Source organism: Streptomyces sp. NPDC051976 (assembly GCF_040680795.1).
GTDB lineage: Bacteria > Actinomycetota > Actinomycetes > Streptomycetales > Streptomycetaceae > Actinacidiphila.
On sequence record NZ_JBFAXL010000033.1, the window covers coordinates 1 to 56,255 of the forward strand.

Annotated in this window: 49 protein-coding genes and 1 pseudogene (1 of these 50 running past the window's edge); 25 read left to right on the forward strand and 25 right to left on the reverse strand. The window is 73.2% G+C overall.

Annotation, left to right across the window (positions count from 1 at the left end):
* Both AB0M29_RS27830 and AB0M29_RS27835 read right to left on the reverse strand, forming a co-directional pair.
* A pseudogene (locus tag AB0M29_RS27830) lies at window positions 1–77 on the reverse strand (glucosamine-6-phosphate deaminase); the annotation flags it as partial.
* A 235-nt stretch (window positions 78–312) separates the two neighbouring features.
* Entirely contained in the window at window positions 313–1,926 is a 1,614-nt protein-coding gene (locus AB0M29_RS27835; protein ID WP_365387350.1) for an FG-GAP-like repeat-containing protein, read from the reverse strand.
* A 211-nt stretch (window positions 1,927–2,137) separates the two neighbouring features.
* Between AB0M29_RS27835 and AB0M29_RS27840 the strand changes: the two genes are divergently transcribed.
* Window positions 2,138–2,362 carry a type II toxin-antitoxin system VapB family antitoxin gene (locus AB0M29_RS27840; RefSeq protein WP_365387353.1) on the forward strand — a complete coding sequence of 75 codons (225 nt, stop codon included), beginning with the start codon at window positions 2,138–2,140 and terminating at the stop codon, window positions 2,360–2,362.
* Entirely contained in the window at window positions 2,359–2,775 is a 417-nt protein-coding gene (locus AB0M29_RS27845; protein WP_365387355.1) for a PIN domain nuclease, read from the forward strand. The genes AB0M29_RS27840 and AB0M29_RS27845 overlap by 4 nt, the downstream gene beginning before the upstream one ends.
* A 99-nt stretch (window positions 2,776–2,874) precedes the next feature.
* Here the strand turns inward: AB0M29_RS27845 and AB0M29_RS27850 are convergent, their stop codons facing one another.
* On the reverse strand, window positions 2,875–4,278 hold the full coding sequence (locus AB0M29_RS27850) for a DUF2252 domain-containing protein (RefSeq protein WP_365387545.1): 1,404 nt from the start codon (window positions 4,276–4,278) through the stop codon (window positions 2,875–2,877).
* Between the two features lie 194 nt (window positions 4,279–4,472).
* Here AB0M29_RS27850 and AB0M29_RS27855 point away from each other — a divergent pair, with 194 nt between their 5' ends.
* Both AB0M29_RS27855 and AB0M29_RS27860 read left to right on the forward strand, forming a co-directional pair.
* Complete coding sequence (locus AB0M29_RS27855; protein WP_365387357.1) at window positions 4,473–5,363, forward strand: bifunctional helix-turn-helix transcriptional regulator/GNAT family N-acetyltransferase; 891 nt, start codon at window positions 4,473–4,475, stop codon at window positions 5,361–5,363.
* A gap of 13 nt (window positions 5,364–5,376) precedes the next feature.
* On the forward strand, window positions 5,377–6,129 hold the full coding sequence (locus AB0M29_RS27860; protein ID WP_365387359.1) for a VOC family protein: 753 nt from the start codon (window positions 5,377–5,379) through the stop codon (window positions 6,127–6,129).
* Between the two features lie 22 nt (window positions 6,130–6,151).
* On the opposite strand, the gene AB0M29_RS27865 is transcribed toward AB0M29_RS27860, so the two are convergent.
* The 3 genes from AB0M29_RS27865 to AB0M29_RS27875 all read right to left on the reverse strand — a co-directional run bounded on the left by AB0M29_RS27865 (window position 6,152) and on the right by AB0M29_RS27875 (window position 10,202).
* Window positions 6,152–6,610 (reverse strand): flavin reductase family protein, encoded by a 459-nt coding sequence (locus tag AB0M29_RS27865; protein ID WP_365387547.1) that lies wholly within the window; start codon window positions 6,608–6,610, stop codon window positions 6,152–6,154.
* Window positions 6,611–6,714: 104 nt separating this feature from the next.
* A complete protein-coding gene (locus AB0M29_RS27870; RefSeq protein ID WP_365387361.1) occupies window positions 6,715–8,952 on the reverse strand; it encodes a tetratricopeptide repeat protein in 2,238 nt (745 codons plus the stop codon).
* Window positions 8,949–10,202 carry a hypothetical protein gene (locus tag AB0M29_RS27875; RefSeq protein ID WP_365387363.1) on the reverse strand — a complete coding sequence of 418 codons (1,254 nt, stop codon included), beginning with the start codon at window positions 10,200–10,202 and terminating at the stop codon, window positions 8,949–8,951. Before AB0M29_RS27875 ends, AB0M29_RS27870 begins: the two co-directional genes overlap by 4 nt.
* 473 nt (window positions 10,203–10,675) lie before the next feature.
* Between AB0M29_RS27875 and AB0M29_RS27880 the strand changes: the two genes are divergently transcribed.
* Complete coding sequence (locus AB0M29_RS27880; RefSeq protein WP_365387366.1) at window positions 10,676–13,579, forward strand: AAA family ATPase; 2,904 nt, start codon at window positions 10,676–10,678, stop codon at window positions 13,577–13,579.
* A 263-nt stretch (window positions 13,580–13,842) separates the two neighbouring features.
* On the opposite strand, the gene AB0M29_RS27885 is transcribed toward AB0M29_RS27880, so the two are convergent.
* From AB0M29_RS27885 to AB0M29_RS27900, 4 genes are all read right to left on the reverse strand, one after another.
* Window positions 13,843–15,036 carry a glycoside hydrolase family 88 protein gene (locus tag AB0M29_RS27885; protein ID WP_365387367.1) on the reverse strand — a complete coding sequence of 398 codons (1,194 nt, stop codon included), beginning with the start codon at window positions 15,034–15,036 and terminating at the stop codon, window positions 13,843–13,845.
* 66 nt (window positions 15,037–15,102) lie between these two features.
* A complete protein-coding gene (locus AB0M29_RS27890) occupies window positions 15,103–16,305 on the reverse strand; it encodes a saccharopine dehydrogenase NADP-binding domain-containing protein (protein ID WP_365387369.1) in 1,203 nt (400 codons plus the stop codon).
* A 31-nt stretch (window positions 16,306–16,336) separates the two neighbouring features.
* Complete coding sequence (locus AB0M29_RS27895; protein WP_365387372.1) at window positions 16,337–17,962, reverse strand: APC family permease; 1,626 nt, start codon at window positions 17,960–17,962, stop codon at window positions 16,337–16,339.
* A gap of 107 nt (window positions 17,963–18,069) precedes the next feature.
* On the reverse strand, window positions 18,070–18,858 hold the full coding sequence (locus AB0M29_RS27900) for a metallophosphoesterase (RefSeq protein WP_365387374.1): 789 nt from the start codon (window positions 18,856–18,858) through the stop codon (window positions 18,070–18,072).
* A gap of 81 nt (window positions 18,859–18,939) precedes the next feature.
* On the opposite strand from AB0M29_RS27900, the gene AB0M29_RS27905 reads away from it, so the two are divergent.
* The gene (locus tag AB0M29_RS27905) at window positions 18,940–20,418 is read left to right on the forward strand and encodes a PLP-dependent aminotransferase family protein (RefSeq protein WP_365387377.1); all 1,479 of its coding nucleotides are present in this window, start codon (window positions 18,940–18,942) and stop codon (window positions 20,416–20,418) included.
* A gap of 67 nt (window positions 20,419–20,485) precedes the next feature.
* On the opposite strand, the gene AB0M29_RS27910 is transcribed toward AB0M29_RS27905, so the two are convergent.
* On the reverse strand, window positions 20,486–21,775 hold the full coding sequence (locus AB0M29_RS27910) for an MFS transporter (RefSeq protein WP_365387379.1): 1,290 nt from the start codon (window positions 21,773–21,775) through the stop codon (window positions 20,486–20,488).
* A gap of 149 nt (window positions 21,776–21,924) precedes the next feature.
* Between AB0M29_RS27910 and AB0M29_RS27915 the strand changes: the two genes are divergently transcribed.
* Window positions 21,925–22,443, forward strand: coding sequence for a MarR family transcriptional regulator (locus tag AB0M29_RS27915; protein ID WP_365387382.1), 519 nt, complete (start codon window positions 21,925–21,927; stop codon window positions 22,441–22,443).
* 3 nt (window positions 22,444–22,446) lie between these two features.
* On the opposite strand, the gene AB0M29_RS27920 is transcribed toward AB0M29_RS27915, so the two are convergent.
* Entirely contained in the window at window positions 22,447–23,115 is a 669-nt protein-coding gene (locus AB0M29_RS27920) for a response regulator transcription factor (protein ID WP_365387385.1), read from the reverse strand.
* Window positions 23,112–24,329: a sensor histidine kinase gene (locus AB0M29_RS27925; RefSeq protein WP_365387387.1), complete on the reverse strand. Its 1,218-nt coding sequence runs from the start codon at window positions 24,327–24,329 to the stop codon at window positions 23,112–23,114. The genes AB0M29_RS27920 and AB0M29_RS27925 overlap by 4 nt, the downstream gene beginning before the upstream one ends.
* 254 nt (window positions 24,330–24,583) lie before the next feature.
* Here AB0M29_RS27925 and AB0M29_RS27930 point away from each other — a divergent pair, with 254 nt between their 5' ends.
* The gene (locus tag AB0M29_RS27930; protein ID WP_365387389.1) at window positions 24,584–25,099 is read left to right on the forward strand and encodes a hypothetical protein; all 516 of its coding nucleotides are present in this window, start codon (window positions 24,584–24,586) and stop codon (window positions 25,097–25,099) included.
* 158 nt (window positions 25,100–25,257) lie between these two features.
* Entirely contained in the window at window positions 25,258–25,746 is a 489-nt protein-coding gene (locus tag AB0M29_RS27935; RefSeq protein WP_365387392.1) for an SPW repeat protein, read from the forward strand.
* A gap of 74 nt (window positions 25,747–25,820) precedes the next feature.
* Here AB0M29_RS27935 and AB0M29_RS27940 read toward each other — a convergent pair whose 3' ends face one another.
* Entirely contained in the window at window positions 25,821–27,515 is a 1,695-nt protein-coding gene (locus AB0M29_RS27940; protein ID WP_365387549.1) for an MFS transporter, read from the reverse strand.
* A gap of 16 nt (window positions 27,516–27,531) precedes the next feature.
* Window positions 27,532–28,062 (reverse strand): MarR family transcriptional regulator, encoded by a 531-nt coding sequence (locus tag AB0M29_RS27945; protein WP_365387394.1) that lies wholly within the window; start codon window positions 28,060–28,062, stop codon window positions 27,532–27,534.
* A gap of 48 nt (window positions 28,063–28,110) precedes the next feature.
* Between AB0M29_RS27945 and AB0M29_RS27950 the strand changes: the two genes are divergently transcribed.
* A complete protein-coding gene (locus AB0M29_RS27950; protein ID WP_365387397.1) occupies window positions 28,111–28,866 on the forward strand; it encodes a dienelactone hydrolase family protein in 756 nt (251 codons plus the stop codon).
* 10 nt (window positions 28,867–28,876) lie between these two features.
* Window positions 28,877–29,143: a DUF6295 family protein gene (locus AB0M29_RS27955; RefSeq protein WP_365387398.1), complete on the forward strand. Its 267-nt coding sequence runs from the start codon at window positions 28,877–28,879 to the stop codon at window positions 29,141–29,143.
* 26 nt (window positions 29,144–29,169) lie between these two features.
* Here the strand turns inward: AB0M29_RS27955 and AB0M29_RS27960 are convergent, their stop codons facing one another.
* A complete protein-coding gene (locus tag AB0M29_RS27960) occupies window positions 29,170–32,442 on the reverse strand; it encodes a BTAD domain-containing putative transcriptional regulator (protein ID WP_365387401.1) in 3,273 nt (1,090 codons plus the stop codon).
* A 280-nt stretch (window positions 32,443–32,722) separates the two neighbouring features.
* Between AB0M29_RS27960 and AB0M29_RS27965 the strand changes: the two genes are divergently transcribed.
* From AB0M29_RS27965 to AB0M29_RS27990, 6 genes are all read left to right on the forward strand, one after another.
* Window positions 32,723–33,124: a hypothetical protein gene (locus AB0M29_RS27965; protein WP_365387403.1), complete on the forward strand. Its 402-nt coding sequence runs from the start codon at window positions 32,723–32,725 to the stop codon at window positions 33,122–33,124.
* A 377-nt stretch (window positions 33,125–33,501) separates the two neighbouring features.
* Window positions 33,502–34,104 (forward strand): hypothetical protein, encoded by a 603-nt coding sequence (locus tag AB0M29_RS27970; protein WP_365387405.1) that lies wholly within the window; start codon window positions 33,502–33,504, stop codon window positions 34,102–34,104.
* 140 nt (window positions 34,105–34,244) lie between these two features.
* Window positions 34,245–34,754 (forward strand): SigE family RNA polymerase sigma factor, encoded by a 510-nt coding sequence (locus AB0M29_RS27975; protein ID WP_365387408.1) that lies wholly within the window; start codon window positions 34,245–34,247, stop codon window positions 34,752–34,754.
* A gap of 157 nt (window positions 34,755–34,911) precedes the next feature.
* Complete coding sequence (locus AB0M29_RS27980) at window positions 34,912–35,748, forward strand: hypothetical protein (RefSeq protein WP_365387410.1); 837 nt, start codon at window positions 34,912–34,914, stop codon at window positions 35,746–35,748.
* A 172-nt stretch (window positions 35,749–35,920) separates the two neighbouring features.
* Complete coding sequence (gene tatA / locus AB0M29_RS27985) at window positions 35,921–36,208, forward strand: Sec-independent protein translocase subunit TatA (RefSeq protein ID WP_365387412.1); 288 nt, start codon at window positions 35,921–35,923, stop codon at window positions 36,206–36,208.
* Window positions 36,209–36,400: 192 nt separating this feature from the next.
* Window positions 36,401–37,516 (forward strand): helix-turn-helix domain-containing protein, encoded by a 1,116-nt coding sequence (locus AB0M29_RS27990; RefSeq protein ID WP_365387415.1) that lies wholly within the window; start codon window positions 36,401–36,403, stop codon window positions 37,514–37,516.
* On the opposite strand, the gene AB0M29_RS27995 is transcribed toward AB0M29_RS27990, so the two are convergent.
* Complete coding sequence (locus tag AB0M29_RS27995; RefSeq protein WP_365387417.1) at window positions 37,503–38,075, reverse strand: MarR family transcriptional regulator; 573 nt, start codon at window positions 38,073–38,075, stop codon at window positions 37,503–37,505. The two genes, AB0M29_RS27990 and AB0M29_RS27995, sit on opposite strands and share 14 nt — an antisense overlap.
* A 103-nt stretch (window positions 38,076–38,178) precedes the next feature.
* On the opposite strand from AB0M29_RS27995, the gene AB0M29_RS28000 reads away from it, so the two are divergent.
* From AB0M29_RS28000 to AB0M29_RS28015, 4 genes are all read left to right on the forward strand, one after another.
* The gene (locus AB0M29_RS28000) at window positions 38,179–38,724 is read left to right on the forward strand and encodes a YceI family protein (protein ID WP_365387419.1); all 546 of its coding nucleotides are present in this window, start codon (window positions 38,179–38,181) and stop codon (window positions 38,722–38,724) included.
* A gap of 254 nt (window positions 38,725–38,978) precedes the next feature.
* Complete coding sequence (locus AB0M29_RS28005) at window positions 38,979–39,659, forward strand: hypothetical protein (protein ID WP_365387421.1); 681 nt, start codon at window positions 38,979–38,981, stop codon at window positions 39,657–39,659.
* Window positions 39,660–39,720: 61 nt separating this feature from the next.
* Complete coding sequence (locus tag AB0M29_RS28010) at window positions 39,721–41,745, forward strand: flotillin family protein (protein ID WP_365387424.1); 2,025 nt, start codon at window positions 39,721–39,723, stop codon at window positions 41,743–41,745.
* A gap of 61 nt (window positions 41,746–41,806) precedes the next feature.
* Window positions 41,807–46,579 (forward strand): DNA repair ATPase, encoded by a 4,773-nt coding sequence (locus AB0M29_RS28015; protein ID WP_365387550.1) that lies wholly within the window; start codon window positions 41,807–41,809, stop codon window positions 46,577–46,579.
* A 7-nt stretch (window positions 46,580–46,586) separates the two neighbouring features.
* On the opposite strand, the gene AB0M29_RS28020 is transcribed toward AB0M29_RS28015, so the two are convergent.
* A complete protein-coding gene (locus AB0M29_RS28020; protein WP_365387426.1) occupies window positions 46,587–47,213 on the reverse strand; it encodes a phosphatase PAP2 family protein in 627 nt (208 codons plus the stop codon).
* Window positions 47,210–47,893, reverse strand: a complete 684-nt coding sequence (locus AB0M29_RS28025; RefSeq protein ID WP_365387428.1) for a DedA family protein — start codon at window positions 47,891–47,893, stop codon at window positions 47,210–47,212. The genes AB0M29_RS28020 and AB0M29_RS28025 overlap by 4 nt, the downstream gene beginning before the upstream one ends.
* 114 nt (window positions 47,894–48,007) lie before the next feature.
* Between AB0M29_RS28025 and AB0M29_RS28030 the strand changes: the two genes are divergently transcribed.
* From AB0M29_RS28030 to AB0M29_RS28040, 3 genes are all read left to right on the forward strand, one after another.
* Window positions 48,008–48,466 carry a BlaI/MecI/CopY family transcriptional regulator gene (locus tag AB0M29_RS28030; protein ID WP_365387430.1) on the forward strand — a complete coding sequence of 153 codons (459 nt, stop codon included), beginning with the start codon at window positions 48,008–48,010 and terminating at the stop codon, window positions 48,464–48,466.
* Window positions 48,463–49,392, forward strand: coding sequence for a M56 family metallopeptidase (locus AB0M29_RS28035; RefSeq protein ID WP_365387431.1), 930 nt, complete (start codon window positions 48,463–48,465; stop codon window positions 49,390–49,392). Before AB0M29_RS28030 ends, AB0M29_RS28035 begins: the two co-directional genes overlap by 4 nt.
* Before the next feature lie 368 nt (window positions 49,393–49,760).
* Window positions 49,761–50,750: a DUF2786 domain-containing protein gene (locus tag AB0M29_RS28040; protein WP_365387434.1), complete on the forward strand. Its 990-nt coding sequence runs from the start codon at window positions 49,761–49,763 to the stop codon at window positions 50,748–50,750.
* Between the two features lie 196 nt (window positions 50,751–50,946).
* Here AB0M29_RS28040 and AB0M29_RS28045 read toward each other — a convergent pair whose 3' ends face one another.
* The 5 genes from AB0M29_RS28045 to leuE all read right to left on the reverse strand — a co-directional run bounded on the left by AB0M29_RS28045 (window position 50,947) and on the right by leuE (window position 55,170).
* The gene (locus AB0M29_RS28045; RefSeq protein ID WP_365387436.1) at window positions 50,947–51,984 is read right to left on the reverse strand and encodes a rod shape-determining protein; all 1,038 of its coding nucleotides are present in this window, start codon (window positions 51,982–51,984) and stop codon (window positions 50,947–50,949) included.
* Window positions 51,981–52,463: a hypothetical protein gene (locus tag AB0M29_RS28050; RefSeq protein WP_365387438.1), complete on the reverse strand. Its 483-nt coding sequence runs from the start codon at window positions 52,461–52,463 to the stop codon at window positions 51,981–51,983. Before AB0M29_RS28050 ends, AB0M29_RS28045 begins: the two co-directional genes overlap by 4 nt.
* 207 nt (window positions 52,464–52,670) lie before the next feature.
* Entirely contained in the window at window positions 52,671–52,886 is a 216-nt protein-coding gene (locus tag AB0M29_RS28055; RefSeq protein ID WP_365387441.1) for a dodecin, read from the reverse strand.
* Window positions 52,887–52,980: 94 nt separating this feature from the next.
* Window positions 52,981–54,381: a glutamate decarboxylase gene (locus AB0M29_RS28060; protein ID WP_365387444.1), complete on the reverse strand. Its 1,401-nt coding sequence runs from the start codon at window positions 54,379–54,381 to the stop codon at window positions 52,981–52,983.
* A 129-nt stretch (window positions 54,382–54,510) separates the two neighbouring features.
* A complete protein-coding gene (gene leuE / locus AB0M29_RS28065; RefSeq protein ID WP_365387445.1) occupies window positions 54,511–55,170 on the reverse strand; it encodes a leucine efflux protein LeuE in 660 nt (219 codons plus the stop codon).
* Window positions 55,171–55,387: 217 nt separating this feature from the next.
* On the opposite strand from leuE, the gene AB0M29_RS28070 reads away from it, so the two are divergent.
* Window positions 55,388–56,146: a MerR family transcriptional regulator gene (locus AB0M29_RS28070; RefSeq protein ID WP_365387448.1), complete on the forward strand. Its 759-nt coding sequence runs from the start codon at window positions 55,388–55,390 to the stop codon at window positions 56,144–56,146.
* Here the strand turns inward: AB0M29_RS28070 and AB0M29_RS28075 are convergent.
* On the reverse strand, window positions 56,132–56,255 hold the 3' end of the coding sequence (locus AB0M29_RS28075; protein ID WP_365387450.1) for a YbjQ family protein. Its footprint extends 251 nt past the window's final position; 124 of the gene's 375 nt are visible here — the last part of the coding sequence; the start codon falls outside the window, past its right edge — the gene reads right to left on this strand; it ends in the stop codon at window positions 56,132–56,134. The genes AB0M29_RS28070 and AB0M29_RS28075 overlap by 15 nt on opposite strands.

A 56,255-nucleotide genomic window follows, 5' to 3' on the forward strand; every position in this document is an offset into this window, starting at 1 on the left:
CGTCGTAGGAGTGCGGCCATGGCCTCGGCGATGAGTGCGCCGCCGGTGGTGGCGTCCGGGACGATGACTACTTCCACGCTGGGCCTGCCGATCTGAGCGAGTACGTCTCATGAGGACGTCTATTAGGAAACTTTCCTATCAAAGTGATGGTGACGAGCGGACCCGAGCCGTGTCAAGGGGTTCCGGCCCGCGCGGCACTCGCCGGACACCCCGGACACCCCGGACACCCCGGACACCCCGAACACACCAGTGACCCGGCAGCCGGGGTCGGCCGCCGGGTCACCCGGGGGAGGGGACGACGGAAAGCGGCGCTCAGCCGACCGGCACCCCGCCCGCCACCTGCCCGAGACCGATCCAGCTCCCGTGCCCGTCGCCGCCGTTCCACGCGTAGACGGTGGCGGCGTTGTCGGTGGGGTCGAGGAGGATGTAGTCGGCGTTGCCGTCACCGGTGAAGTCCGCGAAGGAGACCCGGCCGGCGTCGGTGGTCAGACCCGTTGCCGTCTGGCCGTACTGCACCCAGCCACCGCCGCTGTCGCCGCCGCGGTTGAGGTACGACTGCACGGCGCCGTCCGGCTGGATCGCGCTGTAGTCGGCGCGGCCGTCCGCGTCGAGGTCGGCGAAGCGTACGTGGGTCGCGTCGCTGGTCGTGCCGGTGGCGACCTGGCCGAGCGGCTGCCAGCCGCCGTGGCCGTCGCCGCCGTGGTTGAGCCAGACCGAGACGGCGCCGCCTGCGGCGAGCAGGACGTAGTCCGTCCGCCCGTCACCGTCGAAGTCGGCGAATCGCACATGGGTCGCGTCGCTGGTCAGACCGGTCGCGATCTGGCCGAGCGGCTGCCATCCGCCGTGGCCGTCGCCGCCGCGGTTGAGCCAGACGGACACGGCGCCGTTCGTACCGAGCAGGAGGTAGTCGACGCGGCCGTCGCCGTCGAAATCGGCGAGGCGGACCCGGCTGCCGTCGGTGGTCTGGCCGGTGGTGACCTGGCCGTACGGCTGCCAGCCGCCGTGGCCGTCGCCGCCGCGGTTCAGCCAGACGGACACGGCGCCGCTGGAGGCGACCGTCAGATAGTCGGCGCGGCCGTCACCGTCGAAGTCGCCCCAGCGGACCGGGCCGGTGGTGCCCGACTCGGTGCCCGCCCCGAGCGCCCGGCCGCCGGTCACCCAGTGGTCGGTGAACGCCTGGTCGAGGGCGGGGTAGAACGCCTGGGCCATCCGCAGATAGCCCGCGTCGTTCGGGTGCAGGTGGTCGACCATTTCGGCCGAGGTGAGCGCCGGCGGCTCGACGTACCGGAACTTCTTGCCCGCCTGCTGCTCGGGGCCGGCCAGCGCCTTGATCCGCGCGTTGTACGCGGCCGCCGCGGACTCCAGGCCCGGCGAGGTCGGGATGACGCCCATCGCGAGGACGGTGATCCCGGGGCGGTCGGCGAAGACGCGGTCGATCAGGTCGGCGAAGCGGTCGGGGGCGTGAGCGGTGTCGATGTTCCGGTCCAGGTCGTTGACGCCGATGTGCAGCAGTACGACGTCCGGCCGGGCCCCGGCCAGCCAGCCGTCCACGCCGTCCCGGATCTGCTGGATGACGTAACCGCTGTGCCCCTCGTTCGACGGGTCGGGCAGCGTCCCGGACGCCTGCGAGCCCACGAACCGCACCGCGTACCGCGACTGACCCGTCGTCAGATTCCACAGCGGCGCCCGGTACGAGGAGGTCGTGGCGCTCCCGACGCCCCACGTGATCGAGTCCCCGAGCGGCATCACCCGCAGCACCGGCGCCCCGAGCGGCGCCGCCGCGGCCACCCCGGTCGCGTCCGTCGGCAGCCACCCCAACCCGAGCGCGACCGCCACCCCCACCACCCCCGCCCGGACCCACCGGCCCCACCCGGCCACCGACCTGCGCGACGCGACCCGCGCCGACGGGCGTAACTGCTCACTCATGGACTCTCCCTGGGCTCGGGGGGCAGGTGCCGTGCGAGACCTACCTGACATCGTTGTCAGCCACAATCGGATCAGAGGTGCGAGAGCGCCCTCCGAAGCTAAGCCCGTCGACGCGAACACGTCAATCACCCGGTGATGATATCGTCCACCGACGTTTTTGATATCATGCCGCGTAGTGACGACACGGCCTCACCGGTCGCAGGAGGAACGTATGGCGCGCACTCTCATTGACGTCGACGACGAGATGCTGGCCGAGGCCGCGGAGATCTTCGGAACGACAACGAAGGTCGCCACGGTGAACGCTGCCCTGGCGGATGCGATCAAACGCCGCAAGCGCGCGTCGTTCCTGGACTGGCTGGCGGAGGGCGGTCTGCCGGACCTCACGGGGCCCGTCGAGCCCGCCGAGGGTACGGACAACCCCCATCACGCCGCATGAGCGACCGGTACCTGATCGACAAGTCCGCCCTCGCCCGCTATCCCAAGCCGAACGTTCGAGCCGTGATCGAGCCGCTGCACAATGCCGGACAGCTGGCCGTGTGCGGGGCCGTCGAACTCGAAGTGCTGCACAGTGCCCGGTCGAAGGCGGACGCGGAGCGCATCCGCGACGAGATGCGGGGCTTCGACTGGCTGCCCACGCCCGATGAGGCGTGGGACCGCGCGCTGGACGTGCAGGCGCGCCTCATTGTGGCCGGGAACTGGAAGGCACTGTCCGTTTCGGACCTGATCATCGCCGCGACAGCGGAGCGGAGCGACGCGGTGGTCCTGCACTACGACGGCGACTTCGACATGATCGCAGGCGTGACCGGCCAGCCGATGCGCTGGGTCGTCCCGGCGGGAACCGCTGACTGAAGACGCCCGCGAGGTGACACTCCCCAGCGATCCGGTGCGTCCAGTACGTCTGGTACGGGCTGGTGCCGATGGCTCCGGCAAGGCCGGTCAGCCGTACGCTCAGGCCGCCTCCGCCTTCACCCTCCCCGAGCGGATCGCGTCCACCAGGGCCTGGTGGTCGGCCTCGTTCTGGTCGGCGTAGGACTCGGCGAAGTGGGTGAGGGCGCGGTCGAGGGAGTCGCTGGTGCCGAGGTAGGCGGAGAGGGCGATGCGGTCGGTGGAGCGGGCGTGGGCGCGGGCGAGGGTGGCGCCGCAGAGTTCGCCGAAGGTGTGCAGGCCCTCGGGGCGCATGGTCTCGGGCGCGGCGATGCCCTTCCAGTCGCGCAGTTGGCGGATGTAGAAGTCGCGGCGGTGGCCGTCGATGCCGTCGACGCGCTCCCAGCCGAGGAAGATGTCGCTGGTGGCCTGCATGAGGCGCTGTCCGGCGACGACGCGTTCGCCCTGGGTGGCGTAGCCGGAGGCACCGGCGTAGCGGGCCAGCACGGACTCGTCGGCCTCCTTGGCCTGGAGCAGCAGCGGGTCCTGGTCGTCGCGGCCGAGCAGCAGCATGATCCAGCAGCGGGTGCCGACGCTGCCGACGCCGACCACCTTCCGGGCGATTCCGGCCACCTGGTACTGGTCCAGCAGATGGCGCCGGTCGGACTGCAGGGTCCGGGAGTAGCTGTCGAGCAGCCGCTTGAGGCCGTCTTCGAGCATCCCGCGTTCCGCGTCGGGCAGCAGGTCGCGCAGCGGTGTGACCAGGGGCGGGTCGGCGGCGAGGCGGCGGCGGCCGTCGACGACCTCGGTGAGCTTCTCGAACGCCTGGAGGCTGTCGCGGCTACGGGCCTTCGCCGTGGCCTTCGTCCACTTCTTGCGGCCTCGTGCGGACGCCTTCGCGCCGAACTGCGCTCTCACCCACGCGTCGTCGAACTGGGCGTACCAGACGGGGAGGTTGCCCATGTCGGCGAACTGCCGCATGTGCTCGCGGTACGACCGTACGGTGGCCCGAACGATCGCGGCGCGCATCTTGGTGCTGAGGCCGTTCGCGCGGGACGCGATGACCAGGCTGGTGGTGAGCCGCTTGAGGTCCCACTCCCACGGCCCGGGCAGCGTCTCGTCGAAGTCGTTGATGTCGAACATCAGGCGGCGCTCGGGCGAGGCCAGCAGCCGGAAGTTCAACAGGTGGGCGTCGCCGCACAGTTGGGCGCGGATGCCGGAGGCCGGGGTGGTGGCCAGGTCCATGGCCATGATGGCCGCGGCGCCGCGGTAGAAGCGGAACGGCGACTCGGACATCCTCCCGTAGCGGATCGGGACCAGTTCCGGCACGCGGGTCGCCGACTGCGCCTCGATGACGTCCACCGGGTCGGTGCGGTGCGGCGCCGGCGCGTACGCGGCGTGGCTGGAACGGGGTACGGCCTTGCGCAGCGCCTTGCCGCGGGCGGCGCGCTCCGCGACGGAACGGTGCCGCAGTTCGTCCGCCAGCATCTCGTACGCGGTGGGCGCGACCTTCGCGTGTTGCGGCCCCTGCCGAGCTGTCGTGGTCATCGCTGGCTCCTCCCAGAGAGGTGGGCGCCATTGACCGGCGGACATGGCCGATCACAGGCCCGCGATTCCAGCTTGGCACGGCGGACGCCGACCGGCAGCTTCACAATCCGAATTTCTCTGACTATGGTCAGAGAATGGAACGCGAGCAGATCGATGTCGTGCGCGGATTCAACCGCGCGGTCACGCAGCGCGTCGGCGCGCTGGACGACGAGTATCTGTCGCGGCACCGGTCGCTGGGGCTCTCGCGGCTGCTGTGGGAGGTCGGGCCGGACGGAACCGAGGTGCGCGTTCTTCGCTCGCGGCTGGGCCTGGACTCCGGGTATGTGAGCCGGCAGCTTCGGCAGCTGGAGTCCGACGGCCTGGTCACCACGGACCCGCACGCGGGCGACGGGCGGGTGCGGAAGGTACGGCTGACCGAGGCCGGGGACAAGGAGCGGGCGGTGCTGGACCGCGCCTCGGACGAACTGGCGGAGTCGATCCTCGCTCCGCTCACCGAGAGCCAGCGCGGGCGGCTGGTGGCGGCGATGACGGAGGTCGGACGGCTGCTGCTGGCCTCCCAGGTGCGGATCGAGATCACGGACCCACGGAGCCCCGAGGCCCGGTACTGCCTGCGCTCCTACGTCGAGGAGCTGGGACGGCGGTTCGCCACCGGATTCGACCCGGCCCGCAGCATCCCCGCGAGCGACGAGGAGATGACCCTGCCCAAGGGCCTGCTCCTGGTGGCGAGCGCGCACGGCTCTCCGATGGGGTGCGGGGCGCTGAAGCTGCACCCCGAGACGCGGATCGCGGAGGTGAAGCGGATGTGGGCGTCCCCGGACGTGCGCGGGCTCGGCCTGGGCCGCCGCATCCTCGAACGCCTCGCGGAGGAAGCGGCCGCCCGCGGGATGTGGACCCTGCGGCTGGAGACGAACGGCACGCTGGCGGAGGCCAGACGCCTCTACGAGAGCGCGGGGTTCGTCGAGGTCGAGGCGTTCAACGACGAGCGGTACGCGGACCATTGGTTCGAGCGGAGACTCGCCGGCTGAGACGATGGGGACCATGGCGACGACACTGAGCGCGGTGGTGGTCGAGGCGAGGGACGTCCAGGGGCTGGCCCGGTTCTGGGCCGAGGCACTGGAGTGGCGGGTCGTCCCCGAGGACGCGGGGGAGCCCGGGCGTCCGGGCGCCGAGGTGGTCGTACGACCGGCCGGGGGCGGTGGCCTGGCGCTGGTCTTCGTGGCCTCCGAGCGGCCGAAGGCGGGGAAGAACCGGCTGCATCTCGACCTCGCCGGAGGCACCGACCAGGCGGCGGAGGTACGGCGGCTGCTCGCGCTGGGCGCGGTGCCCGCGGACATCGGCCAGGGCGACGTGGCGTGGGACGTCCTCGCCGACCCGGAGGGAAACGAGTTCTGCGTGCTCCCGCTCGGGCACGCGGACCATGTCGACGACGCGGTACGGGGACTGGCCGCGATCTGCCAGGACGCCGCCGATCCGGTCGTGCAGCGCCGCTTCTGGACGGCGGCGACGGGCTGGGCGGTCGCGGCCGAGGGGGAGTGGGGGTTCGTGCTGCGCTCTCCCGCGGGGACCGTCCCGGTGCTGGTCATGGGGCCGCCCGCCACACCCAAGAAGGGCCGGAACCGCTGGTCGCTGCGGTTGGCGCCCAGCGCCGGTGCCGACGGTGAACTGGCCGCCGAGACCGCCCGGTTGACGGCCGCGGGCGCGGTGTCCGCACCCGGCGGCGGGCCGCTGGGGCCGCTGACCGACCCCGAGGGAAACGAGTTCGGCGTGGCGAACCCCGGGTCCGCGCACTGACCCGGGGTTCACCGATCCTGGTTCACCCGCCGGGCGGCGGCGCCGTCAACTGGACGAAGGCGCCGTCATGGTGGACCAGGGGCCTGCCGTGCGGGGTGTGGTCCGCTTCCACCACCCGGCCGATGACCAGGGCGTGATCACCCACCGGGAGCACCCGGACGAGAGCGACGACCAGCGAGGCCAGGACGTCGTCCAGCACGGGCAGCCCGAAGGTGCCGCGGTGCCAGGGCGTGGCGGGGCCGAACTTCGGCGCCCCCGCGCGGGCGAACCGGCGGGCGATCTCCTCCTGGCCGTCGGCCAGCAGGTGGACCATCACATGCCGGGCGGCCTCCACGGTCGGCCAGGACGCGGCGCGCAGGCCGACGGTGAAGGAGACCAGCGGCGGGTCGAGCGACACCGAGGTGAGCGAGGTGGCGCAGAAGCCGACGGGGGTGTCCTCGCCCGCGGTGATGACGGCCACCCCCTTGGCGTGGTGGCGCATCACCGAGCGGAACAGGCCGGGCCCCACGCCCGCGGGCGCGTCGCCGTCCGCGGGAGCAGCGGCCTGCTCGTCGTCGTACGCCCGCGAGGCGGAGGTGATCGCCGTCACGCCGCGCTCTCCGGATCCCCGGCCCCGACCCCTGCTCCGGCACCCACCGCCGTGGGCCCCCCGGTCAGGTCCCCGGCCAGCCGGGCGATCTCGTCGGCGAAGGGCGAGGGCTCGTCCGGGCCGTACGCCGCCAGGTGCGCGCTCCAGTCCGCGCGCGCTCCCGCGGTGTCGGCCAGGGCGTGGCGGCTGGCGCCGCGCCGGTAGAGCAGGTCGGGGTCCTCGTCGGCGAGGACCGGCACCGCGATGTCGAGGTCGGCGAGCGCCCGTTCGTGCTCGCCGAGGTCGTGCAGTGCCAGCGCCCGGTTGGCGTGCAGCACCGGGTCGTCCTCCAGGTCGAGGGCGCGGTCGAGGTCGTCGACGGCCTGGGTCAGGCGGCCCGCGGAGTAGGCGAGGACGGCGCGGTTCACCCAGGCGGCGAGGAAGGACGGGTCGGACTCCAGGGCGGCGGTGAAGGAGGAGAAGGCGGCGTCGATGTCCTCGGCCTCGGCGAGCAGCGTGCCCCGGGCGCACAGCAGCCCGGCGTTCTTCGGGTCCAGGGCCAGGCCGGTCTCCACGTCGGCGCGGGCCCGGTCGGCCTCGCCCAGTGCCATGAGCAGGTCGGCGCGGTTGACCAGGGTGTCCACATGGCTCGGGTCGAGGATCACCGCGTAGTCCAGGTCGCGCAGCGCCGCCTCCTCGTCGCCCAGCTCCCGCAGCAGGTCGGCCCGGTTGAAGTGCGCCTCGTGGAAGGGCGGGCTGAGCCGGATCGCCTCGGCGTAGTCGGCGAGCGCCTCGGTGAACTGCCCGTTGGCGCGCCGGCCGCCGGCCCGCTCGAAGTAGTAGTCGCCGTAGTCGGGGTCGCGGCTGATGACCAGGTCGTAGTCGGCCAGCGAGCCGGCGTGGTCACCGAGCGCGGCCAGGATCTGCGCGCGGTTGTAGAGCAGCACCGAGCGGTGCAGCAGCTGCTCGTCCGCGCCGAGGTCGGCGTCCGTCATGGCGATGCCGTCGTTGACCAGGGTCAGGGCGGCGCCGAGGTCGCCGCGGTGGAGTTCGACCAGCGCCTTGGCATTGCGCATGAAGGCGCCGACGAAGACCCTGCGGTGCGGGTCGGGGTTCCAGTCGGCGATCGCGATGGCGGTGTTGACCCACTCCAGCGCCCGCGTCTCGTCGTGCATGCCCTTGGGGAGGTGGCGGGTGTAGAGCATCGCCATCATGTAGCAGCTGTTCATGTGGATCTCGGGCTCGGTGTTGCCCGAGCGCAGTTCGGCGAAGTACGGGAAGCCCTCCTCGCCGCGGCGCAGGTAGGACAGGCAGGCGCCGATCTTGTTGGTGAGGTTCCAGTACGGCTTGGGCCGCTCGTCGCCGAAGAACGCCCGCCCGCGGTGCGCGATCTCCATCGCGGCCTCGTAGTAGCCGTTGTCGAAGCAGGACTCGCAGGCGTCGACGAGGGCGGTGCCCGCGGCGGCCCGGTCGGTGCCGCGCTCCAGGTGGTAGAGGCGCGCGCCGAGCGACTCACCCGGCCGCGCCCGCTCGGCCAGCAGCGCCGCGCGGGCGCTGTGGCGGCGGGCCCGCTCGTCCGCGGGCAGTTCGGCGTAGGCGCGCTGGGCGGCCGGGGACCTGCTCGTACCGTCGGAGTCGAGGAAGAACTGCGCGAGGTCGGCGTCCGCAGCGGGCTCGGGGTCCGCGCCCGGCATCGCGGCGCGGTCGGCGTAGGCGCGCAAGGCACGGCCGAGTTCGTCGTCGCCCGAGCCGTCGGACTCCACCACGACGGTGAGGACGGCCGGGTCGCAGCGGCGCAGCAGCACCGCGACCAGCTCGCGGTCGGTGGGGTCGGCGTCGTCCAGCTCGCGGAACCTGATGACGGTCCCGCCCGGGTGCAGCGCGCGGGCCCAGTCCATCAGCAGTTCCGCGACGCCGTGGGAGACCCGCAGGGTGCGGGTCACCGAGTAGAAGCGGGTGCGTTCGGCGCGGCTCGCCAGCGCGGTCAGGGTCTGCGGTGCGATCGGGACCAGCGGCGTCAGGTCCGGCGCGAGGGCGATGACCTCGATCGCCCGCCGCTCGATCAACGCGTCGTGCGCGCCGCTCAGTTCGGGTACCACGGCGCGCAGCAGGGCCCCGCCTCCGGTGTAGGGCCCGCGCAACCGGCGGTGGCACCGCACATCGATGTCGGGTTCCGGCGACACGGGCAGGCCCTCGGCTGCCGCGGTGCCGGTGGTGGCGACGGCCCAGCTGTGCCTCGGCGGGGAGGAGGTCATGACAGTGCTCCTTGGGTTGGGTTCTTGCGGGCGCGCCGGTCCCGCAGGGTGACGTAGAGCAGCAGACCGAACTGAAGGGCCGTCAGACCTACGAAGCTCACCGCGTCGAGCACGCCGCTCGTCGCGGTCCCCGAGTCCCTGAACCGGTCGTTGATCTGCGACCAGAAGTGCACGGTGGTCGGAATCCCGGCCCACAGCAGGCTGCCGAGCGAGAACCCGTAACCGACCACCAGCAGCGGCGCGTACCAGCGCGCCATCGCGGTGTCGCGCTCCGACCACTCGGTGTCGGCCACCGGCGGCGGCCGGCGGGTCAGCCGGCGGAACCGCGTACGGATGTGGAAGCGGGCGGCGTTCTGCAGGTCGGAGCAGCGCAGGGCGTTGGTGAGGACGTAGTAGAGGTCCGTCTCCAGGTAGAACATGAACTGCCACAGCAGCCGCATCACACAGGTGAAGGAGATGGCCAGCATCAGGGCGGGCACCCACGAGGGGAGGCCGTGGCCGCGCAGCGCGACCGCCAGCAGGGTGAGCCCGGAGACCAGTACGGCGTCGGCCAGGATCCCGGCGAGGAACGGAAGGTAGCGGCGGCGGCGCTCCACGCTGAAGAGCGAGTCCAGCCGGGTCTCGGCGACCAGGTAGTACAGCCGCCGGCTGATGGTGAGCGTCGAGGGCAGGCCCAGGCGGCGCCCGGAGAGCGCGTGGAAGCCCTCGTGCAGCAGGATGCAGGGGATCTGCACCACCGTCAGGGTGATCGGGATCAGCGAGAGATGGTCGGTGAAGAACACGTCGTGGTACGAGGGGCGCAGCGTGCTGTCCCGCGCCATCGCCACCGCCGCGGCGGCCAGCAGCGCGGCGTAGCACAGCCAGGCGGGCCAGGAGAAGATCCAGCCGCCCAGCCGCTGCCAGCGCACCGTCGCGGCCCCGTCGCCCGGACCGTCGCCGGTGCCGTCACCCGAGCCGTCGCCGGAGTCCTCGCGCACGAATTGGAGGTCCTGGAGCACCTCGAGGAAGTCCTCCACGTCGAGGGGCTCACCGCAGGTCCGCTCGTACCAGGCCGCGACCCCGGAGAGCGGCACCCCCGAGTCCAGCATGCGCAGGGCCTCGGCGCCCTCCTCGGGGAAGACCGCGTAGGAGGCGATGTCCGGGCGGCCGACCATCACCCCGTCGTCCTCGGCGATCATCGTGAGCCGGTGCAGCCGGACCGTGGTGTCCGGAGCCGCTGTCGGGGTGCCGTCCGAAGAGGTCACGGTCATGCGGGGGAGTGCCTCTCTGCGCGAGATGTGGCCGGAGCCGGGCTCCCTGTGAGTGCACAGAGCCCGGCTCCGGCTGGGACGTGTTCCTAGAGGGCGGAGCAGCAGTAGTACGCGGCGCTGGTGAGGCGGATGGTGCCGGCCTTCCGGATCGACATCTTCTTCATGGGGGTCCCTCCTCCCGGTCCCGTCGGATGGGCGTCACCGGCACGAGGTGCCGGGCCGAACGCGGCCAAGTCTGCGTGGCGGGAAGGGCCGCGCACGTCGACAACATGACGTACGCACATCGGTGAGAATTGACTAGATGTACTCGTCTCCATACGTTTTGTGACCACATCGCGGCGCATCCATCTGTACCGATTCGCCTGCGTTGATTTTTCGTACGAGGCACATAGGGCTCGTTTTCCTTTCGGCGCGGTGACTACCTGCCACCGCGAACCGTCGACACACCGCAGTCGTGTGCACACACTGCGCACATGACTAAGTCAGCGCCCTTTGTCGGACGAACCGTTGAGCGCGCGACCGCGGCGGACACGTACGTACGCGCGGTGGACGGCCAGGCGCAGCTGCTGCTGATCACCGGCGAGGCGGGCATCGGAAAGACCCGGCTGGTGGAGGAGTTGGCGGTGCTGGTGGGCACCGAGGGCCCCGGGCACGTGCGGATCGGGGAGTCGGTTCCGCTGAGCGGCACCACCTTGGCCTACGGGCCGTTCGTGGCGGCGCTGCGCGACCGGGCCGAGTATCTCTTCGCCGACGGCGGCAGCGCTCGGTCGCCCGCCCCGCGGCAGCGGCTGTTCGAGCGGATGCTCACCCTGCTGTCCGACCTGTCGGCGCGCTCCCCGCTGGTCCTGGTCCTGGAGGACCTGCACTGGGCCGACACCTCCACCCGCGATCTGCTGGCCTTCCTCGCGGTACGGCTGCGCGGCCAGCGGGTGCTGGTGGTCGCCACGATGCGCGAGGAGGAGCTGAGCGCCGCCGCCCGGCGCTGGTTCGCCGAGCTGGTGCGATGTCCGCGCGTGACCCGGCTGCGGCTGGCCCGGCTCGCCGACGCCGAGGTCGCCGAACTCGTCACCGCGATGCTGTCCGCCGACGCGGCCGACGCCGATGTGGCCGCGACCGTCTCGGCGGCCGAGGGGAACCCGCTCTACGCACAGGAGTTGGTCCGCGCGGGCCGGCACTGGCCGCCGGTCTCGATCGCCGAGGTGGTGCTGGCCAGGGTGAGCGGTGTGGACGCCGCCGTCCGCGAGGTGCTCGACCTGATCTCGGTCACGGACGGCGGGATGCCGCACGAACTCCTCGCCGCCACCGTGTCGTTACCCGAGGCCGACCTGCTGGCGGCGCTGCGCGAGGCGGTCGCCCACCGGCTGCTGGTCGCCACCGACGACGGGTACGCGCTGCCGCACGGCCTGATCCGGCAGATCCTCTACGCCGACCTGCTGCCCGGCGAACGCCGCCGCCTGCACCGCAGTTACGCCGCCGCGCTCGCCGCACGCAAAGGGTCCGACCCGGCGTGCCTGGCCAGGCACTGGCATCTGGCCGCCTGCCCCGACAAGGCCGCGCAGACCGCCCTCACCGCGGCCCGCCTGGCGGTCGCGGCCCGCGCCTACCCCGAGGCGGACCGGCTGTACGCGCAGGTCGCCGATCTGGCGCAGTGGCTGCCCGACAAGGGCGCGGCGGTGTGGGAGGAGGCGGCGCGGGCGGCCAGTTACGCGGGGGAGCCCGGCCGGGCCACCGAGTACATCGCCCGCGCGCTGGCCGCCGACGGCGCCCGCGGCCCCGACGACCGGGCCCGGCTGCTCGAACGCCTGGGCCGCTACCTGTGGGAGTCGGGCAACCCGCGCGGCGCGATGGAGGCCACCGAGCAGGCGGTGGGGCTGCTCGACGGCGCTCCGCCGTCGCCGCTGCGGGCCCGGGTGCTGGCCGCCGCGGCCGACGGCCGGATGCTGATCGGCGACACCGACGCGGCGCTGGCGCTGACCGACCGGGCGCTGCTGGTCGCCGAACAGGTCGGCGCGGTCGCCGAGCACGCCCACGCGCTCACCACGCTCGGCGTCATCCGGGCGCAGCGCGGCGACCTGGACTCCGGGCTCTACGCGCTGCGCGCCGCCCGCGACCTGGCGCGGCGCACCGGGGCCGTCGAGGACGTGCTGCGCGCCGCCGGCAACCACATGTACCTGCTCTGTACGGCGGGCCGCTTCGCCGAGGCGCGCGAAGTGGCCCGGGACGGACGCCGGGCGGCGAGCGAACTGGGCGCCCCGCCCCCGCTGACCGCCGTGCTCGACTTCAACACCGCCGCGGTGCTGGTCGCCACCGGCCAGTGGGCCGAGGCCGACCAGTTGCTGTCGGAGCTGGTCGGCGCCTCGACCGCGCACATCACCCGCTATCTGCACCTGCTGCAACTGGAGTTGGCCGTGGCCCGGGGGGAGGAGCGGCGGGTCACCGAGCTGACCGGCGTCCTGGCCGAGTCCCCCGACGACCCGCGGCTGATCGGCCCGGTGCAGGCGTGCCTGGCCGAACATGCGCTCGGTGCGGGGGAGTTGACCAGGGCCGCGGACCATGTGCTGCGGGGGCTCTCGGCGGTCGGCGAGGGGGCGCTCGCCGAGGAGGAGATCCGGCTGCTCGCCGACGGCAGCCGGGTGGCGGCCGACCTGGCGCTGCTGCCGGGGCGGATCAGGCCGCGCGGCCTGCCGGCGGGATGGGACGGGGCCGCGGACGCCTGCGCCGGGCGGGCCGGGGCCATCGCCGGGCGGCACGCCGACGAGCCGGTGGTCGCCGCCTTCGGTGCGCTGACCGCCGCCGAGCACGCGCGGGGCGAGGGGACGGACGACCGGACGACCTGGCGGGCGGTCGCGGACGCGTGGCAGGCCGCCGACCAGCCGTACCGGGAGGCGTACGCGCGGCTGCGGGAGGCCGAGACCGCGATCAGGGCGGGGCGGCGGGCGCAGGCGGTGCGGGCGCTGGCGGCCTGTGTGAGTCTGGCCGCCCCGCTCGCGGCGGCCCCGCTGCTGCGGCACGCGGAGGAGCTGGCGGCTCGCAGCAGGCTGACCCGCGAGCTCGGCCCCAGTGAACTCCGTCCCCGCGAACTCGGCCCCGGCGACCGCGCGATGGCCGCGCACGCCCGCTTCGACCTGACCGAGCGCGAGTCCCAGGTCCTCGCCCACCTCTCCAACGGTGAGAGCAACCGGCAGATCGCCCGCTCCCTCTACATCAGTGACCGCACCGTCGCGGTGCATGTCTCGCACATCCTGGGCAAGCTCGGCGTCCGCAACCGCACGGAGGCCGCGCTGGTCCGGGCGCGTACGGGACTTGCCTGGTCGTGGGAGCCGGCGCCGCCGTCCCCGCCGCCCGACAGCGGTGACGTCATGCCGGGCACGGTGTGACAGGACACCACCAAAGCGGCGCCCGATAGCGGGAGTTGCTGGTGAGGTGGGGTGGATTCCGGAACCGGTTATCCGCTATGATCGGACGTGTCGCCAGTGGTGATCTGCGTAATTATGTGTATTTGCCATTTTTTTCGCGCAATCACCCGATGAATTGACACCATAAACTCGCGATCCGGGATGCCCTGACTCGGATCGCGGTAAACCGGCGTCGGCCGCACTCCCCCGTGGCGGCCGACGCCTTCTTTCGTGCCCGGCTCAGGTCAGCCCGCCAGTGTGGCGACCTCCGCGGCGGCCAGCAGAAAGGCCCCCACGCCGAAGTCGGCGGTGGAGTTGTACGTGACGGGCTGGCTCGACTCCGGGTCCTGGCCCACGTTCTGGACGTAGCCGAGCAGGCCGTCGGGGTGCACCGCGGTGGCCACCATGCCGTTGTACGCGCGGGCCAGCACCGGCAGATACGTCGTCCTGCTGATCAGGCCGGTCCTGATCGCGTAGGCCAGGCCGAAGGTGAACAGCGCGGTCCCGCTGGTCTCCGGGCCCGGGTGCTGCAGCGGGTCGGCGAGGTTGACGTTCCAGAAGCCGTCGGCGCGCTGCCGGGTCAGCAGCGCCCGGCTCAGCCCCGGCGGGTTGTAGCGGTACTCCGGCCAGCGGTTGTCGCCCGGCGGCAGCAGCCCCAGCACCTTGGCGTGCGCGGCGAACGCCCAGCCGTTCCCGCGCGACCAGTAGACCTTGGCGCCGTTCGGCGAGTGCGCGGCGGAGCCGTTCGGCCAGACGTAGTTGGCGTCGCGGAACCACAACTCGTCGGTGTAGTCGTACAGTCCGCCGCCCGCCACGCTGTGCTTGGTGAAGGAGTACAGCGACCAGAGCTTGTCCAGATAGGCCGGGTCGTTCAGGTACGCGGCCACCCGGACGAAGTTCGGCATCGCCATGTGCAGCGCGTCGACCCAGGTCCAGTCGCTGTTCGAGGTGTTGGTCCCGTGCGTCATCCGGCGCAGCGACTCCACGATGTCCGCCACGTAGGCCGGGTCGCGGTCGATGTCGTAGAGGTCGAAGTACGCCTGCCCCGCAGTGTGGTTGTCGGCGAAGCGGGTGGCGACACCGCCGTTGAGCCCGTAGCCGTTCTTCTCGCCCCAGGTGCGGGCGTAGGCGAGGTAGCGCGGCTCGCCGGTCGCCCGGTAGGCGGCCATGTTCCCGCTGAAGTACGTCGCCCGCGCCCACTGGTTGTTGCCCGGGTCGGAGTGCGCCCCGATCCAGTGGTCGTTGACCAGCCGCAGCGTGGTGAGGACGGCGGCCCGCGACGGCAGTACGGCGCTGGGGGCGCCTGCCCCGGGCGCCGCGGCGGCCGCGGCGCGGGGTGCCGCGACGGCCCCGGCGGCGAGCGCGCCACCCGCCAGCAGCGCCCCGCTCAGGAAGTGACGGCGGTTCAGACCTTCGGCATGGCGCGGATCCACATCCATGAACTGCTCCCAGGACTGTGGTACGTGGACTAGACCTGACCTTGCCGGAGCAGGCTACCGTCCGCGTCAGTGCTCGCGCAGCCCCCACGGGGAGCCGTACGCGGTGAGCAGGTCGAGGAAGGGCAGTGGCGGCAGGGCCTCGGGGCCGAGGACGCCGGTGCCCGACCAGCCGCCGTTGGCGAGCAGTTCCATCGCGACCACCGGGTTGACCGCGGTCTGCCAGACGACCGCCTGGGCGCCGTACTCGCGCATCGACCACTGGTTGTCGACCACGTGGTAGAGGTACACCTCGCGGGCGGCGCCGTCCTTGGTGCCCTTCACCCACGTCCCGGCGCAGGTGCTGCCGGTCATCCGGTCGCCCAGTCCCGCCGGGTCGGGCAGGCAGGCCGCCACCACGTCACGCGGCGCGACCGAGGTGCCGCCCACCCGGACCGGTTCGGTGCCGTCCAGGCCGAGCCGGTGCAGCGTCTTGAGGGTCTCGATCGTCTCGGTGCCCAGACCGTACTTGAAGGTGACCCGCCCGGCCTTCAACCAGCGCGGCATCAGCAGCACTTCCTCGTGCTCCACGTTCACGCACTCCAACGGCCCGATCCCGGCGGGGAAGTCGAAGACCTCCGGCTCGCTGAACGGCTCCGTGGTGAACCACTGGCGGTCCGACTCGTAGACCACCGGCGGGTTCAGGCACTCCTCGATCATCGTCCAGATGGAGAAGGTCGGCGCGAAGGCCATGCCCTCGACCACCAGGTCGGCGCCGTCGCGCACCCCGATCTCCTCGATGTCGTCGAAGAGTTCGTCGGCGGCGTAGCGGGCGAAGACATCCGACAGGCCGGGTTCCACGCCCATGCCGACCAGCGCCAGCCGCCCGCTGTCCTGCCACTGGTCGGCCAGCGCGAACTGCTCGTCGCCGAGTTTGACCCCGCACTCGGCGTACGGGCGCTCCGGATGCGGCTGGGACAGGGACATCGCCATGTCCAGGTAGTGGGCGCCGGCCGACAGCGCCGCGCGGAACAGCGGCATCACGAAACGCGGGTCGGTGGCGTTGAGCAGCACGTCGCAGCGGTGCTCGGCGAGCAGCGCGGTGACGTCGGCCTCGTGCGAGGCGTCGACCCGGGCGGCGGTGAAGCGGGAGTCGGCCGCGGCGGCGACCGCGGCCTCGGCGCGCCGCGGATCGTAGTCGGCGACCACCAACCGCTCGAAGAAGCCGCGGCGGGCCGCGATCCTCACGACGGCTCCGCCGACGCCTCCGGCGCCGACCAGCAGAATCCGCATCCTGGCCACCTCCTCCGGGCGCTACCCGGCGCTACGGGGCCCCCGTCGGGGGCTGCCCCGGCCCCTGCGGCTGTCCCGGTTCCGGTGTCCCCTCCAGCGGGGCCTGTCCGGGCTCGTACTTGGAGACCGGGATGGTCTCGTGGCGGAAGAACGCCGGGCGCATCACCCGGTAGATGATCATCAGCACCGCGCCGGTCAGCAGCGCGCCGATGCCGGTGACGAAGACGCCGCCGAGGTGCCAGTGCGGCGGGAACGGAAGCGTCCACGAGGTGGAGCCGTAGTCGGCCGCCGCGTAGACCTTGCAGGCGTCCAGGAAGAAGAACAGCAGCAGCAGGCCGCCGAGCCCCGGCATGATGCCCTTCGTCCACAGGTCACGTGGACTGCGGCGCAGTACCTTGCGGTAGTACCAGACGCAGGCGAAACCGGTGAGGCCGTAGTAGAAGGCGATCATCAGGCCCACCGAGCCGATGGAGTCCGCCAGGATGTTCCCGCTGAACTTGGTGAGCAGCACATAGAACGCGATCGAGGCCAGGCCCATGCCGACCGTGGACCAGGTCGGGGTGAGGAAGCGCGGGTGGATCCGGGCGAACCGGGTGGGGATCGCCTTGAAGGACGCCATCGACAGCGTGGTGCGGGCCGTCGGCAGGATCGTGGTCTGCGTGGACGCCGCGGCCGAGGTCAGCACCATGAGGATCAGCAGTTTCGTGGCGGTCGTGCCCCAGCCGCCGCTGCCGAAGACCTCCTTACCGAGACTGGACAGCACGTCGCCGGAGTTGTCGGGGTTGGCGAGGCCGATGCCCTTGTCGCCCGTACCGGCGAACGCCTGCGCGGAGACGGTGACCACGAGGTAGATCATCAGCAGCAGGACGGTGGAGATCACCGCCGCGCGCCCCGGTGTGCGGCTGCGGTCGCTGGTCTCCTCGTTGACCGACACCGCGGTGTCCCAGCCCCAGTAGATGAAGATGCCCAGGAGGATGCCCTTGGTCAGCGAGTCCAGCGAGTCGATGTGGAACGGGTTGAACCACGACCACTGCACCTCGGACGACACGCCCGGCGCCGTACCGCCGTAGACCTTCACCAGCGCGGTGATCGAGAGCACCAGCAGCATCGCGACCTCGATGGTCAGCAGCACCTTCTGCAGGTTCGCCGAGATCTCGATGCCGATGTAGCAGATCAGGGTCATGACCGCGATCCAGACGACGCCGACGAACGTCACCCAGAACGTGTTGGTGGCGAGCCCGTCCGCGCCCACGAGCTGGAAGCCGTACTGGCCCGCGATCTGCGCCAGGTTCGCCATCACGATGATGTCGGCGGCCACGATGCCCCAGCCGCCCATCCAGCCGGTACGCGGCCCGAACGCGCGCGACCCCCAGGTGAAGGTGGTGCCGCAGTCCGGGTCGGCGGTGTTCAGCTCCTTGTAGCCGTAAGCGATCAGCAGCATCGGGATGAACGACAAGATGATGATGATCGGCGACTGGAACGTCACGATGGCGACGATGAACCCGAGGGTCGCCGCGAGGCTGTACGCCGGTGCGGTCGACGCCAGGCCGATCACGACGCTGGAGAACAGCCCGAGGGCGCCACCCTTGAGTCCTTTTTCCGTCGGTCCGGTTCCCGGTGACGGAGTGCGCTCCGAGGGAACTGCGGCAGTGCCCATGACGGCCTCCGGTCGAAAAGGCGCATGACTCGTACGTGCATGGCTCTTTTCCCCTTCGAATTAACTCCCCCTTTCAATCGGCCGCAACCCGGGCGGCGGGCCCCCGGTCAGGCGAGCACGCGGAAGTGCGTGGTGAGGCGGCCGGAGTCGTCCAGCACATGGAAGGCCAGCGCGGGCGGCAGCCGCAGGTCGACGTAGACCTCGGGGCCGGGAGCGCCACCGGAGCCGTCCCCGGCCCCGTACTCCCAGGGCAGCAGCACGGTCGACTTGATCCCGGGGGCGACCAGCAGCGGGCGGCCGGCGAAGGTGGTGGCGGCCCCGGTGTGCGCGTGGCCGCAGAGCAGCGCCGCCACCCGCGGATGGCGGCCGACCAGCTCGGCCAGCCGGTCCGCGCCGAACTGGCGGATCCCGTCGACCGGCGGGGCGTGCAGCGTGGCGGGCGGGTGGTGGAAGGCGACCAGTACGGGCAGGTCGTCGGGCGTTTCGGCCAGGACATCGGCCAGCCAGGCCAGCGTCCCGTCGTCGAGCAGCCCGTCGTCCCGGCCGGGGATCGAGGAGTCGCACAGCGCGATGACGCCGTTCGGGGTGCGGTGCACCTGGTTCACCGGGTCGTCGGGACCGCCCGCGACCGGTACGCCCTTCAGCAGCACCTCGCGGAACGCCGCCCGCACGTCATGGTTGCCCGGGCAGACCAGTACCGGATGCCGGGAGGCGAGGATCTCCCGGGCCTCCTCGTACTCCTCCGGCAGGCCATGATCGGCGATGTCGCCGGTGACCAGCACCGCGTCGAGGTCGTACGGCAGCGCCTCCAGATACCGCATCGCCGCCCGCGCCCGATCGGCGACGGCCACGGTGCCGTCGAGGTGGGTGTCACTGAGGTGCGCGAGGACGAGCACGAATCCGCTCCTTGGATACGGGGCCAGGTGGGTGTACGGCGACGCTACGGGGCGACCGGACCAGGATTAAGATCCAGTGCCGTGGCAGAAGAGTGGACCAGTTCGGGGGAGGCGGCCGAGATCGCCGGGGCGGCCGGGGCGGATCTCCATCTGGAGGTCGACACCGGCGGCGGCCGGCGCGCCGGTCTGGAGCGGGCGCTGCGCGAGGCCGTCCAGGGCGGGCGCCTCGCTCCGGGCGCCACGCTGCCCTCCACCCGCTCGCTGGCGGCCGAACTCGGGCTGTCCCGTGGGACGGTGACCGCGGCCTACGACCAACTGGCCGCCGAGGGCTATCTGGTGACCCGGCCGGGAGCGGCCACCACGGTGGCGGGTCCGGCCCGCGCCCCCGACGCGCCGGGCACCGTACGCCCACCCGCCGCCGTGTCCCGGCCGCGGCACGACCTGCGCCCCAACACCCCGGACCCGGGCGCCTTCCCGGTCCGCGCCTGGCTGCGCTCGACCCGCAGGGTGCTGACCGACCGGGCCGCCGAGGTGCAGGAACTCGGCGACCCGCAGGGCCACCCCGCCCTGCGCGCGGCGCTCGCCGACTACCTCGGGCGGGCCAGAGGCGTACGCACCACCGCCGACCGTATCGTGATCACCACCGGCTTCCACCAGTCCCTCGGCCTGCTGGCCCGTACCCTCGCCGACGCGGGAACCACCGCGATCGCCCTGGAGGACCCCGGGCACAACGGCCACCGCGAGGCGGTGCTGCGCGCGGGACTGCGGGTGCTGCCGCTGCCCGTGGACCGGCACGGCGCCCGCGTCGACACCCTGGCCTCCGGCGGCGCGGGCGCGGTCCTGGTCACGCCCGCGCACCAGTACCCGACCGGCGTCCCGCTGCACCCCGCACGGCGGCAGGCGCTCACCGCATGGGCGCGCGGCCGGGACGCGCTGGTCATCGAGGACGACTACGACGGCGAGTACAGGTACGACCGGCAGCCGGTGGGCGCGCTCCAGGCCATCGACCCGGACCGGGTGGTGTACTGCGGCTCGGCCTCCAAGACCCTCGGGCCCGGCTGGCGGCTGGCGTGGATGGCCCTGCCGCCGCACCTGGTGGAGCCGCTGGTGACCGCCAAGTTCCACGCCGACGTGCACACCCAGACGCTCAGCCAGCTCGTCCTGGCGGACGTCCTGGCCCGCCACGACTACGACCGGCACATCCGCGCGGGCCGCCTCCGCTACCGCCGCCGCCGCGAACTCCTGCTCCGCCGCCTTCCCCCCACCCTCACCGTCCAGGGCACCCCCGCCGGCCTCTACGTCCTCGCCACCCTCCCCGCCGGCGGCCCCCCGGAAGCGGCCGTCCTCGCGGAGTGCGCCCGCCACGGCGTCGCGCTGCGCGGCCTGTCAGAGCTGCGGCATGGCCATGCGGCCCGCACCGAGGGGGGTTCGCCGGAGCCGCACCCCGCGGACGCCGCCCGCCCCGGCGGCCTCCTCATCGGCTTCGCCGCCCCCACCGACTCCGCCTACCCGGCCGCCCTCACCGCCCTCTCGGCGGCCCTCTCCCACCCCCTGCCCTGAAGCGCGCTGCGGAGGTGCCCCGAAGGGGCGCGGGGAACTGCGCGACCAGCCCTCGACGGGCTGCAGGTCACCACCGGCCCCAATGGGGCAGACGCGTGGTCTTCGGACCACCGGCCCGGTGGGGGCTGAGCGCGCAGTTCCTCGCGCCCCTAACGGGCACCGCCTTCCGCAAGCGCAGCGCGCTTCCCCGCGCCCCTTCGGGGCACCTCCGCCGGGGGTGGTGGGGGAGGGTGGAGGAGAGGAGGGCCAGGGCGAGGGCGGAGGCGGCGAGGGCGGCGCCGACCCAGGCGGGGGCGGAGTAGCCGTAGCCCGCGGAGAGGAAGAGACCGCCGAGCCAGGCGGCAAGCGCGTTGCCGAGATTGAAGGCGCCGATGTTGACGGCGGAGGCAAGAGTGGGAGCCCCCGCCGCCTGGTCGAGAACCCGCTTCTGCAGCGGCGGCACCGTGGCGAATCCGAGGGCGCCGATGAGCGTGAGGGTGACCGCGGCGGCGACCTTGTCGTGGGCGGTGAAGCCGAACACGGCGAGGACGACGGCCAGCCCACCCAGCGTGACGTAAAGCATCGGCATCAGCCGACGATCGGCGTAGCGCCCGCCGATCAGGTTGCCGCCGACCATGCCGAGGCCGAAGAGGACCAGCAGCCAGGTCACGGAGGAGTCGGCGAACCCGGCGAGGTGCGTCATCATCGGCGCGAGATAGGTGATCGCGGCGAAGACCCCGCCGAAGCCGAGCACGGTCATCGCCATGGCGAGCAGCACCTGGACATTGCGGAACGCGGCCAGTTCATGGCCGAGACGTACGCCCTCCGGCCGGGGGAGTTCCGGCACCAGGCGGGCGATGCCCAGCAGCCCCAGCACGCCGAATCCGGCGACGACGAGGAAGGTGACCCGCCACCCCGCCGACTGCCCGACGAAGGTCCCGAGCGGGACGCCGACGACATTGGCCACCGTCAGCCCGGTGAACATCATGGCGATCGCGCCCGCCTTCTTGTGCGGCGCGACCAGCCCGGCCGCCACGACCGACCCGATGCCGAAGAACGCGCCGTGCGCGAGCGAGGCGATGATCCGGCCCGCCAGCATCACCGCGAAGGTGGGCGCCAGCGCCGAGACCACGTTGCCGACGACGAACAGCCCCATCAGCCCCATCAGCATGCGCTTGCGGGGCACCTTGGTGCCCAGCAGGGTCATCAGCGGGGCGCCGACCACGACGCCGAGGGCGTAGCCGGTCACCAGCAGACCGGCGGTGGGGATCGAGACGCCGAAGTCCCCGGAGATCTCCGGGAGCAGCCCGATGATCACGAACTCGGTCGTGCCGATGCCGAAGGCCCCGAGGGCCAGGGCGAGCAGCGCGAGCGGCATGGGAGTCAGCCTCCAGAGTGGTTGCGCGGTTGCTTTACCGGCGGCAACAATAATTGCACACGCGGGATAAATGCAAACGCCGTATATTGCGTGAGCGAGCTATCCTGGAGGCGGCCGCAGTGAGGCAGGCCGGAGGAGGCAGGACCGCGATGACCACCGCACCCACCGCGACAACCGGCGGCACGAGTGCCCCGGCCGCCCCCACCGTGGCGACCGCGGGGCTGGCCCAGGGCTGGTGCGCCCTGTCGCTGCTGCACGGCAGGATCGAGGCGCACATCGAGCGCGCCCTGCAGGCCGGACACGACCTGAGCGTGCGGGAGTTCTCGCTGCTCGACGTGCTCAGCAGGCAGCACAACGGACCGGGCGGCCACCTCCAGATGAAGCAGGTCGCCGACGCCGTCGTGCTCAGCCAGAGCGCCACCACCCGCTTGGTCACCCGGCTCGAGGACCGCGGGCTGCTGGTCCGCTACCTGTGCGACACCGACCGGCGCGGCATCTACACCGATGTGACCGAGGCCGGGCTCGCCCTGCTCGCCGGGGCCCGCCCCACCAACGACACCGCCCTGCGCGAGGCCCTCGCCGAAGCGGCCCGCCACCCCGAACTGGCCCCGCTCGTCAGGACCGTGGAGACCCTCGGCGCGGGCCGCGCGACCGATCGCGAGGGCTGACCGTCAGCCGAGGCCGTGCCGCTGGGCGTACTGGGCGGCGGCGACCCGGTCGCGCGAGCCGGTCTTGGTGAAGACCCGGTTGATGTGCGTCTTCACGGTGTTGTGGCTGAGGAAGAGCGCGCCGGCGATCTCGGAGTTGGTCAGTCCGCGCGCGATGAGGGTGAGGATCTCCGCCTCGCGCCGGGTGAGACCGTCGGGCAGCTCCCGCGGCCGCTCGGCGGCCACGGCCTCCTCCTCCCGCGCCGCCGCGGCGCTCGCCGCGGCCAGCAGGGTGGCCTGCACCTGCGGGTGCAGCACGCTGAGACCGGCCACGGCGCTGTGCAGGGTCTGCGCGATGTGCAGCCGGTCGGCGTCCTTCGTCAGATAGCTGCGGGCCCCGGCCCGCAATGTCTCCAGCACCGAGCGGTCGTCGGCGTAGGTGGTGAGCACCACGATCGCCACCTCCGGGTGCTCCGCGGTGAGGCGCCGCGTCGCCTCGATGCCGTCCATCACGGGCATGTGCAGGTCGAGCAGGATCGCGTCCGGGCGGTGCTCGGCGACCTGGTCCAGCGCCTCCTCGCCGTTGGCCGCGGAGCCGACCACGTCGATGTCCGGGAGCAGGTCGAGCATCAGCACCAGCCCCTCCCGCACACTCGCCTGGTCGTCGGCGACGACCACCCGGAGCGCCGTCACCGCGGCACCCGCGCCGTCACGACCCAGCCGCCGTCGGCCGGGCCCGCGGTGAGCGTGCCGCCGACCAGCAGCAGCCGCTCGCGCATCCCGGTCAGGCCGTAACCGCCGTCCACGGTGGCGAAGGCGGGCCCTCCCTCCGACGCGCGGTCCTCGTCGAGCGCGTTGCCGACCGCGAGCGTCACGTCGTCGTCCTCGTGCCGGATGCGGAGGGTCACCGGCTGACGCGGGGCGTGCTTGGCCGCGTTGGTCAGGGACTCCTGCGCCGTGCGCACCAGGCACAGCGTCTGCTCGGAGGGCAGCGGTACGGGGCTGCCCTCGACGGTCAGCTCGACGGCGGTGCCGTGCCGCTGCCGGTGGGTGGCGGCCATCGCGGCGAGTTCGTCGTCCAGCGGCAGGGAGTCGGTGCGCAGCGCGTGCACCGCGCGCCGGGTCTCGCCCAGCCCGTCGGAGGCGATCCGCTGCGCCACCGTCAGCACCCCCACGGCACGGTCGACGTCCCCGTGGTCGGTCAGCAGGGCGCGGGCGGCCTGGATCTGGATGCCGAGCGCGCCCAGCGAGTGCGCGAGTACGTCATGGATCTCGCGGGCGATACGGGTCCGCTCGTCCAGTACGTCGGCCCGGCGCTGCTCCGCCCGCAACCGCTCGAGCTGGACGACCATCGCGGCCGACTGCTCGGCCCTGAGGCGGTACGCACGACGGTTGTGGCCCATCAGCAGCCCGATGACCAGCAGCAGCGGATAGCCCACGGCGGCCTCGCCGCCCGCCCCCGCGACCAGCGCGCCGGTCTCCACGGCCAGCACCCCGGCCCCGGCCACCGTCCACCCGGCGGCGAGCGGTGTCTCGCTGCCCGCCTCCACCGTGGCCATCATCGCGAGGGCCACCATCGAACCGGCCCCCGGCACCGCGCACACCGCGCCCGACGTGACGGTGAGCGCACCCAGCACCCACGGCAGCCAGACCGACCCCCGGCCCGCGGTGCCTTCCGGGTCCCCGCTCCCGGCCCGCAGCGCGAGGGCGGCCCAGACGGCCATCATCAGGCCGCCGAACGCGTACGCCCCGACCATCAGCTGCAGGGCCACCGGCCCGTACGAGCCCCGCGCGAAGACGTCGGCGCCGACCACGGCGTACGCGCCCGCCCGGATCAGCCAGAACACCGTACGCAGCACATCCGCACGATAACCCCCCGCCACCGCGGACCACCCCTGCGTGCTCATCGTGCTTCGCCTCCTCCGGCGTCGACTGGTGGCGACGCTACGGACGGCGGCGGGGGTCCCGCGTCACACCAGGAGGTGACCGGCGGGGTGATCTGCGGGGTGACGCGGGGGCCGGGCGGCGCCACGCTCTCACACCCGGCCTCACCCGCGCTCTCACCTCGGATCTCGCCCCGCGCTACGGCGCCCCGGACCCGCTCGTGGGCCGAGTCTGCGGGGGTCAGCAGGATCCGTACCGACCGAAGGGCGAACCCGCCATGTCCGGCCTCACCCAAGCCATGATCATCAACGCCGCCGTCCTCTTCGCCGTCCTGGAGGCGGATCTCGGCCCGCACCGCAAGATCGGCCGCTTCCGCATCCTGCGCCCGCTGCTGACGGCCTGCGGCATCGTGCCGCTGTACCTGAAGAACCCCAGCACCCACGGCGACGGCCTGATCCTGGAGATCGCCGCGACGGCCGCCGGCCTGCTCGTCGGCCTGTGCGCGACCCGTCTCACGCAGGTCTACCGCAGTCCCAGCACCGGCCGGGCGGTGAGCCGCGCCGGCTTCGGCTACGCGGCCCTGTGGACGGCCGTCGTCGGCGCCCGCTCGGCGTTCTCGTACGGCGCCGACCACTGGTTCGGCCCGCAGCTCGGCCACTGGATGGCCTCCCACCAGGTCACCTCGGACGCCCTCACGGACGCGCTGGTGCTGATGGCGGTGGCCATGATGCTCACCCGCACCCTGACGCTGGCCGCCCGCGCCGCCACCACGAACCGCCTGGCCACCGCCTGAGCGGGTTCCTACCGGACCAGGCGGTCAATTTCGTCTGCTTTGGACTGGCATGGTGGGGATTACCCGTCTTACGCTGAGTGAGGATGCTGCAGCTTCGGAGCGGAGACCCGAAGGACATCTGGTGGTACACCAACTGCACTGAGAAGGAGGTGGCTGGAATGGCCACCGAGTCGACTCACGATTCGACGACGCACATCGAGTCTCATCCGGACCTCATGGCGCTGCGCGGCCGCTACGCGGAGGCGTCAGCCAAACCGGTGGCCGGGGTCATCGAAGGTCTGTGTCTTCTGACCGGCCTGTACCTGGCGATCTCCCCCTGGGTCGTCGGGTTCAACAGCGGGACGATTCTCGGGTTCGGCCAGTTCGAGGCCCTGCGGGTGAGCAATCTGATCACCGGTATCGCACTCGCCGCTCTGGCCATGGGATTCGGCTCCGTTCTGGAGCGGACTCACGGGCTGGGCTGGGTCGCCGTCGTCATCGGCGCCTGGACGATCGTGGCTCCCTGGGTCGTGGCGGGCGACGCCGCCGTGACGAAGACCATCACCAACAACGCCATCGTCGGTGGCGTGGCCTGCCTGCTGGGACTGGCCACCATGGCCATGGGCATGGGCATGAGCCAGCGGATGATGAAGCGGCGCTCGCACTGACCCGCGTTCACCGGCCCGGGACAACCTCCCGGGCGCGCTGACCGCAACGGTCCCTGACGCGGCGGTACGGCGGCTCAACGGCCGTCCGTGCCGCCGCGCAGCATGGAGGCGGTGGCCGCCAGCAGCCCCATCGCCGCCGCCGTCGCGAAGACGATCACCAGGCCGTGGTGGAACGGCGCCGAGATCAGGTGCGGGAAGAACTCCTTGCCCGTCAGCACCGCCCGGTTGTGCGCGGGCAGGGTGTCCAGCACCCCGCTGGGGCCGAGCAGCGTCTGCACCGGGTTGATGCCGAGGAAGGCAGAGAACACCGTCGAGACCGGGGGCAGCGAGGCCGCGTGCTGGGCCACGTCCGGCGGGACGCCCTGGGCGCGCAGCCCGGTGTCCAGGGCGTGCGGCAGGCTGTGGGCCAGGCCCACGATCAGCAGCGAGAAGAAGATGCCGATCGACAGCGACATCCCGGAGTTCTGGAACGTCGAGCGCATCCCGGAGGCCGCGCCGCGGTCGGACGCCGGGACGCTGCTCATGATGGCCGAGGTGTTGGGCGCCGAGAACATCCCGGAACCGATCCCGTTCACCATGATCAGCAGCGCGAACGCCCAGTACGGGAAGGTGATCGGCAGCATCAGCAGGCCGAGGAAGCTGAGCGAGAAGACCAGCAGCCCGCCGGTGGTGAAGTACCGCACCCCGTAGCGGTCGGACAGCCAGCCGCACAGCGGTCCCGCGGTCAGGAACCCGGCGGTCAGCGGCAGCAGGAAGATCCCGGCCCACAGCGGCGCGTCGGCGAAGTCGTAGCCGTGCAGCGGCAGCCAGATCCCCTGCAGCCAGATGATCAGCATGAACTGCAGCCCGCCGCGGGCTATCGAGGCCAGCAGCGAGGCGGCGTTCCCGGCCGCGAAGGCCCGGTTGCGGAACAGCCCGAGCCGGAACATCGGCTGCGCCACCCGCGTCTCGACGACCGCGAACGCCACCAGCAGCAGCACCCCGCCGATCAGCCCGGCGAGCACCTTCGGGCTGGTCCAGCCCATGGTGTGGCCGCCGTGCGGCTGGATGCCGTAGGTGATGGAGACCAGCAGCAGCCCGCAGCCCGCCGCGAAGGTGAGATTGCCCCACCAGTCGATACGGGAGTGCTGCCGCGCGGAGATCTCGCGCAGCGAGCGGTACGCCCACACCGTGCCGAGGATGCCGAACGGCAGATTGACCCAGAACACCGCACGCCAGTCCCAGGCCGACAGCAGCCCGCCCAGCACCAGGCCGACGAACTGCCCCGACAGGCCCGCGATCTGGTTGATGCCGAGCGCCATGCCGCGCTGGTGGGCGGGGAAGGCGTCGGTGAGGATCGCGGCGGAGTTCGCCATCAGCATCGAGCCGCCCAGCGCCTGGACGATCCGCCAGCCGATCAGCCACATCGCCCCGGCGCCGCCGTGCGCGGGGTCGAAGGAGAGCGCGACGGAGGCGAGGGTGAAGACGACGAAGCCGAGGTTGTAGATCCGCACCCGGCCGACGATGTCGCCGAGCCGCCCGAGGGTCACCACCAGCACCGCGGTGACCAGCAGGTACCCCATGATCATCCACAGCAGGTAGCTGATGTTGCCCGGCGCGAAGGGGTCCAGGTGGATTCCGCGGAAGATCGCGGGCATCGAGATGATCACGATCGAGGAGTCCACGGTGGCCATGAACATCCCGAGGCTGGTGTTCGACAGCGCCACCCACTTGTAGCGCTCCGAACGCGCCCCCGCCGTACCCCCCGAGCCGCCGGAGGAGGCGGCCAGGCGGGTGCCGGACGGCTCAGACACGGCGGGCGATCCTCTCCAGCAGCGGGATGGCGGCGGCCAGTTGCTCCTGCTCGGCCGGGGTCAGCTCCTCGGCGATGGCGTGGGTCAGCCGGCGGGCGCGCTCGCGGCGGGCGCCCAGCAGGCCCTCCAGGCCCGCGGGGGTGAGCGACACGACGATCCGGCGGCCGTCGGCGGGGTCCGGAGCCCCGGCCACCAGGCCGCGCTCGCGCAGGGCCGCCACGATCGCGCCCATCGACTGCGGGCGGATGCCCTCGCGGGCGGCGAGTTCGGCCGAGGTGGCCGGGCCCTCGCGGTCCAGCCGGACCAGGGCCGAGGTCTGGGAGAGCGTCAGCTCCCCGTCCGGCCGCACCTGGCGCAGCCGCCGCACCAGCGGACCCAGGCAGGCGCGCAGGTCGGCGCCGATCCGGGCGGGCCCGTCGTCCGGCGCTGCGTCGTCCGGCGCCGCGCCGTCCGCCGCCGCGTCGTCCGGCGACCGGTCCGGCTCCGGTGGTGGGTTCTGCGTCCTGCCCCCGTCGATCGTCATATTCGCAGTATAAACTTATCAGTCCAGGCTTATGGTATAGCTGGACGCATGAGCGATTCCCTCATCGGTTCCCTGAGCGCCACCACGGTCCGCATGACCGGTCACGACGGCGACGAGATCGAGGCGTACCTGGCCCGCCCCGAAGGCGGGCAGCGGCGCGGCGGCGTCGTCGTCATCCACCATCTGCCCGGCTACGACCGGGCCACCAAGGAGATGGTGCGGCGCATCGCCGAACTCGGATACGACGCGATCTGCCCCAATTTGCACTACCGCGAGGCCCCCGGGGCCGCGCCCGACGACGCCGCCGCGACCGTACGCGCCGCGGGCGGCGTGCCCGACGCACGGCTGGTCGGCGATGTCGCGGGCTCCCTGGCGTACCTGCGCGCGCTGCCCACCGCCAACGGCCGGGTCGGCGTCATCGGCCACTGCTCCGGCGGCCGCCAGGCGGTGCTCGTCGCCTGCCAACTCGCCGTCGACGCCGCCGTGGACTGCTACGGCGCCTTCGTCACCGGCACCGTGCCCGAGGGCTTCCCGCTGAAGGTCACCAACCTCGTCGACCAGCTCCCGGCGCTGGGCGCCCCGCTGCTCGGCCTCTTCGGCTCGGCCGACACCCATCCCAGCCCCGACCAGGTCGCCGAGCTGGAGCGGATCCTGACCGAGCAGGGCAAGGACTTCGAACTGCACACCTACGAGGGCGCGGGGCACGGTTTCTTCGCCGTGGACCGCCCCGCGTACAACGTGCCCGCCGTCCAGGACGGCTGGGAGCGGATCGCCGCCTTCTTCGCCAAGCACCTGGGGGAGTGAGACCGACAGCATGTGTACGTACACGACCATCAAGGACACCGTCGACGGCAGCGCCAAGGGCCCGGCGAGCTCCTGGTTCCATGTCACCGACGTGACCGTCTACTTCGACCACCCCGTGCACGCCATGGCCGAGCACACCCTGAACATCGACTTCGCCGACCCCGCCAAGGGCCCCTCGGCCCGGGTCGCCGTCGAGCTGACCGCCGACTCGGCCCGCCGCCTGGTCGCCGCGATCCAGGACGCCCTGGCCGCCGTCCCGGCGGAGATGCAGCTCTAGGACCTGTCCGGTGGGCGCGGCCGCGGCTACGCGAGGGGCGGCGGCCCGCCTGCCGGGGCGAGGCGGGCCAGGTTCCGCTGGAGCGCCTCGGTCTCGGACGTCAGGTGGTGGGCCCGGGCGATCTCCAGGCCCTCGTCCCAGCACTTGCGGGCGGCCGCGTGGTCGCCGAGCTCGAAGTGCGTACGGCCGAGGATCTCCAGGACGTCGGCGACGGTGCCGCGATCGCCGAGCCGTCCGAGCAGGCCGAGCGTCTCCTCCAGCGCGGCGACGGCCTCGTCGTAGCGGCCCAGGGCGTGCAGGGCCTCGCCGAGGCTGGTGAGGGCGCGGGCGATGCTGGACAGCACCCCGCGCTCGCGCCACATCGCCAGCGCCTCGCGGTACCGCCCGGCGGCGGCCTCGGGGTCGCCCGCGCCGAGATGGATGTCGCCCAGCGTGCCCAGCACGGTGGCCACCCGGTCGTCGTCGCCGACGGAGAGGTCGAGCGCCAGCGACCGCTGCCCGTACTCCAGCGCGCGGTCGTACCGGCCCATGATCCGGTGCAGGCCCGCCAGGTTGTTGAGGATCGCCGCGTGGCCGCGGATGTCGCCCGCCGCCTCGAAGTACCGCTCGGCGAAGGTCAGATGGTCGAGGCAGGAGTCCAGCCGCCCGGCCATGCCGTGGGCGACGCCGAGCCTGCTGTGCATCCACGCCTGGCCGACGACGTCCCCGGTCTCGCGGACACACGCCATCGCCTCCTCCAGGCACGCCGTCCACTCGCCGGTCCACCAGTACGCCTGCGCGTAGCCGAACAGCCCTGCCGCCAGCCGCCAGGCCGCGTCCGACCAGCCGTGCGCGGCCGCCTGCCGGATCGCCTCCTTGATCGCGGGCAACTCCCGTACGCACCACCGCAGTGCGTCCTCGTCACTGCCGAACCGGGGCGCGGGGGCCGGGAGTTCGTCGTCCAGCGGCGGGATCGGGTGGCCCTCGGGGGCCAGGACGACCGCGCTGGCGTTGACCGCCGCCGCGTACCAGGCCACCAGGCGGCGCAGCGCCTCGTCGCTGTCGCGCGGCGAGACCTCCTCGGCCGCCCGGCCCGCCGCGTACTCGCCCAGCAGATCGTGGAAGGTGTAGCTGCCGTGCCGCGGGCTCTGCAGCAGATGCGCGTCGACGAGCGCCTCCAGGACGTCCTCGGCGGCCAGCGGCTCCCGGCTGAGCAGCGCGGCGGCGGACGCCGGGGCCAGCGGGTGGCCCGGCCACAGGCCGAGCATCCGGAAGGCCCGGGCCGTCTCGCGCTCGCCCTGCAGCGGGCTGTCGCGCATCGCCACGTAGCTCATCGCGAAGGTGTCCTGTACGGCCAGGCCGCCCGCCGACAGCGCGCTGAGCCGCCGTCCCGCGTGGTCGAGCCGCTCGGCGAGCGCGGTGAGCGGCCAGTTGGGGCGGGTCGCCAGCCGCGCCCCGGCGATCCGCAGCGCGAGCGGCAGGCCGCCGCACGCGGCCAGCACCCCGGCCGCGGCGTCCGGCTCCGCGGAGACGCGCTGCTCACCGCAGACGGCCGTGAGCAGTTCGTGCTGCTCGTCCGCGGTCAGCGGGTGCAGCGGCAGCCGTACGGCGCCCGGCAGATCGGCCAGCGTCCTGCGGCTGGTGACGATCACCGCGCTGCCGCCGCCGCCCGGCAGTAGCGGGGTCACCTGGGCCGCCTCGCCCGCGTTGTCCAGCACGAGCAGCACCCGCCGCTCGTGCAGCGCGTGCCGCAGCAGCGCCGCCCGGTCGTCGGGGTGGTCCGGCAGCGGCTGTCCGTCCTCGCCGAGGTCGGCCAGGAACCGCGCCAGCAGGTCGTTCGGCTGCCGCGCGCCCCCCGCGCCGAAACCGCGCAGGTCCGCGTAGAGCAGTCCGTCGGGGAACTCGGCCCGCAGCAGATGCGCCGCGTGCACGGCGAGCGCGGTCTTCCCGATGCCGCCCATCCCGGAGACGACCGCTACGCGCGGCGCGGCAGCGGGCAACGGACCGCTGTCGGCCGCCGCGCCGCCGGGGGCGGGGCCGCTGCCCTCTGCCGTCGGGCCGCCGAGCGCGGCGGGGACGGCGCCGTCGGCGGTGCCCGCGGTGCCGGGAGTGCCGGGCCCGGCGAGGGCGGCGGAGGAGCTGGGAGCGGCGGCGGTGCCCGGGCCGCTGGGGTCGGTGGAAGTACTGGGCGTGGCGTCGATGCCGGGGGGCGCGGGGACGCCGGGCGCGGTGAGCGCGCTGTCGGCCTTGGGCGTGCCCGGCGTGGCGACGGCGCGGACGTCGCGGGGCGCGCGCATCGCGTGTAGCAGTGCGGCCAGTTCGGCGGCTCGGCCGGTGAAGTCGCCGATGTCGGCGGGGAGTTGGGCGGGCGGGGTGCGGCGGGCGGGGGGATCGGGGGTGGAGTGGGGCGCGGTGGCGCCTTCCGCGGGCTCGGGTTCGCCGAGGGCGGCGTCCTCGGTGTCCGGCTCGCCCGCCGTTTCCTCCGTCGTCGGGGCCCAGCTCGGGGAGGTGGGCGGGGTGTTGGGGAGCGGGCCCTCCGGGGGCGGGGGCGCCAGGATCTCCTGGTACGCCTGCTGGACCGCGGGGCCCGGCTCGACGCCCAGTTCGTCGACGAGCGTACGGCGCAGCCGGTGGAAGGCGGCCAGCGCCTCGGCCTGGCGATGGGTGCGGTGCAGGGCGAGCATCCACTGGCGGTGGAAGGACTCCCGCAGCGGGTGTTCGGCGGTGAGGACGCCGAGTTCGGCGGTCAGGCCCTGGTGGTGGCCGAGGGAGAGTTCCGCGTCGAAGCGCCATTCGAGCACCTGGAGCCGGGCCTCGGCCAGGTGGGCGGCGTAGGCGCGCATCGGGTCGTACCGCACCGGCACGTCGGAGAGCGGGTCGCCGCGCCACAGCGCGAGGGCGTCCGCGCTGCCGCCGAGCACCGAAGGCCAGTCGTGGGCGCGGTGCGCGGCGCGGGCCGCCGCGTGGTGGCGCAGGAACACCTCCGCGTCCACCTCGTCCTCGGTGACGTCCAGCAGATAGCCGGGCGCCACCGCGCGCAGCCGGGAGCCCGCCCGGTCCGCGCCCGCACTCTCGGCGCCGGGGCCGCCGCCCTCGGCGAGCAGCCGCCGCAGCCGGGCCACGTGGTTGTGCAGCGAGGCGGTGGCGGTGGCGGGCGGGGCGTCGCCCCACAGGGCCGCCCGGAGCGCGTCGAGCGGCACCGCACGGCCCGGGGTGGCGAGCAACGCGGCCAGCAGCGCGCGGAGTTTGGCGGAGCCGACGGGGCGGGCGGCGCCCTCGTCGTCGGCCACGGTCACCGTACCCAGCAGGCCGAATCGCATCTCGTGGCCTCCCCGTGGCCGAGTAACCGTCCGGGGGAGTGCCGCGTCACGCCCGGCCCCCCCACGTCGCCCGGTCGGGAGAGCCCGCCAGAGCGGACGACGATGATCCGTTAGTCGTATGTTAGCCGCCGGTTGGCGCCCCTCTGCATCCTTGCTCCGTCGGGTCCGGCCCGGCGACGCGGGCGGGGCACACCCCCCGCACACGGGGGCTCAAGCGCCCGGCCGGACCCGAGACCAGGGGGAGTTCCCGCACCCGGGAACCACGAAGAGGGGGATGCACATGAACATGCGCACCATCGGCCGCCGGGTGGCCGTCACCGCCAGCGCCGCCGCGGCCGCCACCGGCATCGTGCTCGGCGGCGCGGGCGTCGCCAGCGCCGACACCTCGCACGGCGAGGTCTGGAGCTCCAACTGCTCCGGCAACTTCATGTCGAGCTACGACGGCGGCTGGCACGTCTACAACTCGATCGTCAACAACTCCCGTACGGCCAACTGCGCCGGGTGGATCGACGTCACCTGGAACGGCAACACGTCGAGCTGGGACGGCCTGCTGGGCTACACCGGCGTCCTGCCCGGCCAGCGCAACACCAGCTTCCCGCAGCCGGACAACTCGCCCGCGTTGGCCCGCGCCTGCATCCAGGCGTCCGACGACGCGCACGCCCGCTGCACCGGTTGGTGGTAGCAGGCACACGAACGCTCGCCCGTGGGGGGTCGAGCGGGAGCCCGGGGCGTGCGGCCCCGGGCTCCGTGCCGTGCCCGTCGGCGTGACCGGGGAGTTGTCACGCCGACGGGCACTCGCGCACTCCCATACGTATGACCGCGCCCCTGCACCCACATCTGCACGCGCCCTTGTCCGTACCTGAGCCCGCCGCCGGGACCGCCCCTGAGCCCGCCCCTGAGCCTGCCGCTCAGCCCGCCGCTCGGCCCGCCGCTCGGCCCGCCGCTCGGCCCGCCGGGACCGTCCTCCTGACCGCGCGCCGACACGGCGCCGACGCCCGGTGCGCGCGCTGTCAGCGCCGTGTGGGCGCGATGTCAGTGGTGCCAGGCACTCTGCTGTACATGAAGACGACGACGAGCACGGTGAACCCGCCGGTTCCGGCCCAGCGAGCGGCCCGCCCGGCCGACCGGGACGTGGCCGCGGCCGGCACCACGGCCGCCGCCGTGGAGGCGGTCAGTGCCGCGCCCGCCGCCGAGGCCCAGGGCGCCGCGCCGCGCGGCCCGCTCGCGGCCTTCGTACGGTTCGTCGTCTGTGGTGGCGGCGTCGGCCTGCTGTCCAGTGCCGTCCTGCTGCTGCTCGCCGGGCACGTGCCCTTCGCCGCCGCCAACGCGGCCGTGACCGTGGTGTCCACCCTCCTCGCCACCGAGTTGCACCACCGCTTCACCTTCGGGTCCGCGGGCGGCGGCCTGGCGGGCTGGCGGGTGCACAGCAAGTCGGCGCTCACCCTGCTGGTGGCGTATCTGTTCACCACCGCGGCCGTCCTCGCGCTCGGCGTCGTCCACCCGCATCCCGGCCCGCTGCTCTCGCAGGCCGTCTACCTGGCCGCCTCCGGCCTGGCCGGCATAGGCCGGTTCCTCGTGCTGCGGCTGCTGGTCTTCGCCCGCGGCCCGGTCCGCCCCGCCACGTCCACGCTGCACCGCGGCCGGGTGGCGGTGGCCGCCTGACCCCAGTGGCCGCCTGACCCACCCGGCCCGCGCTTACGGCCTCCCCCGCCTTCCCCGGCAGAAAAACCGGGGGAGGCCGTAACATCCCCCGGCTCCCGCCGCGTCGTAGAAGTGAGAGCCGATACGGGAGGGGGTGCGGGGTGCGGAAGGCGGAGACCGAGGCGTATCTGCAGTTCGCGGCGGTGCGCACCGGACACCTCTACCGTTCCGCCTGCCTGCTGGCCAGCGGCGACACCCATCTCGCCGAGGACCTGGTCCAGGAGACCCTCGGCCGGATGTACGTCGTCTGGGGCCGGATGGCGAAGGTGGGCAACCCGGCGGGGTACGCGCAGACCGTGCTGGTCCGCGTGTTCCTGACCCATCAGCGGCGGCGCAGCAGCAAGGAGCGGCCCAGCGCCGAGCTGCCCGACGGCCCCGCCGGGGCCGGCGGCGACGCGACGCTGCGGGTCACCCTGCTCGACGCGCTCGCCCGGCTGACATCCCGGGACCGCGCCGTCCTGGTGCTGCGGTACTGGGAGGACCGCAGCATCGAGGAGACCGCGGAGGCCCTCCAGGCGACGCCCGGCGCCATCCGCACCCGTTCCGTACGTGCCCTGGCCAGGCTCAGGACGGAGCTGGGCGGCAGCCTCGCCGAACTCATCGCCCACTGAACCGCCGCACCCCGGCGGCGACCACGACCGCTCCCGTACGACCGCCCCACCCCGCTCCGCCATGCCCTGAAACGCCCTGAACGGCCCCGCACCGCCCTGAACCGCCCCGCACTTCCCTGACCTGCCCCGACGAGCTACGAGACGGTGGACCACTTCCGTGCCTATCGAATTCGAGGACGAACTCGGCCAAGCGCTGCGCCGCACCGCCGACACCTTCCAGCCCGGCGACTCCCGCTCCCTGGTGGACGACGGGCACGCCCACGGCCGCCGGCTGCGCCGCCGCCGCACCCTGATGGTCGCCGCGGGCGTCGCGGCGTTCGCGACGATCGGCGTCGGCGGCGTGCTGGCGGGCACGCTGGCCAAGAGCGACGGCGCGAAGAACAGCGGTGCGGCCTCGGCGCCCGCCCGTCCTTCCGCCGCCCCGGCCACCGCGACGACCCACCCGGCCGCCGCCCGCCCGCCGATGAGCGCCAAGCAGGTCGCCGACCTGTTCGTCGCGATGCTGCCCAAGGGGCACGCGACCGTGCTGCCCGACGGGCGCGGCACCGAGGAGGACATGCCCGCCGTGAACATCCTCTTCGACGCGGGCAAGGGCCCCGGCGCCGTCGGCGCGTACGCCCAGCGCGACGGCAACCAGCCCCAGGGCTGCCCCGACCCCAAGCTCAACCCCGGCATCGAGTGCTCCATCACCCATGTGCACGGAGGGACGCTGGAGATCTTCAAGGGGTACGAGTACCCGGACCACCGCGGCGGGATCAAGGACTGGACGGCCACCTTCTACACCGCCGCGGGCGCCGAGGTCGGCGTCAGCGAGTGGAACGCCACCGCGGAGAAGGGCGCGCCGCGCAGCCTGGTCAACCCGCCGATGACCGCGGCCCAGCTGGGCGCCATCGTCACCGACCACCGCTGGCAGCAGGTGATCGACGCCATTCCGCCGCTCGACAGGAAGCCCGGTTCGAAGGCGTCCCTCGACACGGGAAAGCGCAGCTCCTGACGGTTTTCCGGCCCCCGTCGGCCCGAGCCGGCGGGGGTGGGGGCTTCCCGTTCACGAGCTTTTTGCGCATGCTTTGAGTACCCGGGTGCCGTCGGCGACGGCTTTCGGGTGACAATGCGATGTCGAGGGAAAGCCATTTCGGCCCCCTGAACGAAACGAAGCGAGGATCTCCATGTTGCGAAACGGGCTGGAGCCGTGGCACCTGATCGTGGTGGCGATCGTCGTCATCCTGCTGTTCGGCTCCAAGAAGCTGCCGGAGGCCGCCCGCGGTCTCGGTAAGTCGATGCGCATCCTGAAGTCCGAGGCGAAGGCGATGAAGGCCGACGACGCGCCCTCCGCCGCCCCGGCGCCGACGGCGACGCCGACCCCGGCCCCCGAGGCGATCACCCCGACCGACGTGGTGACCGCGAGCGAGACGACGTCTGCCGCGCAGCCGCAGCAGACCACCACCGCCAAGTAGCCACCGGCCGAAGAGCGGAGCGAAGCGAAGCCGGGCGACGCCAGCCGTCGCCCGGCTCAGCCATGCCCGGAACCCGCCCTCCGGCCGGGCGCGTACGCCGGTGGTATCCCGGGTCACCGTTTCCGGGAACCGGCAGTGTTGATACGTTCCAGGCGTCCGGGAGCCGGAAGAGCCGGTGGGGGCAACGGGACCATGGGGGGCAGTGTGGTGACGGGGGCGGGCACGGGAGCCCATGTACCACCGGAGTTCGTCGCCGGATTCTCCGACACGCTCGCGGACATCTCGCGGAGCTGCCGGGCGCTCAGCCGTGGTGAGCGGGAGGGCCGCAGAGCGCTCGGTGAGCAGGCCGCCGACTCCGGCCTCGGGCTGCGCGAGGTGACCGCGGTCCACCTGGCCGCCGCCCGTCGCGCCTGGCCGCAGCTGCCCGGTGTCGCCACCGCCCGGGACGCGGCCGAGCTGCGCCGCGTCGGCAGCGCGGTGCTGGCCGCGCTGGAGGCGGGCGTCGCCGCCCTGGCCGAGGGCCACGAGCGCGCCCAGCGGCACGCGGTCCGCAAGGCGGAGACGGAGCGCAGGGCCTTCGTCGACGACCTGCTCTACGGCCGCAGCGACCCCGGACGTATCGCCGAACAGGCCGAGGGCTTCGGCCTGCGGCTCGCCGACCGGCACATCGTCGTCGTGGCGACCGCCCCGGAGGCCGGCCCGTACGACGAGTCCCACCCCCAGCTGCGCCGCGTCGAGCGGGAGCTGGCGGGCCGCTTCGGCGACCACGACGCGCTGATCGCCCCCAAGGACGGCCGTCTGGTCTGTATCGCGCCCACCACGCAGCAGCACGTCCTGGACGCCTTCGTGAAGGCCGTGGCCGCCCCGAGGACCGCCGTCAGCCGCCCCCACAGCGGCGCGGTCGGCGTGGTCCGGTCCTACGAGGAAGCCCTCAGCGCCTTGGACCTGGCCGACCGCCTCGGCCTGTCCGCCCCCGTGCTCAACGCCGCCGACCTGCTGGTCTTCCCGGTGCTCATGCGCGACCGCGCGGCCATGTCCGACCTGGTCCGTACGGTCCTCGGCCCGCTGGAGAGCGCCCGCGGCGGCCCCCTCCCGCTGCTGGAGACGATCTCCGCCTACGCCGCCGCCGGCTACGTCAACGCCGAGGCGGCCCGCCGCCTCGACCTCAGCGTGCGGGCCCTGTCGTACCGCCTGGAACGGATCGCCGCCCTCACCGGCTTCGACCCGGACGACGCCCTCCAGCGCTACACCCTGGAGACGGCCGCGCTCGGCGCCCGCCTCCTGGGCTGGCCGGTCACCCCGCTGTGATCGGACGCGCGCCCGCGCCCGCCTCCTCGGCCGGGCAGGCCACGGCGTCGGCGTCCGCCTCCGTCGGGCAGCTCTGGTCCTCCTCGGCGCGGGCCTCGTCGCACTCCGTCTTGAGACCGGCGCTGATCGCCAGGCCGATCTCGCGGAGGGTCTCCAGCTGGTGCGGGGTGAGGACGTCGAAGAGGTGCTCGCGGACGGCGGTGACATGGCCGGGGGCCGCGGCGGCCAGCGCGGCGAAGCCGGTGTCGGTGAGGGAGGCCACCCAGCCGCGGCGGTCGCCGTCGGCGGGGCTGCGCACCACCCAGCCCTGCTTCTCCAGCGCCGAGACCGCGTGGGACAGACGGCTGCGCGAGGACTGGGACGCCTCGGCCAGCTCGCTCATCCGCTGGCAGCGGCCCGGCGCCTCGGACAGCCGCACCAGGATCTCGTAGTAGGCAATGGGCATGCCGGACTCCCGGCGCATCTGCTGGTCTATATATGCCGAGAACTGCACGTTCGCGGTCATATACGCCCGCCAGATCTCCTGCTCGGCACTACTGAGCCAGCGCACATCGTCCATGGCCCCATCATACCGGTGGTTGAACTCTCAACACCCGCGAGTTATGGTTGGTGAGCGCTCAACCAATACCCTGGTTACCGCTGAGACCGTACGAGGAGTTCCCATGACCACGCAGACCGAATCGATCCCCGGCTACGTCGCTGGCAAGTGGGCCATTGACGCCGTGCACTCCGATGTGTCCTTCTACGTCCGCCACCTGGGCGTCTCCAAGGTTCGCGGCCACTTCGCGAGCTTCGAGGGCACCATCGTGACGGCGGAGAACCCGCTGGACTCCACCGTCTCCGCGGTGATCAAGACCGGTTCCGTCTCCACGAACAACGAGTCGCGGGACGCCCACGTACGCAGCGCGGACTTCCTTGACACCGAGCAGTTCCCCGAGATGACCTTCACCTCCACCGCGATCCGCGCCGAGAGCGCCGCGGTCTTCCAGGTGGACGGCGAGCTCACCCTGCACGGTGTGACCAAGCCGGTCACCCTGGAGCTCGAGCTCAACGGCTTCGGCACCCACTACGAGGGCCACGCGATCGCCGGCTTCTCGGCCGCGACCGAGATCAGCCGCAGCGCGTTCGGTGTCACCGGTGGCGCCGCCGGTGCCGCGGTCAGCGACAAGATCCGTATCGCCCTGGAGATCGAGGCGACCCAGGCCTGACGCGTCGCCGCGCGGATCCGCGCAGCTCGCAGCCGCCTTCCGGCCGTCCCCCGCACCCCGTGCGGAGGGGCGGCCGGCGCCGTTTTCCGGGCCGGTGACGCAGCGCCGCACCCCGCGGTTGCAGCCGCCAACCGGACGTCTGGAGGGTGTCAAGACTGCCGGGAACCGGCAATGCCGACTCCTGGCACCTGGTGCCACTATCTGCGTGGCGGTCGGAAGGCCGGGAAGGCAGCAATGGGGGGAGGCGCACGGGGATGGGGGAGTTCACCGGCGTCGTCCTCGGCTTTCCGACCGTGCTGTTCAGTGGGGCGCTGGTGGTCGTGGTCGGCTTCTGGGGACTCGTGCTCGTCGGCGGAGCCGACGCCCACGGCCCCGGCCACCACGGCGCCGGCGGCCACCACGGCCCCGCTCACCACGGCCCGGCCTCTCACGGCCCCGGCCGCGACCACGAGGCCCAGCGCGAGACCGGCCTGCTGGCCAGTGCCGGACTGGACGGCGTGCCCGTCACCGTCGTGTGCTCGCTGCTCATCGCCTTCGCCTGGTTCCTGAGCCTGGCGGGATCCGCCGCGCTCGACGGCGCGGGGGTGCACGGCGTGCCACGCGCCCTCCTCGACTGCGCCGTACTGATCGGCGCCCTCGTCGGCTCCTGGTCGGTGACCTGGGTGCTGGTCCACCCGCTGCGGCGGCTCTTCCCGCACGAACGGGCGCCCTCCCGCGAGGACTTCGTCGGCCTGCTCTGCACCATCCGCACCGGCCGCGTCACCAGCGGCTTCGGCCAGGCCGAGGTCACCGCCGACGACGGCTCCACCGCCGTCGTCCAGGTCCGGCAGAGCGGTGCGGACACCTTCCCCGCGGGCAGCACCGGGCTGCTCTACGCGTTCGAACCCGACGGCGAGTTCTTCTGGGTCGCGCCCTTCGACCCCTCCGTCACCTGAGAACCACCACCGTCACCCGAGAACCACCACACCTACCACCCGTAGATCTTGAGGATCCGCCATGGATGCCACCGCCATCGGGATCGGCGTGCTCTTCGCCGTTCTCGCGCTCATCGCCCTCGGAGTGCTCTTCACCGTGAGCCGCCTCTTCCGCAAGGTCGAACAGGGCCAGGCGCTGATCATCTCCAAGACCAAGCAGGTCGACGTCACCTTCACCGGGGCGGTGGTCCTGCCGGTGCTGCACAACTCCGAGCTGATGGACATCTCCGTCAAGACGATCGAGATCCAGCGCACCGGCCGCGAGGGCCTGATCTGCCAGGACAACATCCGGGCCGACATCCACCTCACCTTCTTCGTCCGCGTGAACAAGACGAAGGAGGACGTGGTGAAGGTCGCGCAGGCGATCGGCACCGAACGGGCCAGCCACCAGGAGACCTTGCAGGCGCTGTTCAGCGCCAAGTTCTCCGAGGCGCTCAAGACCGTGGGCAAGCAGCTGGACTTCGTCGACCTCTACACCCACCGCGAGCACTTCCGCGACCAGATCATCCAGGTCATCGGCACCGACCTCAACGGCTACCACCTCGAGGACTGCGCGATCGACTTCCTCGAGCAGACCCCGATGACCCAGCTCGACCCGGCCAACATCCTCGACGCGCAGGGCATCAGGAAGATCACCGAACTCACCGCGATCGAGCACGTCCGCACCAACGACTTCCAGCGCACGGAGCAGAAGGAGATCACCCGGCAGAACGTCGAGGCCCGGGAGACCATCCTGGAGCTCGAACGCCGCCAGGCCGAGGCCGAGATCAAGCAGCGCCGCGAGGTCGAGACGCTGCGCGCCAAGGAGGAGGCCGTCACCGCGCGGGTGCAGGAGGAGGAACGCCTGGGTTCCCAGGGGGCGTTCATCCGCACCGAGGAGCAACTGGGCGTCCAGCGCGAGAACCAGCAGCGCGAGGTGGCGGTCGCCCAGAAGAACCGCGAGCGGGTCATCGCGGTGGAGAACGAGCGGATCGAGAAGGACCGCGTCCTGGAGGTCATCGCCCGCGAGCGGGAGACCGAACTGTCCAGGATCGCCAAGGACAAGGAGGTCGAGGCGGAGCGCCGCGAGGTCGCCGACGTCATCCGGGAGCGGATCGCGGTCGACCGCACCGTCGCCGAGCAGGAGGAGTCGATCAAGGCGCTTCGGATGGTGCAGGAGGCCGAGCGCGAGCGGCAGGCGCTGGTCATCACCGCCGAGGCGCAGGCGCAGGAGCGGCTGGTCAAGGACATCAAGGCAGCCGAGGCCGCCGAGCAGGCCGCGCAGCACAAGGCGCGCGAGGCGCTCACCATGGCCGAGGCCCGCAAGCGCGCCGCCGAGCTGGACGCCGACGCCAAGATCCGGCTCGCCGAGGGCGTACGGGCGGAGGCCGCCGCCGCGGGTCTCGCCGAGGTCGAGGTGCGCGAGCGCGGGGCGGAGGCGATCAGCAAGATCGGCCTCGCCGAGGCGCAGGCCACCACCGCCCGGCTCACCGCGGAGGCCGAGGGCTCGCGGCTGCGGGCGCTGGCCGACGCGGAGGGCACCACGGCCCAGGCGAAGGCCGAGGCCGCGATGATCGGCGAGAAGCTGCGCGCGGAGGCCGCGGGCCTGACCGAGAAGGCCGCGGCGATGGCCGCCCTGGACGACGCCTCGCGCGGCCACGAGGAGTACCGGCTGCGGCTCGCCGCCGAGAAGGACATCCGGCTGGCCTCGCTCGACACCCAGCGGCAGATCGCCGAGGCGCAGGCCACGGTGCTGGCCACCGGCCTGGAGAAGGCCGACATCCAGATCGTCGGCGGCGACACCGTCTTCTTCGACAAGCTGCTCGGCGCGGTCAGCGCCGGGCGCAGCGTGGACGAGTTCGTCGCCAGCTCCGACACCGTCCAGGCGCTCGCCCGCCCCTGGCTCGACGACGCGGGCCGCTTCACCGACGACGCCACCCGCGTACTGGCCTCCCTCGGCTCCGGCCAGCTCGGCAACCTGACGGTGTCGGCGGCGCTGCAGCAACTGCTCAACCAGCCCCCGGTCCCGGCCCCCGCGGCGCCGTCCAACGGCCTGGTGAAGAAGTAGCGGCGCGACAGGGCGAGTTGCGGACGTACCGGAAACGCGAGAAGTGCGGGAAGTGACGGAGATGACGGAGCAGAGCGCCGCGGGCAGCGGCTCGCTCGATGCCGGGACCTACGAGGTGCTGCGGGACCGCCTCACCGCCTCCGCGCGGCTGCTCGCGGGCTGCGCGGAGGAGCTGAACGCACGGCGGCAGGAGGTGTTCGGCTCCACCGACCTGCGGCTGGACGGCACCGAACGCCTCGGCACCGCCGCCCCCGCCCACCCGGCGGATCTCGCCGCCGTCGGCCCGTATCTGCTCTTCGCGGCGAATCCGGCCGAGGTGACGGACGTCGCCGACGTCTTCCAGGTGCGGCGCGGCGAGGAGCCGGCGGCCGCGCCCGGACTGCTCGACGACCCCGCGTTCGTACGGGACTTCGGGGAGCTGTACCGCTACTACCGCGAGACGCGGATGCTGCGGCTGCGGGTCGCCGAGGGGCGGCTGCTGGCCGTCTTCAGGACCGGCCCTTCGGCGGCGGACGTACGGGTGGTGAGCTGGCGGGTCGGCCGGGACGGCACCTGCGGATACGAGGGCACCGCACGGGAGTTCGGCGAGGAGGCGGCGGGCGACGGGGGGCCGTACGCCGTCGGATGGGCCGTGGCGAGCCGCGAGGACCATGTGCCGGGCAGGCACCCGCACCTCGCCCTGACCGCCGCGGACGGCGGCACCGTCACGGTGGCCACCACCGGCGGCACCCTGGCGATGCGGACCGGCGACACCTCGTACGAGGAACCCGTCGAGGACGCCCTGCAGTCGCTCGCCGACGGGGACATCGCGTACGCCGCCGTCGGCCCGCTGCTGCTGCTCCGCGTGCGCCCGTACCGGGAGAGCGCGGACCGGCATTTCGCCGTCAACACCCGCACCGGCGAGATCGAACGGCTCGACGCGCTGGGGCAGGCGTGCCTGCGGCTCCCCGACGACCAGGGCGTCGTCTTCCCCGGCGGCTACGCGCTGGCCACCGGCGGCACTCGCGCCTACGAAACCGGGCCGCGGGAGCTGGAGTTCGAGCGGATCGTGCGGTCGGCCAACGGCGAGGACGTGCTGTACGTCTTCCACGCCCCCGCCGACGGCCACCGGCTGCTGCTGCCGTACAACCTGATCCGCAAGGAGGCGGCGGCGCCGCTGCACGTCCAGGGCTGCGCGCTCTACGAGGACGGCACCCTGATCACCCTGCGCGCCGCGGACGGCGGCGAGCCCGCCCGGGTGCACACCGTGCAGCGCTGGCGCACCCCGTTCCTGTCCGACACCTACGCCGCCGCGCAGCCGGTGGGCACCGGACCGCTGGAACGCGTCGGCAACCCCGATCTCGTCCGGGCCGTCGCCGACAGCCTGTCGGTGGCCCGTACCGCGCTGTCGCTGGAGAGCGCGCCGACCGTGGCGGTGCACGAGGCGCTGGTCGCCGCGTGCGAGCGGGTGCTCGACCGCTACCACTGGCTGGCCGAGCCGGACACCGGCGAACTGGCCGCGCCGCTGGCCGAGGTGCGGGACACCGGGCGGCAGGTGCTCGCTGAGTACGCCCGGGTGCGGGAGCTGACCGCGCGGGCCGCCGAGGCCGTCGCGGAGACCGCGGCGCGGATCACCACGGTGGTACGGCAGGCGCGCGGCGAGGCGGTGAGCTCGGCCGCGCAGTGGGTCGAGCGGCTGACCGAACTGCGGCGTGCACAGGGCCGGTTGGTGTCACTGCGCGAGCTGCGCTATGTCGACACCGGGAAGCTGGACGCGCTCGCCGCGGGGCTCGACCGCGATCTGACGGAGGCCGCGGGCCGCGCGGCCGACCACTTCGCGCAGGCGGACGCCTTCGACGCCTACCGGGAGCGGGTCGCGGCCACCGCCGCCGAGGCCGCTGCGCTGCCGACCGCCGCGGACGCGGCAGCGGTGACCGCGGTCCTGGACGAGCAGGCGGCCGGGCTCGGCACGGTCACCGAGACGGTCGGCGGTCTGGAGATCGCCGACGCCACGGTCCGCACCCGTATCCTCGCCGCCGTCGCGGAGGTGCTCGGCGAGGTCAACCAGGCGCGGGCGCTGCTCGACGCGCGGCGCCGCGAACTGCTCGCCGCCGAGTCCGCGGCGGAGTTCGCCGCCGAGAGCGCGCTGCTCGCGCAGAGCGTCAGCGGGGCGCTGGCCGGGGCGGACACCCCCGAGCAGTGCGAGGAGCGGCTCGGCCTGCTGCTCGTCCAGGTGGAGAACCTGGCCACCCGCTTCGCGGCCGACGACGACCGGCTGGCCGCACTCGCCGCCCGCCGCGAGGAGATCCACCAGACCTTCGCCGCGCGCAAGCAGGCGCTCTCCGACGAACGCGCCCAGCGGGCCCAGCGGTTGGCGGCCTCGGCCGAGCGCGTCCTCGACGGCGTCCGCCGCCGGGCCGCGGCGCTCGGCACGCTCGACGAGGTCAACACCTACTTCGCCTCCGACCCGATGGCGGCCAGGCACCGGGGGATCGCGGCGGAACTGCGCACCCTCGGCGACCCGGCCCGCGCCGCCGAGTTGGAGGCCGCGCTCGCCGCCGCCCGCCAGGACACCGGGCGCGCGCTACGGGACCGGCTCGACCTGTACGAGGCCGGCGGCGCCGCGATCCGGCTCGGACGGCACCGCTTCGCGGTCAACACCCAGCCGCTGGACCTCGCCCTCGTCCCGCACGACGGCGGCCTCGCCTTCACCGTCACCGGCACCGACTACCTGGTCCCGGTCCGCGACGACGCCTTCGCGGCCACCCGCCGCTTCTGGGACCGCCCGGTGGTCTCGGAGTCGCCCGCCCTCTACCGGGCGGAGTACCTGGCGGCCACCCTGCTGCTCGACCGCGTCCCCGAGGGCGCCGACCTGGACGCGCTGGTCCGCGCCGCCGCCGCGGCCCGGCTCGACGAGGGCTACGAACGCGGTGTCCACGACCACGACGCCACCCTCCTGCTGACCGCCCTCCACCCGCTGGCCACCGCCGCCGCCCTCCTCCGCTACCCCGCGGCCACCCGCGCCGCCGCCCAGCTCTTCTGGACCCACGCCCCCACCCCACCCCAACGCACCACTTGGACCACCCGCGCCCGCTCCCTGACCCGGGCGAACGCCGCCTTCGGCGGTTCCCCGGCCTCCCGGGCCACCGTCGCGCTCGGCGCCCTGGCCGCCGAACTGGCCGCGGCGGCACGGGACTTCTTCGCGGCGACCGGCCTCGCAGCCGGAGGGCCGGACGCGGCGGACGCGGCGGACGCGGCGGACTTCGGGCTCGTCGGGGAGTACCTCGTCGAGGAGCTGGCCGAGGGGCGGGGCGGGTTCGTCGGCGGGGTGGGGGCACGGGGGGTGCGGGAGCGGTTCGTGGCGGCGCTCGGCGGGGTGCACGGGGTGCCGTACAAGGAGTTCGAGGAGGATCTGGGCGGGCTGGGCGGGGAGTTGGCCGCCAAGCAGCAGCTGGTGCGGGGGTGGCTGGGCGGCGTCGCCGACCAGGGGACGGGCGAGGGGGATCTGGCGGAGGCCGTCGCGTCGTTCGTGTGCGGGCCGGAGCTGGTGCGCCGCGAGTCGGACGCGCCGGTGGAGGTGACCGTGGAGGGGCTGCTCGGGGCGCACCCGCGGATCACCGGGCGGCGGATGACCGTACGGCTGGACGAACTGCTGGACCGCGTACGGCGGTTCAGGGCCGACGAGGTGCCCGCGTACCGCGCCTACCAGCGGCGGCGCGGCGAGGTGGTGGCCGCCGAACGCGACCGGCTGGGCCTCGCGGCGTACCGGGCACGGCCGTTGACCGGCTTCGTCCGCAACCGGCTGCTGGACGAGGTCTATCTGCCGCTGATCGGCGACAACCTGGCCAAGCAGTTCGGTGCGCCCGGCGGCCTGCTGATGCTGATGTCCCCGCCGGGATACGGCAAGACGTCGCTGATCGAATACGTCGCCGCCCGCCTCGGCCTGGCACTGGTGACCGTCTCGGGACCGGCCCTCGGCAGCGCCGTCACCTCGCTCGACCCGGACCGCGCGCCGGACGCGACCGCCCGCCGCGAGGTGGAGAGGATCAACTTCGCGCTGGAGCTGGGCTCCAACGTGCTGCTCCACCTGGACGACATCCAGCACACCTCACCCGAACTGCTGCAGAAGTTCATCCCGCTGTGCGACGCCCAGCGCCGCGTCGAGGGCGCGGCGGGCAGCTACGACCTGCGGGGCAAGCGCTTCGCCGTCTGCATGGCGGGCAACCCGTACACCGAGTCCGGCCGCCGCTTCCAGGTCCCCGACATGCTCGCCAACCGCGCCGACGTGTGGAACCTGGGGGACGTCCTGACCGGCCGGGACGACCTCTTCGCGCTCAGCTATGTGGAGAACGCCCTCACCGCGAACGACACCCTCGCCCCGCTCGCCGGACGCGACCGCGCCGACCTCGAACTCCTCGTCCGGCTGGCCGGGTCGGACCCGACGGCCCGCCCCGAGGACCTGGTCCACCCGTACCCGCCCGCCGAGCGGGCGCCGATCGTCGCGGTGCTGCGCCATCTGCTGCGGGCCCGCGCGACCGTGCTGGCCGTCAACGCGGAGTACATCGCCTCGGCCGCCCGCGGGGACGCCTCGCGCACCGAACCGCCGTTCCTGCTGCAGGGCTCGTACCGGAACATGAACCGGCTGGCGGCCCGTATCGTGCCCTCGCTCAACGACGCGGAACTCGACGCGGTCGTCACCGACCACTACCGCGCGGAGGCCCAGACGCTCGCCTCGGGCGCGGAGGCGGCGCTGCTCAAGCTGGCGGAGCTGCGGGGGACGGCGGACGCGGCCCAGGCCGCCCGCTGGGCGGAGGTGAAGGCGGCCTACCGCGCGGAGGCGGCCCGGACGCGGTGAGCGGCTGTCAGTGGGGCGCGGGCCGCAGGGGCTGCCCCGTGCCCGGGCCGTCGGCCAGCAGCGGGCGCAGCCGGGTGGCGCGGAGCTTGTCCACGGCCGGGGCGGCCCGGCGGGCCGACAGGGTGAGCGGGGTGGCGACCAGGGCGCCGACGAGCAGGCCGACCAGCACGTCGTGCGGGTAGTGGACGCCGATCCACACCCGGGAGGCGGCCAGCAGCAGCGCGAAGGGCACGGCGGTCCAGCCGAGCAGGCGGCGGTCGGCCAGTACCAGCGCGACGGCCGCGGCGCCGGCGATCGCCGCGTGGTTGCTGGGGAAGGACCAGTCGCCGAGGGCCGGACAGGCCTCGACGGTGACGGTGTGCAGCGTCCGGCACGGCCGCTGCTCGTCGAAGATCGACTTCACCACGTCGTTGACCAGGTACGCGACCACGACGGTGAACGGTACGGACAGCGCCGTCGCCATCCGCGCGGAGTCCGCGGGCCGGGCCCGCCACCACACGAGCAGCATCAGGACGGCGAAGACGCCCAGACCGTAGTCGCTGAGGAACCGGATCACGTCGTTGAGCGGCTCGGGCGTGCGATGGGTGAGGTCGATGACCCAGCGGTACAGGCCCGCGTCGATCCGGGAGTTCACCGGCGCTCCGGGTCGGCGGTGGCCGGTGTGCCCGCGGGGGCGGCGCCGCCGCGGCGGCCGCGCCGGATCTCCAGGACCAGCGGGGTGAGCGACGCGATCACGATCAGCGCGACGATCGGCAGCAGGTAGGTGTCCACGTGCGGGATCGACGAGCCGAGCCCGTACCCGCCCAGCACCAGGCCGACGGTCCACACCGTGCCGCCCGCGATCTGCCAGACGGTGAAGGTGCGCACCGGCACGTTCAGGGTCCCGGCCAGCGGGTTCAGCACGGTGCGCACGATCGGGATGAAGCGGGCGAGGACGACGGCCTTGGCGTGCCCGTAGCGCTCCAGGAGCTCCGCGGCTCTGGCCGCGCCCTCGTGCAGCTTGCGGTTCTTGGTCCTGGCCAGCAGCGCGGGGCCGCCGCGGCGGCCGATCACGTATCCGGCCTGCGCGCCCAGCAGCGCGCCCGCGAGGGCGGCGACCAGCACCTGCCACAACGAGAGATGCACCACATCGGAGGCACCGGGGACGCAGAGCAGTCCCGCGGTGAAGAGGAGCGAGTCACCGGGCAGGAAGAAGCCCACCAGCAGGCCGGTCTCGGCGAACATCACGACGGCGATGCCGACCGCGCCGAAGGACGCCAGCAGGGAACTGGCGTCGAGCACGTTGACGGCCTGGTTCAGCACGGGCAGGGGCATGGCGGTGGAGCCCTCCCATAATGGGTTCCGGGGGCGCACACAGGCACCTCCGCCGACTACAGTCGTGTAGTCGGTCTACAAAACTGTAGACGACGGACCGGGAAGGGGCGTTCCATGCCGGAGGCCAACGCGGCGGCACGCCGCCCTTCGGGTGAGCTCGAAGCGAGTGTGCTGGCCGCTCTGTGGGCGGCCGACGGCCGCGCCCTCACCCCGGCGGACGTCCAGCGCGAACTCGGTACGGCGCTGGCCCGCACCACCGTCACCACGATCCTCGCCCGGCTGCACGAGAAGGGCTCGGTCAGCCGCACCCGCTCCGGCCGCGGCTACGCGTATCTGCCGGTGCAGGACTCGCCCGGGCTGGCCGCCCGGCGGATGCGCACCGAACTCGACAAGTCGGCCGAGGACGACCGCGGGACCGTACTGGCCCGCTTCGTCTCCCAGCTCGACCCGGACGACGAGCGGCTGCTGCGGGAGCTGCTGGCGCAGGCGGAGGGCGGGGAGCCCGGCCCGTCCGGCGCTTCGGACGCCTCCCGCGCCTCCGGCGACCGTACGGGTGAAGGCGGTACGCGGTGAACTACGCCGTCTGGGCGCCGCTGCTGGTGCCGCTGCTCGCCGCGCCCGCCGCCCGGCGGCTCGCCGACGCGCTGCCACCGCGGGCCGCGGCCTGGCTGCTGGCGGTCTCCGCGACGGCGCTGGCCGCGTGCAGCACCGCCGCGCTGTGCCTGCTCGCCGGGGCGGGGGCGCTGCGGCTGCCGCCGGTGGCCGCGTTCGGGCACCTCGTCCTACCGGTGGTCGGCGACCAGGAGACGGATCCGGCGGGGATCGTCGCCGCGGTGCTGCTCGCCGTCGTCGTGGCCACCCTCGTACGGACCTCGCGCCGCCATCTCGTGCTCGCCGCACGGGCCCGGCGGACCGCGGTGCGGGCCGGGATGGCCGCGGGCGACCTGACCGTCCTGCAGGATCCGGGGGCCGACGCGTACGCCCTGCCGGGCAGGCCGGGGCGGATCGTGGTCACCACCGGGATGCTGCGGGCGCTCGACCCGGCCGAGCGGGAGGCGCTGCTCGCCCACGAGCGGGCGCACCTCGCCGGGCGGCACCACCTCTTCCTCGCCGTGGTCGCCCTCGCCTGCGCCTGCCACCCGGCGCTGCGGATTCTGCGCGACCCGCTCTCGTACGCGCTGGAGCGCTGGGCCGACGAGGCCGCGGCCGCGGTCGTCGGGGACCGGCGGCTGGCCGCCCGGGCGATCGGGCGCGCCGCCCTCGCCGCCCGGCCGCTGCCCGGCCGCCCGCACGCGGCTCTCTCCGCCGCCACCGGTCCCGTTCCCCGCCGCGTCGCCGCCCTCCTCGCCCTCCCGCCCACCACCCCCCACCTCCTCCGCGCCCGCGCCCCCCGCGCCATAGCCGCCGTCCTCGCCACCTGCCTCGCCCTCTCCGCCGCCTCCGCACTCGACGCCGCCAGCGACCTCCACGGCACAATCGAAACGGCCCAAGGCGAATAACGCCTGCGGCGCGCTCGCGAAAGACCCGGGCTCCGTAGTGCCCCGATCGCTGCCCTTGCGGAAGGCCAGGCACCGGTAGTGCCCCGTAGGGGCGGGACGCGGGCTGCGCTTGCGGAGGGCCAGGCACCGTAGTGCCCCGTAGGGGCGCGGGGAACTGCGCGACCAGCCGTCGCGTGGCTGCAGGTCACCACCGGCCCCAATGGGGCAGACGCGTTGTTTCCCGACCACCGGCCCGGTGGGGCCTGAGCGCGCAGTTCCCCGCGCCCCTTCGGGGCGAGGTCCTCCTCGCGGGAGGCGACACTTGGGGGGTGGATGAGTTTGAGCGGGCGTTTGGCCGGGCCGTGGCGGCGGGTGGGGGTGAGGCGGAGGTGGATGGGGCTGCCTCGGTGCTGGCGGCAGCCGGAGAGCGGTGGGGGGAGGCCGCCGAGGGTGTGAGGGGGCGGGTGGTGCGGGAAGGGGTGGCCAGGGGGTGGGGCGAGGCCGACATGGTGCGGATGGCCGCGCGCGAGCTCGGCCCCCAGCACCAGCGGCTCGCCGCGAAGTTCGCGGAGAAGGACGGCGCCGGGCTGCCCGGCTTCGCCCGGGAAGAGCGCCTCGACCGCTTCTCGGCCGCCACCACCCTGGTGGAACTCCTCTGCCTGTACGCGCGGCTGCCCCGCATCACAGCCCTCACCCCCGCCGCCCCGGCGGTCCCGGCGACCCGCGGCGCCTCCCGCATGCTCGGCCGGATCCGCGCACTGCTGGCCAAGGCGGAGTCCACCGGCTTCCCGGAGGAAGCCGAGGCGCTGTCGGCCAAGGCCCAGCATCTGATGGCGCGGCACAGCATCGACGAGGCACTGGTGGCCGACCCGGGCCACGGCGGGCCGGGCGCGCGCCGGATCGGCGTGGACCGGCCCTACGAAGGGCCGAAAGCCCTCCTCCTGGACGCCGTCGCCGCGGCGAACCGCTGCCAGTCCGTCTGGTCCGCCGACTTCGGCTTCTCCACCGTCGTGGGCCACGAACCGGACCTCGACGCCGTAGAACTCCTCTACACCTCACTGCTCGTCCAGGCCGACCACGCCCTGCACCGCGGCCGCACCTCCCGCTCCCGCGACTTCCGCGAGTCCTTCCTGATCGCCTACGCGGCCCGGATCCGCGAACGGCTGGCCGCCGCCACCGCGGCGGAGGTCAGCGACTGCGCCCGCACCGCCACCGACCTCCTCCCGGCCCTGGCCGCCCGCGATCTCGCCGTCGAGGACACCACCCGCCGCCTCTTCCCGACGACCACCACGTCCCGCCTCAAGGGCCGCGACGCGGAAGGCTGGCGCCACGGCGAGTCCGCCGCCGACGGCGCCACCCTGCCCGGACGGAAGAGCTAGCCCCGTCGGTGGGCCAGGCACCGTAGTGCCCCGTAGGGGCGCGGGGAACTGCGCGCTCAGCCCCCACCGGGCCGGTGGTCGGGAGACAACGCGTCTGCCCCATTGGGGCCGGTGGTGACCTGCAGCCACGCGACGGCGGGCCGCGCAGTTCCCCGCGCCCCTAACGGGGCACCGCCCTCCGCAAGCGCAGCGCGCGTCACGCCGGGAGCGGGTCGAGGACCATCGGGCTGACGCGGCCCTCGATCATGGCGCCGAGGCCCTGGACGGCCACGGTGTCGGGGTGGTCGGCGACATGGACGGGCATACCGGTGGCCTGGCGGAGCATCAGGTCGAGGCCGGGCATGAGGGCGCTGCCTCCCGCGAGCATGATGCCCCGGTCGGCCAGGTCGGCGACCAGGTCGGGCGGGCAGACGCGCAGGACGGTGGTGATGGCGTCCAGCACGGACGTGAGCGGGGTGCGCATGGCGTGGCGCACGCCCTCCGTCTCGACGAGGACCGAGCGGGCCAGACCGCTCACCACGTCGCGGCCGTGCACCTCGGTGGTGACGGTGCCGCCGGCCGCCGGGCCACCGAGCATCTGGTGCAGCGGCCGCACCGACTGGCTGGGCAGCATCAGCTCGTGCGCGTTGCGCAGGTGCTGCACCACCGCCCGGTCGATCGCGTCGCCGCCGACCGGCACCGTCTCGGCCGCCACGATCGCCCCCAGCGACAGCACGGCCACCTGCGTCGTACCGGCGCCGCACACCACGATCATCGTGGCCTCGGGGTGCTCCACCGGCAGCCCGCTGCCGACGGCCGCGGCGATGAGGGTGTCGACCAGTTCCACCCGCCGGGCGCCGAGCCCGTACATCGTCTCGATGGCCGCCCGCCGGGCGATCGGCTCGCTGCCGTGCGGCATGCAGACCGCGGCCCGCAGCACCGGCATCCGGCGCCACCGCTTGCCCAGCTTGTCGCCGAGCACGTGCCGCAGCATCCGCTGCGCCATCGCGATATCGACGACCGCGCCGCTGGAGACCGGGCGGACCACCCGGATGTGGCTGGGGGTGCGCCCGGCCATCTGCTCGGCGCGGCCGCCGACGGCGATGAGCGCGCCGGTGCGGATGTCGAGCGCGGCCACGCTCGGCTCGTCGGCGACCATGCCGACGTTGCGTACGTAGACCCGTGTGCGGGCCGCGCCGATGTCCACGGCGACGGAGCAGCGGCGGAGTTGGTCGAGTGTGGGGCTGGCGGTCACAGCAGTCCTCCCGCGTGGGTGCCCGCGGGGCCGTGCCCCGGGTGGTAGGTGGACAGCGACCAGATGACGAAGATGTCGATGCCGATCATGATCACCGACCAGACCGGCTGGTACGGCAGGAACATGAAGTTGGCGACCATGCTCAGCCCGGCGATGAGCATGCCGCCGTAGCGGGACCAGGGCGCGCCCTGGCTGAGCAGCCCCCAGCCGACGACGACCGCGAGCACACCGAGGACCAGGTGGATCCAGCCCCAGGAGCTGACGTCGAACTTGTACGTGTAGTCGCCGCGCGTCACCAGGTAGACGGAGTCCTTCGAGATGCCCACGACGCCTTCGAGGATCGCCATCGCACCGCCGAACAGCATCAGCATCCCGGCGAAGAGAGTGCCGCCCGCCGCCCAGGCGGTCTCGCGCGGCGTGGGTTCCGGTGGTGTGTGCTGCCCCGGCGGGGGCGGCGGTGGCGTGGCGGCCTGGCTCATGCAAGCTCCCGAGATACGTCGGCGTCCACGGCGGGATGCCCATATCCGGCAATTACCCGCCTTAACGACAAAAGGATCTGACGATCTGTCGGATTTGTCGACCGGTCTTACGCCGTACAGGGAGCGGCCGTTCGGGCGTCGGGGCAGCACTGTTCCCCCGGACGGCGGAGCGCTGCCGCCACCCGGGGGATGCGGGGAATGCTGGGGCTACTGCGCGTCCTCCAGCCGGAAGCCGACCTTCAGGCCCACCTGGAAGTGCGCGACCTGACCGTCCTCGATGTGCCCGCGGACCTGGGTCACCTCGAACCAGTCCAGGCCGCGCAGCGTCTGCGAGGCACGCGCGACGCCGTTCTTGACCGCGTCGGCGATGCTGTCGTGCGAGGTGCCGACGATCTCGGTCACCCGGTAGGTGTGCTCGGACATGACGGTCCTGCCTTTCGGTGAGGTCCTCTCCACCGTGCCGCAGGTCCGGCCGCCCCGCACCCCGGGGACCGCCCGGGGGGTGCGGGGCGCGTCGTCAGTGGTGGAAGGCCGTCGCCACGTTCTCCGGGCGCTTCAAGGGCTGCGACTGGCGGCGCAGTTCCGGCAGCACCCGGTTGATGTCCTCCAGCAGCAGGTCGGCCAGGTCCTCCGAGAAGCCGTTGCGGCAGACGACCCGCAGCACCGCGAGGTCCTCCCGGTCGGCGGGGAAGGTGTACGCGGGCACCAGCCAGCCGTGCTCGCGCAGCCGCCGCGAGACGTCGAAGACGTCGAAGGACTTCACGTCCGGCGCGGTGGTGACCGCGAACACCGGCAGCTCGTCCCCGCTGGTGATCAGCCGGAAGTCCGGCAGCTCCGCGAACCGCGCCGCCACCGACCTGGCCACGTCACGGCTGTTCTGCTGCACCGCCCGGTACCCGTCCCAGCCCAGCCGCAGGAAGGTGTAGTACTGCGCGACCACCTGGGCGCCGGGCCGCGAGAAGTTCAGCGCGAAGGTCGGCATGTCGCCGCCGAGGTAGTTCACCCGGAAGACCAGCTCCTCGGGCAGCGCGTCCGCGTCACGCCACAGCGCCCAGCCGACACCCGGGTAGACCAGGCCGTACTTGTGCCCCGAGGTGTTGATGGACGCCACCCGCGGCAGCCGGAAGTCCCAGACCAGGTCCTCGTCCAGGAAGGGCGCGATCATGCCGCCCGAGGCGCCGTCGACGTGCACCGGCACATGGACGCCGGTCCGCTCCTCGTACGCGTCGAGCGCCGCGCAGATCTCCGCGACCGGCTCGTAGGAACCGTCGAAGGTCGAGCCGAGCACCGCGACCACACCGATGGTGTTCTCGTCGACCAGCGCCATCGCCGAGTCCGCGTCCAGGTGCAGCCGGTCGCCCTCCATGGGCGCCAGCCGCATCTCGACCTCCCAGAAGTTGGCGAACTTCTCCCAGCACACCTGCACGTTGGCGCCCATCACCAGGTTGGGCCTGGCGGTGGCCGGGTAGCCCGGGTTGCGCTTGATCCAGCGGCGCTTGAGCGCTATTCCGGCGAGCATGCACGCCTCGGACGAGCCGGTGGTGGAGCAGCCGACGGCGGTGCTGGGGTCGGGCGCGTTCCACAGGTCGGCGAGCATCGATACGCAACGCCGCTCCAGTTCCGCGGTGCGCGGGTACTCGTCCTTGTCGATCATGTTCTTGTCGGCGCACTCCGCCATCAGCACCGTGGCCTGGGGTTCCATCCAGGTGGTGACGAAGGTCGCCAGGTTCAGCCGCGCGTTGCCGTCCAGCATCAGCTCGTCGTGCACGAGCTGGTAGGCGGCGTGCGGCGACATCGGGCCGTCGGGGAGGCGGTGCTTGGGCGGCGCCGTGTGCATGCCGCCGATCGGATCGGCCTCCCCGAAGAACGGGTTGACGGAGATGTTGCGGGACGTGCCGGAGCCCTTGTGCAGCGACATGACAGCCTTCCGGTGAGTCGGCTTCCTCAGCGTGCCCAGTCTGTACACGCGTGCTGCCGCTGTCCGCCTCCGACGCGCGGGCGGCCGCTCCCGGTACGCCCGCCCCGCCCCGCCCCGGCTCCGCCCGTCCTAGCCCGCGCTGGCCAGCGACAGCTTCGCGGCGAAGCCCAGGAAGAGCGCCGCGGCGCCCGCGGAAAGACCTGCCGCCAGTCGCCGGCGGCGGCGGAAGGCCGCGGCCAGGTAGCTGCCGCCGAAGATCAGGACCGACAGGTACGTGATGCTGAAGAGCTGCGCCCAGGCGCCGAGGACCAGGAAGGACAGGGCCGGGTGCGCGTAGTCGGGATCGACGAACTGCACGAAGAAGGCGATGAAGAACAAGATCGCCTTCGGGTTGAACAGGCTGACCACCAGCGCCCGGCGGTAAGGGCGCTCGACGGCCTCGGCGGTGGGCCCGTCCGCGGCGGCCCCCTCGCGGTGCGAGACGCGCTCGCGCCACATCCGGCGGGCGCCGCGCAGCATCCCGACGGCCAGCCAGGTCAGATAGCCCGCACCGGCGAACTTCACCACGTCGAAGGCGAGCGGGCTCGCCTTCAGCAGCGACGCCACCCCGCCCGCGGACAGCACCATCAGCACGGTGTCCCCGCAGACCACCCCGGCTGCCGCCCGATAGGCGACCCGCGGCCCCCGCCGCGCCGCCACCGACACCACGTACAGCGAGTTCGGCCCGGGCAGCAGCACGATGAGGGCCAGCCCGGCCAGATACGTCGAGAGATCGGTAGTCCCCAGCATCGGACAAGTGTGCCACCCATTCCGGCCACCCCAGCCCGATTTTCTCCCACCCACCCGCCCTTCCCCGCCCCCGGGCGCAACCCTGGCCCGCGCTCGCGGTGCGGGATCCTGGCCGGGTCCGTGCGGTCGGGCCGCCGTCTCATCGCCCGCCCGGCGAGGGGCTTGCACCTCACGTGGCGTGAGGTCCGAGGGTGGGGTCTGACGGAAGGAGGAAGTCATGGGGTACTCGGTCGGCCAGGTCGCGGCCTTCGCGGGCGTCACCGTGCGCACGCTGCACCACTACGACGAGATCGGGCTGCTGCGGCCCGGCGGGCGCAGTCACGCCGGGCACCGGCGGTACGACGACACCGATCTCGACCGGCTGCAGCAGATCCTGTTCTACCGGGAGCTCGGCTTCCCCCTCGACGAGGTCGCGGCGCTGCTGGACGACCCCGACGCGGACCCCGCGGCGCATCTGCGCCGCCAGCACGAGCTGCTGTCCGCGCGGATCGGGAAGCTCCAGGAGATGGCCGCGGCCGTGGAACGCGCCATGGAGGCACGGAAGATGGGCATCAACCTCACACCCGAGGAGCGGTTCGAGGTCTTCGGCGAGCACGACCCCGAGCAGTACGCCGACGAGGTCAGGGAACGCTGGGGCAGCACCGAGGCGTACGCGCAGTCGCAGGCGCGCACCGCCACGTACACCAAGGAGGACTGGCTGCGGATCCAGGCGGAGCAGGAGGAGTGGAACGGCCGGATCGCCGCCGCGCTGGGCGCGGGGGAGCCCGCCGACGGCGAGCGGGCGATGGACCTCGCCGAGGAGCACCGGCGGACCATCTCCCGGCTCTACTACGAGTGCGGCTACGACATCCACACCGGGCTCGCCTCGATGTACGTCGCCGACCCGCGCTTCACCGCCTACTACGAGCAGATCGCGCCGGGCCTGGCCCAGTACCTGCACGACGCGATCATGGCCAACGCGCTACGCCACGTCTGACGGGGACAGCACCACGGCCGTGCCGTAGGCGCAGACCTCGGTGCCCACGTCCGCGGCCTCCGTCACGTCGAAGCGCATGGTGAGCACGGCGTTGGCGCCGCGCGCCTTC

What these genes read in the sequence shown, in the direction of transcription:
- AB0M29_RS28030 (WP_365387430.1), top strand. Translation starts at nt 48,008, where the DNA reads ATGCCGGAGGCCAACGCGGCGGCACGCCGCCCTTCGGGTGAGCTCGAA.
- AB0M29_RS27930 (WP_365387389.1), top strand. Translation starts at nt 24,584, where the DNA reads ATGTCCGGCCTCACCCAAGCCATGATCATCAACGCCGCCGTCCTCTTC.
- AB0M29_RS27880 (WP_365387366.1), top strand. Translation starts at nt 10,676, where the DNA reads ATGACTAAGTCAGCGCCCTTTGTCGGACGAACCGTTGAGCGCGCGACC.
- AB0M29_RS28070 (WP_365387448.1), top strand. Translation starts at nt 55,388, where the DNA reads ATGGGGTACTCGGTCGGCCAGGTCGCGGCCTTCGCGGGCGTCACCGTG.
- AB0M29_RS27925 (WP_365387387.1), bottom strand. Translation starts at nt 24,329, where the DNA reads ATGAGCACGCAGGGGTGGTCCGCGGTGGCGGGGGGTTATCGTGCGGAT.
- AB0M29_RS27890 (WP_365387369.1), bottom strand. Translation starts at nt 16,305, where the DNA reads ATGCGGATTCTGCTGGTCGGCGCCGGAGGCGTCGGCGGAGCCGTCGTG.
- AB0M29_RS27850 (WP_365387545.1), bottom strand. Translation starts at nt 4,278, where the DNA reads ATGCTGGCGGACGAACTGCGGCACCGTTCCGTCGCGGAGCGCGCCGCC.
- AB0M29_RS27960 (WP_365387401.1), bottom strand. Translation starts at nt 32,442, where the DNA reads ATGCGATTCGGCCTGCTGGGTACGGTGACCGTGGCCGACGACGAGGGC.
- tatA (WP_365387412.1), top strand. Translation starts at nt 35,921, where the DNA reads ATGTTGCGAAACGGGCTGGAGCCGTGGCACCTGATCGTGGTGGCGATC.
- leuE (WP_365387445.1), bottom strand. Translation starts at nt 55,170, where the DNA reads ATGCTGGGGACTACCGATCTCTCGACGTATCTGGCCGGGCTGGCCCTC.
- AB0M29_RS27895 (WP_365387372.1), bottom strand. Translation starts at nt 17,962, where the DNA reads ATGGGCACTGCCGCAGTTCCCTCGGAGCGCACTCCGTCACCGGGAACC.
- AB0M29_RS27845 (WP_365387355.1), top strand. Translation starts at nt 2,359, where the DNA reads ATGAGCGACCGGTACCTGATCGACAAGTCCGCCCTCGCCCGCTATCCC.
- AB0M29_RS27915 (WP_365387382.1), top strand. Translation starts at nt 21,925, where the DNA reads ATGACCACCGCACCCACCGCGACAACCGGCGGCACGAGTGCCCCGGCC.
- AB0M29_RS28050 (WP_365387438.1), bottom strand. Translation starts at nt 52,463, where the DNA reads ATGAGCCAGGCCGCCACGCCACCGCCGCCCCCGCCGGGGCAGCACACA.
- AB0M29_RS28000 (WP_365387419.1), top strand. Translation starts at nt 38,179, where the DNA reads ATGACCACGCAGACCGAATCGATCCCCGGCTACGTCGCTGGCAAGTGG.
- AB0M29_RS27990 (WP_365387415.1), top strand. Translation starts at nt 36,401, where the DNA reads ATGGGGGGCAGTGTGGTGACGGGGGCGGGCACGGGAGCCCATGTACCA.
- AB0M29_RS27840 (WP_365387353.1), top strand. Translation starts at nt 2,138, where the DNA reads ATGGCGCGCACTCTCATTGACGTCGACGACGAGATGCTGGCCGAGGCC.
- AB0M29_RS27950 (WP_365387397.1), top strand. Translation starts at nt 28,111, where the DNA reads ATGAGCGATTCCCTCATCGGTTCCCTGAGCGCCACCACGGTCCGCATG.
- AB0M29_RS27995 (WP_365387417.1), bottom strand. Translation starts at nt 38,075, where the DNA reads ATGGACGATGTGCGCTGGCTCAGTAGTGCCGAGCAGGAGATCTGGCGG.
- AB0M29_RS27955 (WP_365387398.1), top strand. Translation starts at nt 28,877, where the DNA reads ATGTGTACGTACACGACCATCAAGGACACCGTCGACGGCAGCGCCAAG.
- AB0M29_RS28015 (WP_365387550.1), top strand. Translation starts at nt 41,807, where the DNA reads ATGACGGAGCAGAGCGCCGCGGGCAGCGGCTCGCTCGATGCCGGGACC.
- AB0M29_RS28010 (WP_365387424.1), top strand. Translation starts at nt 39,721, where the DNA reads ATGGATGCCACCGCCATCGGGATCGGCGTGCTCTTCGCCGTTCTCGCG.
- AB0M29_RS27935 (WP_365387392.1), top strand. Translation starts at nt 25,258, where the DNA reads ATGGCCACCGAGTCGACTCACGATTCGACGACGCACATCGAGTCTCAT.
- AB0M29_RS27875 (WP_365387363.1), bottom strand. Translation starts at nt 10,202, where the DNA reads ATGACCGTGACCTCTTCGGACGGCACCCCGACAGCGGCTCCGGACACC.
- AB0M29_RS27885 (WP_365387367.1), bottom strand. Translation starts at nt 15,036, where the DNA reads ATGGATGTGGATCCGCGCCATGCCGAAGGTCTGAACCGCCGTCACTTC.
- AB0M29_RS28060 (WP_365387444.1), bottom strand. Translation starts at nt 54,381, where the DNA reads ATGTCGCTGCACAAGGGCTCCGGCACGTCCCGCAACATCTCCGTCAAC.
- AB0M29_RS27945 (WP_365387394.1), bottom strand. Translation starts at nt 28,062, where the DNA reads ATGACGATCGACGGGGGCAGGACGCAGAACCCACCACCGGAGCCGGAC.
- AB0M29_RS27855 (WP_365387357.1), top strand. Translation starts at nt 4,473, where the DNA reads ATGGAACGCGAGCAGATCGATGTCGTGCGCGGATTCAACCGCGCGGTC.
- AB0M29_RS27870 (WP_365387361.1), bottom strand. Translation starts at nt 8,952, where the DNA reads ATGACCTCCTCCCCGCCGAGGCACAGCTGGGCCGTCGCCACCACCGGC.
- AB0M29_RS28005 (WP_365387421.1), top strand. Translation starts at nt 38,979, where the DNA reads ATGGGGGAGTTCACCGGCGTCGTCCTCGGCTTTCCGACCGTGCTGTTC.
- AB0M29_RS27910 (WP_365387379.1), bottom strand. Translation starts at nt 21,775, where the DNA reads ATGCCGCTCGCGCTGCTCGCCCTGGCCCTCGGGGCCTTCGGCATCGGC.
- AB0M29_RS28055 (WP_365387441.1), bottom strand. Translation starts at nt 52,886, where the DNA reads ATGTCCGAGCACACCTACCGGGTGACCGAGATCGTCGGCACCTCGCAC.
- AB0M29_RS27860 (WP_365387359.1), top strand. Translation starts at nt 5,377, where the DNA reads ATGGCGACGACACTGAGCGCGGTGGTGGTCGAGGCGAGGGACGTCCAG.
- AB0M29_RS27965 (WP_365387403.1), top strand. Translation starts at nt 32,723, where the DNA reads ATGAACATGCGCACCATCGGCCGCCGGGTGGCCGTCACCGCCAGCGCC.
- AB0M29_RS27835 (WP_365387350.1), bottom strand. Translation starts at nt 1,926, where the DNA reads ATGAGTGAGCAGTTACGCCCGTCGGCGCGGGTCGCGTCGCGCAGGTCG.
- AB0M29_RS28025 (WP_365387428.1), bottom strand. Translation starts at nt 47,893, where the DNA reads ATGCCCCTGCCCGTGCTGAACCAGGCCGTCAACGTGCTCGACGCCAGT.
- AB0M29_RS27970 (WP_365387405.1), top strand. Translation starts at nt 33,502, where the DNA reads ATGAAGACGACGACGAGCACGGTGAACCCGCCGGTTCCGGCCCAGCGA.
- AB0M29_RS27865 (WP_365387547.1), bottom strand. Translation starts at nt 6,610, where the DNA reads ATGCGCCACCACGCCAAGGGGGTGGCCGTCATCACCGCGGGCGAGGAC.